This is a genomic window from Actinopolyspora sp. BKK2 (genome assembly GCF_011291845.1).
GTDB classification, from domain to species: domain Bacteria; phylum Actinomycetota; class Actinomycetes; order Mycobacteriales; family Pseudonocardiaceae; genus Actinopolyspora; species Actinopolyspora saharensis.
Genome location: NZ_JAANTE010000008.1, coordinates 171,511 through 221,937, shown reverse-complemented (window position 1 = coordinate 221,937; position 50,427 = coordinate 171,511). Strand labels below are relative to the sequence as shown.

General features: G+C 69.9%; 49 protein-coding genes (1 of these 49 only partly in view). 15 read left to right on the top strand and 34 right to left on the bottom strand.

Features of this window, described 5'->3' with window-relative positions; genetic code table 11:
* Positions 1-204 precede the first annotated feature (204 nt).
* Positions 205-1,164, bottom strand: a complete 960-nt coding sequence (locus tag G9Q41_RS17285; RefSeq protein WP_165633434.1) for an electron transfer flavoprotein subunit alpha/FixB family protein — start codon at positions 1,162-1,164, stop codon at positions 205-207.
* Positions 1,165-1,224: 60 nt separating this feature from the next.
* Entirely contained in the window at positions 1,225-2,007 is a 783-nt protein-coding gene (locus tag G9Q41_RS17280; protein WP_165633435.1) for an electron transfer flavoprotein subunit beta/FixA family protein, read from the bottom strand.
* A 288-nt stretch (positions 2,008-2,295) separates the two neighbouring features.
* Here G9Q41_RS17280 and G9Q41_RS17275 point away from each other — a divergent pair, with 288 nt between their 5' ends.
* Positions 2,296-3,138: a DegV family protein gene (locus G9Q41_RS17275; RefSeq protein ID WP_165633436.1), complete on the top strand. Its 843-nt coding sequence runs from the start codon at positions 2,296-2,298 to the stop codon at positions 3,136-3,138.
* 133 nt (positions 3,139-3,271) lie between these two features.
* Here the strand turns inward: G9Q41_RS17275 and hrpA are convergent, their stop codons facing one another.
* From hrpA to G9Q41_RS17255, 4 genes are all read right to left on the bottom strand, one after another.
* A complete protein-coding gene (gene hrpA, locus G9Q41_RS17270; RefSeq protein WP_165633437.1) occupies positions 3,272-7,216 on the bottom strand; it encodes an ATP-dependent RNA helicase HrpA in 3,945 nt (1,314 codons plus the stop codon).
* A 274-nt stretch (positions 7,217-7,490) separates the two neighbouring features.
* Entirely contained in the window at positions 7,491-8,672 is a 1,182-nt protein-coding gene (locus G9Q41_RS17265) for a class I SAM-dependent methyltransferase (protein ID WP_165633438.1), read from the bottom strand.
* Positions 8,673-8,687: 15 nt separating this feature from the next.
* Entirely contained in the window at positions 8,688-9,470 is a 783-nt protein-coding gene (locus G9Q41_RS17260) for an enoyl-CoA hydratase-related protein (RefSeq protein WP_165633439.1), read from the bottom strand.
* Between the two features lie 120 nt (positions 9,471-9,590).
* Positions 9,591-10,358 (bottom strand): ABC transporter ATP-binding protein, encoded by a 768-nt coding sequence (locus G9Q41_RS17255; protein WP_092527351.1) that lies wholly within the window; start codon positions 10,356-10,358, stop codon positions 9,591-9,593.
* Between the two features lie 233 nt (positions 10,359-10,591).
* Between G9Q41_RS17255 and G9Q41_RS17250 the strand changes: the two genes are divergently transcribed.
* Entirely contained in the window at positions 10,592-11,752 is a 1,161-nt protein-coding gene (locus G9Q41_RS17250) for a hypothetical protein (protein WP_347567594.1), read from the top strand.
* 331 nt (positions 11,753-12,083) lie between these two features.
* Here G9Q41_RS17250 and glgP read toward each other — a convergent pair whose 3' ends face one another.
* Positions 12,084-14,636 carry an alpha-glucan family phosphorylase gene (glgP, locus tag G9Q41_RS17245; protein ID WP_165633440.1) on the bottom strand — a complete coding sequence of 851 codons (2,553 nt, stop codon included), beginning with the start codon at positions 14,634-14,636 and terminating at the stop codon, positions 12,084-12,086.
* Positions 14,637-14,709: 73 nt separating this feature from the next.
* Between glgP and G9Q41_RS17240 the strand changes: the two genes are divergently transcribed.
* Together G9Q41_RS17240 and G9Q41_RS17235 are read left to right on the top strand one after the other, a co-directional pair.
* Positions 14,710-16,029: a hypothetical protein gene (locus G9Q41_RS17240; RefSeq protein ID WP_165633441.1), complete on the top strand. Its 1,320-nt coding sequence runs from the start codon at positions 14,710-14,712 to the stop codon at positions 16,027-16,029.
* Positions 16,030-16,334: 305 nt separating this feature from the next.
* Entirely contained in the window at positions 16,335-17,795 is a 1,461-nt protein-coding gene (locus G9Q41_RS17235) for a neutral zinc metallopeptidase (RefSeq protein WP_347567595.1), read from the top strand.
* A gap of 284 nt (positions 17,796-18,079) precedes the next feature.
* Here G9Q41_RS17235 and G9Q41_RS17230 read toward each other — a convergent pair whose 3' ends face one another.
* Positions 18,080-18,982, bottom strand: a complete 903-nt coding sequence (locus G9Q41_RS17230) for a tetratricopeptide repeat protein (RefSeq protein ID WP_207631346.1) — start codon at positions 18,980-18,982, stop codon at positions 18,080-18,082.
* Between the two features lie 387 nt (positions 18,983-19,369).
* Between G9Q41_RS17230 and G9Q41_RS17225 the strand changes: the two genes are divergently transcribed.
* Entirely contained in the window at positions 19,370-19,627 is a 258-nt protein-coding gene (locus G9Q41_RS17225; RefSeq protein ID WP_342751277.1) for a hypothetical protein, read from the top strand.
* Positions 19,628-19,738: 111 nt separating this feature from the next.
* Here G9Q41_RS17225 and G9Q41_RS17220 read toward each other — a convergent pair whose 3' ends face one another.
* A complete protein-coding gene (locus G9Q41_RS17220; protein ID WP_092527367.1) occupies positions 19,739-20,041 on the bottom strand; it encodes an MTH1187 family thiamine-binding protein in 303 nt (100 codons plus the stop codon).
* A gap of 168 nt (positions 20,042-20,209) precedes the next feature.
* Here G9Q41_RS17220 and G9Q41_RS17215 point away from each other — a divergent pair, with 168 nt between their 5' ends.
* Complete coding sequence (locus G9Q41_RS17215; RefSeq protein WP_092523601.1) at positions 20,210-20,710, top strand: MarR family transcriptional regulator; 501 nt, start codon at positions 20,210-20,212, stop codon at positions 20,708-20,710.
* 331 nt (positions 20,711-21,041) lie between these two features.
* Here G9Q41_RS17215 and G9Q41_RS17210 read toward each other — a convergent pair whose 3' ends face one another.
* On the bottom strand, positions 21,042-21,401 hold the full coding sequence (locus tag G9Q41_RS17210; RefSeq protein WP_347567596.1) for a DUF3817 domain-containing protein: 360 nt from the start codon (positions 21,399-21,401) through the stop codon (positions 21,042-21,044).
* A 115-nt stretch (positions 21,402-21,516) separates the two neighbouring features.
* Here G9Q41_RS17210 and G9Q41_RS17205 point away from each other — a divergent pair, with 115 nt between their 5' ends.
* Positions 21,517-22,941 (top strand): DNA polymerase IV, encoded by a 1,425-nt coding sequence (locus tag G9Q41_RS17205; protein ID WP_165633443.1) that lies wholly within the window; start codon positions 21,517-21,519, stop codon positions 22,939-22,941.
* A gap of 39 nt (positions 22,942-22,980) precedes the next feature.
* On the opposite strand, the gene G9Q41_RS17200 is transcribed toward G9Q41_RS17205, so the two are convergent.
* Both G9Q41_RS17200 and G9Q41_RS17195 read right to left on the bottom strand, forming a co-directional pair.
* Positions 22,981-23,805, bottom strand: coding sequence for a hypothetical protein (locus tag G9Q41_RS17200; protein WP_165633444.1), 825 nt, complete (start codon positions 23,803-23,805; stop codon positions 22,981-22,983).
* A gap of 156 nt (positions 23,806-23,961) precedes the next feature.
* On the bottom strand, positions 23,962-25,158 hold the full coding sequence (locus G9Q41_RS17195; protein WP_347567597.1) for an acetyl-CoA C-acetyltransferase: 1,197 nt from the start codon (positions 25,156-25,158) through the stop codon (positions 23,962-23,964).
* Positions 25,159-25,337: 179 nt separating this feature from the next.
* Between G9Q41_RS17195 and mce the strand changes: the two genes are divergently transcribed.
* Positions 25,338-25,778, top strand: coding sequence for a methylmalonyl-CoA epimerase (mce, locus tag G9Q41_RS17190; RefSeq protein ID WP_092523608.1), 441 nt, complete (start codon positions 25,338-25,340; stop codon positions 25,776-25,778).
* Between the two features lie 103 nt (positions 25,779-25,881).
* On the opposite strand, the gene G9Q41_RS17185 is transcribed toward mce, so the two are convergent.
* Complete coding sequence (locus G9Q41_RS17185) at positions 25,882-26,496, bottom strand: TetR/AcrR family transcriptional regulator (protein WP_092523610.1); 615 nt, start codon at positions 26,494-26,496, stop codon at positions 25,882-25,884.
* Positions 26,497-26,714: 218 nt separating this feature from the next.
* Positions 26,715-27,101 (bottom strand): SPW repeat protein, encoded by a 387-nt coding sequence (locus G9Q41_RS17180; protein WP_165633446.1) that lies wholly within the window; start codon positions 27,099-27,101, stop codon positions 26,715-26,717.
* A gap of 173 nt (positions 27,102-27,274) precedes the next feature.
* On the opposite strand from G9Q41_RS17180, the gene G9Q41_RS17175 reads away from it, so the two are divergent.
* Positions 27,275-28,912 (top strand): M protein, encoded by a 1,638-nt coding sequence (locus G9Q41_RS17175; RefSeq protein WP_165633447.1) that lies wholly within the window; start codon positions 27,275-27,277, stop codon positions 28,910-28,912.
* 27 nt (positions 28,913-28,939) lie between these two features.
* Here G9Q41_RS17175 and G9Q41_RS17170 read toward each other — a convergent pair whose 3' ends face one another.
* Entirely contained in the window at positions 28,940-29,710 is a 771-nt protein-coding gene (locus G9Q41_RS17170; protein ID WP_165633448.1) for an alpha/beta hydrolase, read from the bottom strand.
* A gap of 103 nt (positions 29,711-29,813) precedes the next feature.
* On the opposite strand from G9Q41_RS17170, the gene G9Q41_RS17165 reads away from it, so the two are divergent.
* Positions 29,814-30,350 (top strand): GNAT family N-acetyltransferase, encoded by a 537-nt coding sequence (locus G9Q41_RS17165; protein ID WP_165633449.1) that lies wholly within the window; start codon positions 29,814-29,816, stop codon positions 30,348-30,350.
* 51 nt (positions 30,351-30,401) lie between these two features.
* Here G9Q41_RS17165 and G9Q41_RS17160 read toward each other — a convergent pair whose 3' ends face one another.
* The 9 genes from G9Q41_RS17160 to G9Q41_RS17120 form a co-directional block, all read right to left on the bottom strand.
* Positions 30,402-31,151: an alpha/beta hydrolase gene (locus G9Q41_RS17160; protein ID WP_165633450.1), complete on the bottom strand. Its 750-nt coding sequence runs from the start codon at positions 31,149-31,151 to the stop codon at positions 30,402-30,404.
* A 75-nt stretch (positions 31,152-31,226) separates the two neighbouring features.
* Complete coding sequence (locus tag G9Q41_RS17155) at positions 31,227-31,538, bottom strand: hypothetical protein (RefSeq protein ID WP_092523620.1); 312 nt, start codon at positions 31,536-31,538, stop codon at positions 31,227-31,229.
* Positions 31,539-31,599: 61 nt separating this feature from the next.
* The gene (locus G9Q41_RS17150; protein ID WP_165633451.1) at positions 31,600-32,580 is read right to left on the bottom strand and encodes a DUF3558 domain-containing protein; all 981 of its coding nucleotides are present in this window, start codon (positions 32,578-32,580) and stop codon (positions 31,600-31,602) included.
* Between the two features lie 76 nt (positions 32,581-32,656).
* Positions 32,657-33,361 (bottom strand): dihydroxyacetone kinase phosphoryl donor subunit DhaM, encoded by a 705-nt coding sequence (dhaM, locus tag G9Q41_RS17145; RefSeq protein WP_207631348.1) that lies wholly within the window; start codon positions 33,359-33,361, stop codon positions 32,657-32,659.
* The gene (dhaL, locus tag G9Q41_RS17140; RefSeq protein WP_165633453.1) at positions 33,361-33,999 is read right to left on the bottom strand and encodes a dihydroxyacetone kinase subunit DhaL; all 639 of its coding nucleotides are present in this window, start codon (positions 33,997-33,999) and stop codon (positions 33,361-33,363) included. Before dhaL ends, dhaM begins: the two co-directional genes overlap by 1 nt.
* Before the next feature lie 151 nt (positions 34,000-34,150).
* Positions 34,151-35,146, bottom strand: a complete 996-nt coding sequence (gene dhaK, locus G9Q41_RS17135) for a dihydroxyacetone kinase subunit DhaK (protein ID WP_165633454.1) — start codon at positions 35,144-35,146, stop codon at positions 34,151-34,153.
* Positions 35,147-35,408: 262 nt separating this feature from the next.
* Entirely contained in the window at positions 35,409-36,938 is a 1,530-nt protein-coding gene (locus G9Q41_RS17130) for an aldehyde dehydrogenase family protein (protein WP_165633455.1), read from the bottom strand.
* Between the two features lie 255 nt (positions 36,939-37,193).
* Positions 37,194-37,469 (bottom strand): hypothetical protein, encoded by a 276-nt coding sequence (locus G9Q41_RS17125; protein WP_092523630.1) that lies wholly within the window; start codon positions 37,467-37,469, stop codon positions 37,194-37,196.
* A gap of 27 nt (positions 37,470-37,496) precedes the next feature.
* Positions 37,497-39,176 carry a sodium:solute symporter family protein gene (locus G9Q41_RS17120; RefSeq protein WP_165633456.1) on the bottom strand — a complete coding sequence of 560 codons (1,680 nt, stop codon included), beginning with the start codon at positions 39,174-39,176 and terminating at the stop codon, positions 37,497-37,499.
* A 674-nt stretch (positions 39,177-39,850) separates the two neighbouring features.
* Here G9Q41_RS17120 and G9Q41_RS17115 point away from each other — a divergent pair.
* Entirely contained in the window at positions 39,851-40,111 is a 261-nt protein-coding gene (locus G9Q41_RS17115) for a hypothetical protein (RefSeq protein ID WP_165633457.1), read from the top strand.
* Positions 40,112-40,119: 8 nt separating this feature from the next.
* Here the strand turns inward: G9Q41_RS17115 and nucS are convergent, their stop codons facing one another.
* Positions 40,120-40,779: an endonuclease NucS gene (gene nucS, locus G9Q41_RS17110; RefSeq protein WP_165633458.1), complete on the bottom strand. Its 660-nt coding sequence runs from the start codon at positions 40,777-40,779 to the stop codon at positions 40,120-40,122.
* 202 nt (positions 40,780-40,981) lie between these two features.
* On the opposite strand from nucS, the gene G9Q41_RS17105 reads away from it, so the two are divergent.
* Positions 40,982-41,557: an NUDIX hydrolase gene (locus tag G9Q41_RS17105; protein ID WP_165633459.1), complete on the top strand. Its 576-nt coding sequence runs from the start codon at positions 40,982-40,984 to the stop codon at positions 41,555-41,557.
* An 89-nt stretch (positions 41,558-41,646) separates the two neighbouring features.
* A complete protein-coding gene (locus G9Q41_RS17100) occupies positions 41,647-42,315 on the top strand; it encodes a LysE family translocator (protein WP_165633460.1) in 669 nt (222 codons plus the stop codon).
* A gap of 140 nt (positions 42,316-42,455) precedes the next feature.
* Here G9Q41_RS17100 and G9Q41_RS17095 read toward each other — a convergent pair whose 3' ends face one another.
* The gene (locus G9Q41_RS17095; protein WP_165633461.1) at positions 42,456-42,854 is read right to left on the bottom strand and encodes a hypothetical protein; all 399 of its coding nucleotides are present in this window, start codon (positions 42,852-42,854) and stop codon (positions 42,456-42,458) included.
* Positions 42,855-42,989: 135 nt separating this feature from the next.
* On the opposite strand from G9Q41_RS17095, the gene G9Q41_RS17090 reads away from it, so the two are divergent.
* A complete protein-coding gene (locus G9Q41_RS17090) occupies positions 42,990-43,448 on the top strand; it encodes a Rieske (2Fe-2S) protein (protein WP_165633462.1) in 459 nt (152 codons plus the stop codon).
* A 246-nt stretch (positions 43,449-43,694) separates the two neighbouring features.
* On the opposite strand, the gene G9Q41_RS17085 is transcribed toward G9Q41_RS17090, so the two are convergent.
* The 3 genes from G9Q41_RS17085 to murA form a co-directional block, all read right to left on the bottom strand.
* Positions 43,695-43,898 (bottom strand): DUF397 domain-containing protein, encoded by a 204-nt coding sequence (locus G9Q41_RS17085; RefSeq protein ID WP_165633463.1) that lies wholly within the window; start codon positions 43,896-43,898, stop codon positions 43,695-43,697.
* 169 nt (positions 43,899-44,067) lie between these two features.
* On the bottom strand, positions 44,068-44,442 hold the full coding sequence (locus G9Q41_RS17080) for a hypothetical protein (RefSeq protein WP_165633464.1): 375 nt from the start codon (positions 44,440-44,442) through the stop codon (positions 44,068-44,070).
* Between the two features lie 195 nt (positions 44,443-44,637).
* Positions 44,638-45,894, bottom strand: coding sequence for a UDP-N-acetylglucosamine 1-carboxyvinyltransferase (gene murA / locus G9Q41_RS17075; protein ID WP_092523651.1), 1,257 nt, complete (start codon positions 45,892-45,894; stop codon positions 44,638-44,640).
* 198 nt (positions 45,895-46,092) lie between these two features.
* On the opposite strand from murA, the gene G9Q41_RS17070 reads away from it, so the two are divergent.
* A complete protein-coding gene (locus G9Q41_RS17070; RefSeq protein ID WP_165633465.1) occupies positions 46,093-46,665 on the top strand; it encodes a cob(I)yrinic acid a,c-diamide adenosyltransferase in 573 nt (190 codons plus the stop codon).
* A gap of 145 nt (positions 46,666-46,810) precedes the next feature.
* On the opposite strand, the gene G9Q41_RS17065 is transcribed toward G9Q41_RS17070, so the two are convergent.
* The 5 genes from G9Q41_RS17065 to G9Q41_RS17045 all read right to left on the bottom strand — a co-directional run.
* Complete coding sequence (locus tag G9Q41_RS17065; RefSeq protein ID WP_165633466.1) at positions 46,811-47,287, bottom strand: GNAT family N-acetyltransferase; 477 nt, start codon at positions 47,285-47,287, stop codon at positions 46,811-46,813.
* Between the two features lie 75 nt (positions 47,288-47,362).
* On the bottom strand, positions 47,363-47,815 hold the full coding sequence (locus tag G9Q41_RS17060) for a DUF2550 domain-containing protein (protein WP_092523657.1): 453 nt from the start codon (positions 47,813-47,815) through the stop codon (positions 47,363-47,365).
* Positions 47,816-47,827: 12 nt separating this feature from the next.
* A complete protein-coding gene (locus G9Q41_RS17055) occupies positions 47,828-48,193 on the bottom strand; it encodes a F0F1 ATP synthase subunit epsilon (RefSeq protein ID WP_092523658.1) in 366 nt (121 codons plus the stop codon).
* 156 nt (positions 48,194-48,349) lie between these two features.
* The gene (gene atpD / locus G9Q41_RS17050; RefSeq protein WP_092523660.1) at positions 48,350-49,783 is read right to left on the bottom strand and encodes a F0F1 ATP synthase subunit beta; all 1,434 of its coding nucleotides are present in this window, start codon (positions 49,781-49,783) and stop codon (positions 48,350-48,352) included.
* Between the two features lies 1 nt (position 49,784).
* Positions 49,785-50,427 carry the 3' portion of a F0F1 ATP synthase subunit gamma gene (locus G9Q41_RS17045; protein WP_092523662.1) on the bottom strand. The gene runs 284 nt beyond the window's last position, so 643 of the gene's 927 nt are visible here — the last part of the coding sequence; the start codon falls outside the window, past its right edge; its stop codon occupies positions 49,785-49,787.

Below are 50,427 nucleotides of genomic sequence, written 5' to 3'. Positions count from 1 at the left end.
GTCCCCGAGAGGCCTGTCGCCCCAACGAGAACGCTTACGAGCCTGAGCAGTCGGCACCGCCGGGGGTTCTCAGCCATGGGTCTCGCGAGGACAGCCCCGACGTTGTGTAGGTCGCTACCCGATGTCGGGGATCCCGCAGCGAGACCCCGGCTGAGGTTCCCCTACGGAACCACCCACGCAACCGGCACCGCCGACTCCCTTGGGTCAGCTCTTGCGCTTTCCGACTTCCTCGGTCAACTGCGGGGCGACCTTGAACAGGTCACCGACGACACCGAAGTCGGCGATCTCGAAGATCGGGGCCTCGGCGTCCTTGTTGACCGCCACGATGGTCTTGGAGGTCTGCATACCGGCGCGGTGCTGGATGGCACCGGAGATGCCCAGCGCCAGGTACAGCTGCGGGGAGACCGTCTTGCCGGTCTGGCCCACCTGGAACTGGGCCGGGTAGTAGCCGGAGTCCACAGCGGCGCGCGAGGCACCGACCGCCGCGCCGAGCGAGTCCGCCAGCTTCTCGATCACCTCGAAGCTCTCGGCGCTGCCGACACCGCGGCCGCCGGAGACCACGACGTTGGCCTCGGTCAGTTCCGGACGGTCCCCGGACTCGGCGGGTTGCCTGCCGGTGACCGCCCCTGCCCTGCTCGCGTCGACCCCGGGCACCTCGACCGACTCAGTGGTGGCCGAGCCCTGGCCGCTCTCCGGCTCCACGCTGCCCGGCAGCATCGAGATCACTGGCATGCCGGAGGCCGACTTGGCGTCGGCCTGGTAGGCACCGCCGAACAGCGAATGGCTCGCCACTCCCTCGGAGTTCACGTCGACAGCCTCGGAGAGCAGGCCGGATCCGGTGCGCACCGCCAGCCTGCCCGCGATCTCCTTGCCGTCCACGCTGGCCGAGGTCAGCACCGCCGCGGGCGAGACCCGCTCGACCAGGCTCGCCAGCACGTCCACCTGCGGGGTGATCAGGTAGTTGTCTACGTCGGCCGATTCCGCCGTGTAGATCTTCGCGGCTCCCGAGGAGGTCAGCTCCTCGGCCACCTTGTCGGTGGAGCCGGGCCCACCGGTAACCACCGCGGCTGGTTCGCCCAACCGGCGCGCCGCGGTGAGCATCTCGTACGTGACCTTCTTGACCTCGCCACCCGCGTGGTCGACGAGGACCAACACCTCAGACATGGATTAAGCCCCTTCTCAAACGCGACCCGAACGAAGCCGGGTGAGACAGCACGGAACGACTCAGACGAGGTTCTTGCCCGCCAGGAACTCGACGATCTGCGTACCGCCCTCGCCCTCGTCGGTGACCTGCTGGCCCGCTTCCTTCGGCGGCGCGGGCGCCGAGGAGACCACCTGGGTGGCCGCGCCGGAGAGTCCGACCTCGTTCGGGTCGATGCCCGCGTCGGCCAGGGTCAACGTGGAGACGGGCTTCTTCTTGGCGGCCATGATCCCCTTGAACGAGGGGTACCTCGGCTCGTTGATCTTCTCCGTCACGGAAACCACCACGGGCAGTTCCGCCCGCACGCTGGTCACTCCCGCGTCGGTCTCGCGCTCGACGGACGCGGTCGACCCGTCGACCGCCAGCGAGCGCGCGTAGGTCAGCTGCGGCCAGCCGAGCAGCTCGGCCAGCATCGCGGGCACCGCGCCGCTGCGACCATCGGTGGACTCGTTGCCCGCGACCACCATGTCGACCGACTCCAGGGTGCCGATCACCTTGGACAGGGCCTTGGCCGTGGACACCGCGTCCGTGCCGTGCAGCGCCTCGTCGGCCAGGTGCACGGCCTTGTCCGCACCCATCGACAGCGCCTTGCGGATCGCCTCGGTCGCGCGCTCGGGGCCCATGCAGACCACGGTCACCTCGCCACCGTGGGCCTCCTTGGCCAGCAACGCCTCCTCAACGGCCCGCTCGTTGATCTCATCCAGCACCGCGTCCGCGGACGCCCGATCCAGCGTGTGGTCCGAGTCGGACAGCTTGCGCTCGGACCACGTGTCGGGCACCTGCTTCACCAGGACGGCAATATTCATGGGTCCTCTCCGACCTCCTGCGGACTGTTGACGACTTCCCGGCTGGTCCTGCCGGCGCGGCACGTCCCCGGGAAGGTTGACCTTGCCACGTGGCCCGTAGAAAGCACAGTGACACCAACCACCAAGGATGTTACCGGCCGGTAGCCCCAGCGTAACCAGGGTATAGGAGTGACGGTACTCACTTCGCCCCCGAAGTTGGGACACCCCTGCCGGATTTCCGCCCGTCAGCGACGCAGGTAACTCGCGACGGGCGAGAGCGCGGAGGGAAGCCACCACTAACCTGAAAGTATGAATCAGCGCGTCGCCATCGTCACCGATTCCACGGCTTCGATCCCCGCGCACCTCGTCGAAAGACTCGGCATCTCGGTCGTGCAGCTGGAACTGACCGTCGGCGAGGAGAGCAACGACGAGCGACGCGTCCCGCACGACCAGCTCGCCGAGGCGATGCGCTCCGGGCAGCGAGTGGCCACGGCGGCACCCCCTCCCCCGGCCTTCTTCTGGAACTACTCGGACGCGATCAGCGAGGGCGTCGAGGCAGTGATCTCGGCGCACATCTCCACCGGCCTGTCCCAGACCTGCGCCTCGGCGCGCACGGCGGCGGCCGAGTTCGACACCCCCATCCACGTGGTGGACTCGAGCACCTGCTGCCTCGGGCTCGGCTACGCCGTCATAGCCGCGGCGGAGACGGCGGCCGCGGGAGCCGACGTGCGAACCGTGCTGGACGTGCTGAACCACCGGCTGGGCGGAAGCAGCGAAACGGTGTACGTGGACACCCTCGAGCACCTGCGCCGCGGTGGGCGGATCGGTGCGGCCAAGGCGGGCCTGGGATCGGCCCTGTCCCTGAAACCGGTGCTGGGGTTGCGCGAAGGCGTTCTCACTCGAGTGGGGCAGGCGGTCGGCACCGAACGCGCCGTGCGGAAGGCCGTCGACGTCGCGGCGCGGAACGCGGGGACCCGGCGGGTCAACATCGCGGCCGAGCACTTCCAGGCCGAGCAGCGGGCCGGCGCCGCCCTCGAGGAGTTGCGGAACCGCGTGGAGACCGCCAACGAACCGATCCTCGCCGAGAGCAGCGCGGCCATCGGAGCACACACCGGCCCCGGTTCCGTGGTGCTGTCCGTGACCCCGGCCTGATCACCCCGAGCGACACCGCGGCGGGTGCGTGGGGAGCGCCTCGCGGGGAACGTTTCGCGCGGAACTGCGCAAAAGCCCCGGCCCGCTCCCCACGCGACCGCCGTTCGGGAGTCGGCCGCTCCACGAGAGGCCCTCAGAGCTTGTCCATGGCTCGGTGGATCCGCTTCTCCGAGATCGAGTGCGGCGTGCCCAGCTCCTGGGCGAAGTAGCTCACGCGGAGCTCCTCGATCATCCACCCGATGGAGCTAAGCTGCTGCCCCGCCGGCTTGCCCGGGCCGAGCGAGTCCAGCAGTTCCCGGTAGCGCTGCTCGACCTCGCCCACGCGGTCCATCAACTCCCGGTCGCGTTGCGGGCGCTGCTCGACCTTGCGCAGCCGGTAGGAGACCGCCTGCAAGTACCGCCGAAGGTCGCCCAACCTCCGCAGACCGGTCTCGGTGACGAAACCGGAGTGGACCAGGTTGTCCAGCTGGGTGCGGATGTCCTCGGCCGCGGGCGCGGACAGCCCCCGGGCCTCGTCCAGCTCGGCTTCCACCCGTTGCTGCTCGGTCAGGATCCGCTCCACCAGCGAGACCACGTGCGCGGCGGTCTCGTTCAACCCGGAACGCACCCGCTCCACCAGCCGGTTGAAGCCTTCCTCCCCGCTCGGCGGCCCGCCGAACTGCTCGATCAGGCCGTCCACCGCGCAGGCGATGCAGTCCTCGAACAGCGCGGCCTGGCCACCGTGCGGGCTGCGGCCGAACACCAGCTTGGACGAGTTGCTCAACTGCCGCTGCAGGTACTTGACCGGTGAGGGAACCTTGAGCAGCACCAGCCGTCTGATGCCGCGCCACTGGGCCTGGCGCTGCTCCTCGGCCGAGTCGAACGCGTGGATCCCCACGCTGTCGCCCTCGTCCACCAGCGCGGGGTAGGCCTTGACGACCTGCCCGTTGCGCTGCTGCTCGAAGGTGGCGGGCAGCTCCCCGAAGTCCCAGTCCCGCAGTCCGTGCCGCTCGATCGTCTCGGCAGCGGCCGAGATCTCGGCCCGCAGCTGGGGACGCAGCCGCTCGGCCAGCGCGGAGAGGTCCTTGCCCTCGGCGAGGACTCGTTCCTCCCCTCCGGAGGAGGAGCCCTCCACGACGCGGAACGTCATCCTCAGGTGGTCGGGAACCCGCTCCGGATCCCACGCGTCGAGCGGAACCCGGACCCCGGTCATCCGGCGCAGTTCCTCCGACAGGGCCTCCAGCAGCGGCTTCTCGCGCGGGGTGACCCGGGACAGGGCCGCCTTGGCGTGGTCGGGCACGGGCACGAACTCGCGCCGCAGCTGCTTGGGCAGCGTCTTCAGCAGCGCGATCACCAGGTCCTCGCGCAGACCGGGGATCTGCCAGTCGAACCCGGCCGGGCTGAGCTGGTTGAGCACGGAGACGGGGACGTGCACGGTCACCCCGTCGGCGTCGGCCCCCGGCTCGAACTGGTAGCTCAGCGCGAGGCTGTGCCTGCCCTGCTGCCAGAAGTCCGGGTAGTCGCTGTCGGTGACCTCCGCGGAGGTCTCGTTGAACAGCAACGACCTCGGGAAGGTCAGCAGGTCCGGCTGCTTCCTGCGGACCTTCTTCCACCAGCTGTCGAAGTGGCGCGCCGAGACGACCTCGGAGCCGATCCGCTGGTCGTAGAACTCGTAGAGCGTGTCGTCGTCGACGACGATGTCCCTGCGTCGCGCCCGCTGCTCCAGCTCCTCCACCTCGGCGAGCAGCCTGCGGTTGGTGTGGAAGAACTCGTGGCGGGTGTCCCACTCGCCCTCCACGAGGGCGTGGCGGATGAACAGCTCGCGGCACAGCTCGGGCTCGATGCGCCCGTAGTTGACCTTGCGGCCCGCCACCAGCGGCACGCCGTACAGCGTCACCCGCTCGTAGGCCATGACCGCGCCCTTGTCCTTCTCCCAGTGCGGTTCGCTGTAGTGCCGCTTGACCAGGTGGCCCGCGAGACGTTCGATCCAGGCGGGCTCGACGCGGGCGACGGTCCGCGCGAACAGCTTCGAGGTCTCCACCAGCTCGGCGGCCATCACCCACTGGGGTTGCTTCTTGAACAGCGCCGAACCGGGGAAGATGGCGAACTTCGCGCCGCGCGCGCCGAGGTACTCGCTCTGCGCGCGCTTGCCCTGGTCGGACTTGCGCTCGGTGTCCTTGAGACCGATGTGCGAGAGCAGCCCGGCCAGCAACGACTGGTGGACGCGGTCCTCATCGGCGTCCTGGTCATTGACCGAGACGTCCAGCGAGTTGACCACCTGGCGGAGTTGACCGTAGAGGTCCTGCCACTCGCGGATGCGGAGGTAGTTCAGGTACTCGTTCCGGCACATCTTGCGGAACTGGTTCGAGGAGAGCTCGTCGCGTTGCTCCCGCAGGTACCGCCACAGGCTCAGGTAGCCGAGGAAGTCGGAGTGCTTGACGGTGAACCGCGCGTGCTGCTGATCGGCGGCCTGCTGGTGCTCGGCCGGGCGCTCCCTGGGGTCCTGGATGGACAGAGCAGCCGCGATGACCATCGTCTCGTGCACGCAGCCGTTGTTCTCGGCCTCGACGATCATCCGCGCCAGCCGCGGATCGATGGGAAGCTGGGCGATCTTGTCGCCGATCCGCGTCAACCGCTGATCGCCCTGCTTGCTGGGGCGGTCCAGGGCACCGAGCTCGTGCAGCAGGTTGACGCCGTCGGTGATCTGGCGCTTGTCCGGCGGCTGCACGAAGGGGAACGAGGCGACGTCGCCCAGTCCCAGCGAGGTCATCCGCAGGATCACCGAGGCCAGGTTGGTGCGCAGGATCTCCGGGTCGGTGAACTCCTGGCGCGCCAGGAAGTCCTGCTCCGAGTACAGCCGGATGCAGATCCCCTCGGACTCGCGGCCGCAACGCCCCTTGCGCTGGTTGGCCGAGGCCTGCGAAACGGGTTCGATGGGCAGCCGCTGCACCCTGGTGCGGTAGCTGTACCGCGAGATGCGGGCCGTGCCCGGGTCGACGACGTACTTGATCCCCGGAACGGTCAGCGAGGTCTCGGCCACGTTCGTGGCCAGCACCACGCGCCGGTGGGAGTGCCGCTGGAAAACGCGCTGCTGCTCGGCCGAGGACAGCCGCGCGTACAGCGGCAGCACCTCGGTGCGCGGGGGCTTGCGCTGCTCCAGGGCCTCGGCGGTGTCCCTGATCTCCCGTTCGCCGCTGAGGAAGACGAGGATGTCGCCGGGCCCCTCCGCGCACAGCTCGTCCACCGCGTCCCCGATGGCCGTGGTCTGGTCGCGCTCGACGTCCTCCAGCTCGTCGGAGTCGTCCACCAGGGGCCGGTAGCGCACCTCGACCGGGTAGGTGCGCCCCGAGACCTCGACGATCGGGGCTCCGCCGAAGTGCTCGGAGAACCGCTCGGGATCGATGGTGGCCGAGGTGATGATCACCTTCAGGTCGGGCCGCTTGGGCAGGATCCGCTTGAGGTAGCCGAGGATGAAGTCGATGTTGAGGCTGCGTTCGTGCGCCTCGTCGATGATCAGCGTGTCGTAGCGGCGCAGCAGCGCGTCGCGCTGGATCTCGGCGAGCAGGATGCCGTCGGTCATCTGCTTGACCAACGTGTCCTCGTTCGCCCGCTCGGTGAAGCGGACCTGGTAGCCGACCGGACCGCCGACCTCGGTGTCCAGCTCGGCTGCGAGACGCTCCGCCACGGTCCTGGCCGCGAGCCTGCGCGGCTGGGTGTGGCCGATGGAGCCGAGCACCCCGCGCCCGAGCTCCAGGCACATCTTCGGCAGCTGCGTGGTCTTGCCCGAACCGGTCTCGCCCGCGACGACGACCACCTGGTTGTCCCTGATGGCGGTCAGCAGGTCCTCGCGCCGCTGGGTGACGGGCAGTTCCGGGGGGTAGCTGAGCTCGGGAACCCGCTCGCGGCGCCGCGTGACGCGCTCCCGCGCCGCGGCGAGGTCCGCCGAGATCTCCTCGACAACCGAGCGCAGCGCCTGCTCCTCCCGGATCTTGCGGGCTCCGTCGATGCGACGACGCAACCGGCGCTGATCCTGCGTCATCAGCTCGGACAGGTTCTCGCGCAGTTCGGACAGCGAGGGCGAAACGGGTGCAGTGGCCATAGCCTCCCCAGGATAGAGATCCCGTCTCCTGTCGTGCCGCCGTATTTCGGCGGACTCACATCAACCGCTCGAGCGCTCCGCGGGGCGGAACGGCGGTTCCTGCGACCGGACGCCCCCTCGACGGAGGTAACCACCTCGCGGGACGAGTCGGCCGTTCCCCGCAACGTCGCGAAGCCCGCCGGGATTCCTCCCCGAGCACACCTCCGCGCCGTCCCGTCCCGGATCGGGGCGATGCCCGGGCCGCCGAGCCAGCGCCCGGCGCTTCCGGACCTGCTCAGGTCAGCTCCGGCCTGCAGAGCACTGCCGTGGGGGTGTCGCCGACACGGGTGAGCACCACGGTGGCCGCCGCGTCACCGGAAAGCTTCATCCTCCGGCGCAGCGCGTCCGGATCCACGTCCAAACCGCGCACCAGGATCTCCAGTCGTCCGATCCCGTGACGCCGCAGCAGCGCGCGCAAGGACTTCTCGCTGTACTTGCCCCGTTCGAGCACGCGGAACGCACGCACCCCCGGCGGCGGGGCGTCCCCGGTGAGGTAGGCGATCCGGTGGTCGAGCTGCCCCAGACCGTGGCGCGCGGCGTACTGCCGGACCAGCCCGGCGCGGATGACCGCGCCGTCGGGTTCGACCAACCACTCCCCCACCTCCCGCACCGGGCAGTCGTCGGGCTCGGCGTCGGTGATCCGCAGGGCGACGTCGCCGTCGTCGCGCAGCACCGTCGCGGTCCGGTGCGCTCCCGGCTCGGCCAGCTCTCCCAGCCACACCGAGGCCTCCCGCACCTGACCGGCCAGGGAGACCAACTCGACCTCGGCCTCGGCCGGGACCAGGTCGAAGTCCAGCCCGGGAGCGCACTTGACCACCATGTCCCGCCCGTGGTGCGCGGCGAGCAGCTCGCGGAGCGGGGGCTCCAGGTCGTCCGGGTTCCACCTCCTGCGCCCGGTGCCGTCCCGCCTGCCCGGATCGGCGAGCACGGCGGCCCCCGTGGTGACCGGGCGCAACGCGTCGGCCCGCACCAGCCCGGCCCGCACCCCGCGAGCGGCCAGGTTGCCCCGCGCCATCGCCAACCGGACCTCGTCGAGGTCGGAGCCGAGACAGCGCCGGGCGACCGGGGCGATCTCGGCGAGATCGGCCCCGATCGAACAGGTGACGTCGTGCACGTCCCTGCCCGCCAGCCGAGAGGCGCGCAGGCGGGCGACCGGAGTCGCCGTGGCCTGCTGCAACGCCGAATCCGTGAACAACCACTCGTCCGCCCCGCTCAGCTTGGCCGCGGCGCGGCGGCGCAGCGCCACGGTCTCCAGCACCGCGGGGGCGAACCGCGTGCCCGCGACCTCGCGTGCGGTGGCCGTGTCGGCCAGCCGGGAGGAGGACGTCAGCGGCAGCCCGGCGACCTCGGCCAGCGCGCGCTCCCCCTCGGGGGAGCGCAGAAAGGCCACGTCGTCGACGTCAAAGGTGTAAGCCACGTTCGACCAGCCGGATCATTCGCCGGTGAACTCGGCCTTGCCCGGGCCGTTCTCGATGAACGAACGCATGCCGATCTTCTGGTCCTCGGTCGCGAACAGCGAGGTGAACAGGTGGGTCTCGATGCGCAGTCCGGTGTTCAGGTCCGTCTCGAGCCCCTCGTCGACGGCCCGCTTGGCCGCGGCCAGGGCGTGGGCGGGCCCGTTGACGAACTGCTCCGCCCACCGGCGCGCGGTGGCGTAGACCTCCTCGGCGGGGACCACCTCGTCCACCATCCCCGAGGACAGCGCCTCGTCGGATTCCACGAAGCGACCGCTGAAGATCACGTCCTTGGCCTTGCTGGGACCGACCAGTCGCGCCAGCCGCTGCGTGCCGCCCGCACCGGGGATGACCCCGAGCAGGATCTCCGGCTGACCGACCTTGAGCCCCTCCGCGGCGACGCGGCGATCACAGGTCAGCGCCAGCTCGAAACCGCCGCCGAGCGCGTAACCGGTCAGGGCCGCCACCGTGGGTTTCGGGATCGCCGCCACCGCGCTCAACGCGTCCGAGAGGCCGCGACGCTCCTTGGCGGCCATCTCCGGAGCGGACTTCTCGGCCATCTCCTTGATGTCCGCCCCCGCGGCGAAGACCTTCTCCCCGCCGTAGACGATCACGGCTCGAACGTCGGAGCGCTCGGCCGCCTCCTCGGCCACGGCACGGATCTCCTGCTCGACCTGGCTGTTGAGCGCGTTCATCTTGGGACGGTCCAGCCTGATCGTCCCGATGCCGCCGTCCACCTCGAGCCTGACGTACTCACCCACGGCGCAACCTCCTCGTCGAATCGTGAACGGTGCCGCAGACTACCCGCGCGAGCACGGCACCGGAAGCTGTGTCGTTGCTGCCCCGCCGTCGGCGCACGGCGCTGAGCGGACCACGCGGGGTCACCGCCTGCGCTGCGCGAAGTAGCGGTCGCCGTTGCGCCGCAGCTCGAGATCCTGGTCGAAGGTCTTGGACAGGTTGTCCTCGGTGAGCACGTCGTCGAGCAGTCCCTTGGCGACCACACCTCCCTCGCGCAGCAGCAAAGCGTGCGTGAAACCGGGGGGAATCTCCTCGACGTGATGGGTCACCAGGGTCATCGCGGGAGCGTCCGGGTCGAGGGCGAGCTTCGACAACCTGGCCACCAGGTCCTCGCGCCCACCGAGATCCAGCCCCGCGGCGGGCTCGTCCAGCAGCAGCATCTCGGGGTCGGTCATCAGCGCCCGCGCCAGCAGCACCCGCTTGCGCTCCCCCTCGGACAACGTCCCGAACGCGCGCCCCGAGAGCTCGGCCACGCCCATGGCCTCGAGCAGTTCCTCGGCCCGTTCGGTGTCCATGTCCTCGTATTCCTCGCGCCACCGGCCGACAACGGCGTAACCGGCGCTGACGACGGCGTCCCGCACGAGCTCGTCCTCCGGCATCCTGGCGGCCATGGCCGCCGAGCAGAAGCCGATGCGCGGACGCAGCTCGAAAACGTTGGTGCTGCCCAGCCGCTCACCGAGCACGTCGACCGTGCCGGTCGTCGGGTACAGCTCGGCACCGGCGAGCTTGAGCACGGTGGTCTTTCCCGCACCGTTCGGTCCGAGCACCACCCAGCGCTCGTCGAGCTCCACCGACCAGTTCACGTCGGTCACGAGCGCGCTCTCCGCCCGCCGGACACTGACGCCATCCATTCGGATGACCAGGTCGTCCACGTCTACCTCCCAGTCACGACCGGCCGTGGTTCGCGTGCCGGTCGGCACGCGGTCGTATCCGCGTGGATCGTGGGATCACTCCGATCCACTTCCCTCATTCTCCCGGTAGCCCGGAACGGACGTGCGGCCGGGACCACGCCGCCGCGGCCACCATAGGACGATTCCGCGATCGCACCACACCACCCGCCGCACGCGGGTAACATCCACTCCCCGTGCGTGCGTTGTGGAAACCGCTCCGCCGACCGTGGTGCGCGACGGCGTCGGCGGCACTGCTCGTGCTGACCGCGCTCGAGCTCCTCCTGGGCAAGGGCCCCGGCGGGATCGCGCTGGCGGCCGCGGGAGCACTGCTCGGGGCGATCGCGCTGCCCGCCGCGATCAGAGCGGGCCTGCTGCTCGGGTCCTTCCTGTTCGGCCTGCGGGTGAGCAACATCGTGATCGGGGCGATGCGCCGGGTGACGAGCTTCCGGCTGGGCGGGGTGCTCGTGACCGTGCGCGCCCTGCCCGTCGTGCTCAGCGCCGACATCGGCCCCCGCAGGGAGCCGGTGGTGACGCGTTCCGTGCTCGCGGCGGCGACCTCGGCGCTGACCGGGCTCCTCGTGGTCGGCGCGTGCCTGCTCGCCGCGGGGTCCTCCTTCGGGCACGGTCTCGTCCTGGCCACGACGGCCTCGATGGTCCACGCGCTGATCCCGCGCAGAGCTCCGCTGAACACCTCCACCGGGTGGCTGCTCTTCGGCCTCCCGCGGATGAGCGAGTCGCGCCGCCTGGAGTTCCGCGCGGGTGCCTACGCCGCCGAGGCGCACGCGCTGTTGCAGGACGGCGAGCTCGACGCCGCGGAGGCGCTCGTGGACGAACTCGCCGAGATCGCCCCGAACGCGCGAACCACCGCCTCCTGCCGGGCGACCGTGCACCAGGCCCGCGGCGAGTTCGACAGGGCCACGATGCTGTTGCTGCACACGCTGTCCACGCACTCCCCGGAAGCGCGGGAGATGTCCTACCTGCTGGCCGGGCTCGCCGGGCTGGCGCTGTCCGCCGTGGAAGCGGGGCAGCTTCCTTCCGAGGACCTCCTGCCCACCGCCGAGCAGGCGCTGCAGGACTCGGTCGGCCTCGGCGTCCCCCGCTTCGAGCTGAGCGGGACCTTCGGGTTGCTCGCGCTGATCAACGGCGAGACCGAGCGGGCGAAGCAGCTCGCCGAGCTCGGCGCGCGGAACGCCGCCTCCGGAACCACCAGGGCGGACAACCTGGCCACGCTAGCCCGCGCGCACATGGCGCGGGGCGACAACGTGAGCGCCCGCGCGGCGCTCGCCGAAGCGGAGGGGCACGCGGCGTGGTGGCCCCGGGTGTGCTCCACCCGAAAGCGACTGACGATCTGTTGAGGGGCGGTCGGTGGGTCCGGCTGCTCGGGTGGTTGCGTGGCGGCGCCGACTGCGTGGGTGGGTGTTTCGGCGCCCGCGGCGCCGAAGAATCCACCTGCCCCCCGGACCCTTAGACCGCTCGGACAGGAACTCCCGACAGAAGGGACACCGTCCAGCCCAGGCGCTTACGAGCCTGCGCAGCCCGACCGACCGCGGGTTCTCTCGGGGTGCTCTCGCGAGGAAGGCCCGACGTTGTGTAGGCCGCTACCCGATGTCGGGCCTCCCCGGAGCGAGAGCCCGCGAGAGGTTCCGCCACGCAACCACCCAAGCAACCGGCACCGCCGACCATCCTTCACCCAGCGAGGACGACCTTGCCCAGCTCGGCGGGGCTGGACAGCAGCCGGTGCTGCGGCAGCACGCGAACGGTGTAACCGGCGGGGCCGGTGTGCGGCAGCGTCACCGTGGCCTGGTAACCGCCGTCGGCGACGCAGCTCATCGACGTGGTGACGAAGTCGCGCAGCTCGTCCGAATCGTCCACCCTGCCGACGACGACCTCCACCTCCACGTCGGAGTCGTCCAACCCGGCCAGCTCCACCAGGGCGCGCACGGTGACCTTGCCGCCCAGCAGCGGGGTCGAACCTTCCTCGACGGACATGTACGTGTCGGTTATCCGTACCTCGCTCCACGCCTGCTCGAGCCGTTCCCTGTAGGCGGCTATCTCCTTGGCGCCCCGGTACCGGTCCGCCGCGGCGGCCTGCACGGAGCGGATCGCAGGCGAGTAGAAGTTGTCGACGTACTCGCGCACCATTCTGGAGGACTGCACCCGCGGCCCCAGGGTCGCCAGGGTGTGCCGCACCATCGACATCCACCGCCCGGGAACGCCTTCGCTGTTGCGCTCGTAGAACATCGGCGCCACGTGCTCGCCGATCAGTTCGTAGAGCGCGCCCGCTTCGAGGTCGTCCCTGCGCTCCGGATCGCTCACCCCGTTCGCGTTGGGGATCGCCCACCCGTTGTGGCCGTCGTACATCTCGTCCCACCAGCCGTCCCGGACCGACAGGTTCAGCCCGCCGTTGAGCGCGGACTTCATGCCCGAGGTTCCGCAGGCCTCCAGCGGACGCACCGGGTTGTTCAACCAGACGTCGCAGCCGGCGTAGAGGTAGCGGGCCAGCGACATGTCGTAGTCGGGCAGGAAGACGATGCGGTGGCGCACCTCGGGGTCGTCGGCGAAGCGCGCGATGCGCTGGATCATCGCCTTGCCGCCCTCGTCGGCGGGGTGCGACTTGCCCGCCACCACCACCTGCACCGGGTGGTCCGGGTCGAGCAGCAGGGCCCGCAGCCGCTCCGGGTCGCGCAGCATCAGCGTCAACCGCTTGTAGGTCGGCACCCTCCGCGCGAAACCGATCGTGAGCACGTCCGGGTCGAACACCGAGTCGCACCAGCCCAGCTCCAGGTCCGACGCCCCGCGCTGCAGCCAGGCGTGCCGCAGCCTGCGCCGCACCTCCTCGACGAGCCGCTGCCGCAGCGAGCTGCGCAGCTCCCACAGCAGCGAGTCGCTGACGGGTTCGATGCCGCGCAGCCCGGCTCCCTGGTCCATCTCGGACTCGCCGAGCAGCTTGCCGAGCTCCCGCGCCGACCAGGTGGGCCCGTGGACCCCGTTGGTGACCGAGGAGATGGGGATCTCCGCGGTGTCGAAGCCGGGCCACAGTCCGCTGAACATCTTGCGACTGACGTCGCCGTGCAGCTCGGAGACACCGTTGGCCCGTTGCGCCAGCCGCAGCCCCATGTTGGCCATGTTGAAGGTGCCCGGCTTGTTCTCCACGCCGAGATCCAGGATCTTGTCGGTCGGCACCCCGGGCAGCAGGGACTGCTCGGAGCCGTCGCCGAAGTAGTGCCGGACCAGGTGCGTGGGGAAGCGGTCCAGCCCGGCGGGAACCGGGGTGTGGGTGGTGAACACGGTACCCGCCCGCACGGCCGCCACGGCCTCGTCGAACTGCAGTCCCGGCCCGGACAGCAGCTCGCGGATGCGTTCCAGCCCCAGGAACCCCGCGTGTCCCTCGTTCATGTGGAACACCTCGGGGGAGGCCATCCCGGTCAGCTCGCAGTAGGCCCGGACGGCCCGCACCCCACCGATGCCGGCGAGGATCTCCTGCCTGATGCGGTGGCTGGAGTCCCCACCGTAGAGCCGGTCGGTCACCCCGCGCAGATCCTCGTCGTTGTCCTCGAGGTCACTGTCCATCAGCAGCAGCGGAACCCGGCCGACCTGCGCCTTCCAGATCCTCGCCCGCAGGGTCCTCCCCTCGGGCATCGCGACGTGGACCAGCACCGGATCCCCCGAGGGGCGGGTCACCAGTTCCAGCGGCAGTCCGCGCGGATCGAGCACCGGGTACTGCTCCACCTGCCACCCCTCGGCGGACAGCGACTGGCGGAAGTAGCCCGAGCGGTAGAACAGCCCCACGCCCACCAGCGGGACACCGAGATCGGAGGCCGACTTGAGGTGGTCCCCCGCCAGCACTCCCAGCCCGCCCGAGTAGTTGGGCAGCGCCTCGGTCAGCCCGAACTCCATGGAGAAGTAGGCGATCGAGGCGGGCAGCGGGGTTCCCTCGTCGCGACGCTGCTGGTACCAGCGCGGAACCGTGAGGTAGCGGCGCAGGTCGTCGTCGACGGCCCTGGTCCGCGCCAGGAAGTCCTCGTCCGCGGCGAGACGGTCCAAGCGCTCCGCGGGCACCTCGGCCAGCAGGCGCAGCGGGTCCCCGCCCACCTCCGACCACACGTCCGGCGCGACGGAGGCGAACAGGTCCTGCGTCGGCGGGTGCCAGCTCCAGCGCAGGTTTATGGCCAAGCGGCCGAGCGCTTGCAACGAATCGGGCAGGTGCGCGCTGACGGTGAAGCGACGGACGGCTCTCACGACGGGTGAGGGTATCTCGCCCCGAACGAGTTCCGCACAGCCCACGAGAACGACGACGTGCGAACCTGGTGCGGTGGACCCGCCGCGGAGGATACCGGCCCTGCTTCTCGGGCTGCTGCTGCTCGTGACCGCTGCGGGGTGTTCCGTCCGAGGGCATCCCGTGGTAGGAGACTCGGTGGTGCGGGACGGTGTGGACCCGTCCTTCGTGTTCGGGACGGACTCCTCCCCGATCGACGAGCTGGCCGCCACGGTCGTCACCGACGCGCAGGACTACTGGAGTCGGACGCTGCCACGCGCGTTCGGGCAGCCCTGGCACGACCTCGACGGCGGCTTCTTCTCCGTGGACACCACCGACACCGGGGCCGAGCCACCTCCCTGCACCGCCGAGGTGAGCGAGCTCGCCGGGAACGCGTACTACTGCGCCACCGTGGACGCGATCGCCTGGGACCGCGCCGCGCTCCTGCCGGTGCTGCGCACGAACTACGGCCGATCGGCCGTGGTCGTCGTGCTCGCCCACGAGATGGGGCACGCGGTGGCGAACCGCCTCCGGTCCGCGCGAGCACCCGCCCCGGAGAGGTCCCCGGTGATCGCCGAGGCCACGGCGGACTGCTTCGCCGGGGCCTACGTCCACCGAGTGGTCGCAGGCGAGTCCGCACGGCTCGGGATGAGCACAGCGCAGCTCGACGACGCGCTGCACGCGCTGATCAACTTCTCCGATCCGGTCGGCGGCGGAGTCACCGACGAGCACGGAACGGCCTACGACAGGGCGAGCGCCTTCCAGGACGGCTACACCGGCGGCCCCACGGCGTGCGCCGGGATGACCGCGACCGACAGGGACCTCAGCGGCGACTGGTCCGGCGACGAGCAGCGCGCGGGCGATCGCGGGGTCCCGGAGCTGCTGCACGAACGGGTCCCGGCCATCAGGGAGCGCTTCCGCGAGCTCGCCGTCCACAACGGATGGGACTGGACGGTCCCCGCCGTGCGTCCGGCGCGGGACTCGGACACCTCCGGGTGCGCCACCGAAGCGGCGGTGTACGAGTGCCGCGGTGACCTCCTCGTCGACCGCTCCGCCCTGGACCGGATGACCTACGAGCTCGGGGACCGGGCCGCCGAGATCCCGGTGGTGGCAGCTCTCGCCACGAACGCGCTCCGGCGAGCGGGCGGGATCACCGACGCCCGGAGGCTCGAGCGCGCCGCCTCCTGCCTCAGCGGCGCGCACACCGCTGAGGAGGTGCGCGGATCGGGCAACGGTTCGGCGGCCGACCTCGACGAGGCCGTCCGCTCCGTGCTCGCGGGCAATTCCCTGTTCGCCGGCCGGACCCTCAGCGGGTTCGAAGCGCTCCGCGCTTTCCGGACTGGGGTGCGCGACGGTGCGCGAACGTGTCCGCGCTGAAGGCCCGGTGCTGCGATCCCGACGGCGCCCCTGCGCGGCACCACCCGCTCGGCCGGATCGGCTGCCCGCGCGTGACGTCCCGGCGGCGTCGCAGCACGCATCGGACGAGCACCCGGATCGGGTCCACAACGGAGCGAACGGGTCACGTTCGTTAGGCTTCGCCGGGGAGCCGCACGGCAGCAGTGCGCCCGGCAGCCAGGTGCGCGGCCGACCGTGCGAACCGTCTCCGACGAGAATCCCAGTTCTCTCCCCGGACGACGGGGTGGATGAGTACGACCGCACGACTTCCAGGACGGGGCGCGTCAGTGGCACGAAGCTCGACAACACGACGACTGATCGCCGCGTCGTCCGCGGCGCTGGCGCTCTGTCTCGGAGTGACCGGCTGCTCCAGGACGATCAACGGAACCCCCACCACGAACAGCAGCACCTCCGCGGACACCGTGGCCGGACTTCCCGCCAGCGACGGCCCCAGCGGTCTCAAACCGGCCGCGCAGGACGCCGATCTCCCCGTGGAGGGCGGAACGGGCGGGAAGACGGACACGCTGGCCACCAACGCGGTCGCCGACGTCCAGCAGTACTGGCGGAGCGCCTACCCGGAGACCTTCGGGGACGGGACGTTCCGACCGATCGAGCGGCTGGTCTCCTACGACTCCACCAGCGGAGGCAGGCGCGTCTGCGGACAGGACACCGCCGGTCTCGCGAACGCCTTCTACTGCCCCGCCGAGGACACCATCGCCTGGGACAGGGGCGAACTGCTGCCCGGGCTGCGGAACACCTTCGGCGCGATGGCCCCGGTCACCGTGCTGGCCCACGAGTTCGGGCACGCCGTGCAGCACCGGGCCGGCCTCGTCGACGAGCGGACCCCGACGCTGGTCTCCGAGCAGCAGGCGGACTGCTTCACCGGGGCGTTCTTCCGGCACGCCGCGGAAGGCTCCGCCGAGCACATCCGCGTATCCACCGGAAGCGGGCTGAACAAGGTCCTGGGGGTGCTCGGCTACATCCGGGACGAGCCGGGCAGAACCGGCTTCTCCGATGCCCGGGCCCACGGGAGCGCCTTCGACCGCGTCTCGGCGTTCCAGTACGGCTTCAGCGACGGTCCGAAGCGCTGCGCCGAGATGACCGAGAAGTCCGTGACCGAGCGGACCACCCAGTTCCAGTTCTGGAAGCAGGCCCAGGAAACCGACCTGCCGGTCGACGAGCAGAGCATCGCTCAGGTCGAGCGGAGTCTGCGCGAGGTCTTCGGCGACACCGGGGTGGTTCCTCCGGAGATCACCACCGAGCAGCGACCCTGTCCCGGCGAGAAGAGCACGGAACCTGCGTCCTACTGCGCGACGAGCAACACGATCTCGCTGAACCTGTCCGCGCTGCGCGACATCGCCGCTCCCCCCGACAGCGGGGACCGGGGTACCGGCTACGGGGACTTCGCCGCCTACGCGCAGCTCGCCTCGCGGTACGCGCTGGCCGTGCAGGAGGCCGCAGGCCTGGAAGTCACCGGGGACGCCGCCGGGCTGCGCACCGCCTGCCTGGTCGGCGCGTGGAGCGGGCTGATCGTGGAGGACCCGATCGGCAGGCGGAACCCGGTGGGCCGGCTGCGGATCGCACCGGGGGACCTCGACGAGGGAATCGCCTCCCTGCTCAGCGACGACGGCCTCATCGCCGCGGACGCGAGAGGCGAGCAGGTACCGGCGGGATTCGCGCGAGTGGAGGCGTTCCGCATCGGGTTTCAGCAGGGGATGACCCCCTGCTCCTCCGAATACGACGCTTGAGGGGCCGGCCCGCTCGGTTCGCGCGGTGAATCGTGCGAACCGCTCGGCACCCGCCCGTTCGGCGCCTCGCCCGCGGCGATGCCGACTGGTCGGGCGGTCACGAGCGCCGGATCGTCAAGTGGATCGGGCGGTCACGAGCGCCCTGGCCGCTCGGAAGCGGAGATCTCGAAAGCGCCGGGCCGCGATGCCGGTGGACGGCGTGGTGCTTCGGCGCCACCCGCGCCGGAAGCACCACGGCCGATCGTCGAGCACGGCAGTGCTCGACCACGGCAGGGCCGCACCGGTCAGAACAGGGCGTTGGCCAGGGAACGACGCGCGTTGGCGACCCGCTGGTCCCCATCGGGGAACAGACCGAACATCTCCAGCAGCTCCTCGCGAACGCGGTCGCGATCGCCCCCGGAAGTACGCCGGACCACACCGATCAGCCTGTTGAACGCGTCCTCGACCCGCTGCTGCGCCAGTTCCGCGTCCGCTGCGGCGAGCTGGGTGTCCACGTCGTCCGGACTCCCCTCGGCACGCTCGATGGCCGCGGGATCGGCGTTCTCCGCCCTGGCCGTAAACCGGACCTGCGCCAGCGCGGCCTTGGCCTGCTCGTTGTCCGGCTCGGCCTCCAGGATCCGCTGGTAGGCCTGCTCGGCGGCGGCGTACTCGCCCCGCTCCAGCGCCTCCTCGGCCGCGGTGAAGCGGGAGTCCTCCTGCTCGGCCTCCTCACCGGTCGCCTCCTCGGCGGCGCGGATCCCCGGAAGCTGATCGCGTTGCGCGTCGAGGATCGAGTTGATCCACTGCCTGATCTGCTCCTCGGGCTGCGCACCGGCGAAGGCCTCGACCGGCTGACCGCCCGCTATCGCGATCACCGTCGGGATGGACTGCGCTCCGAACAACTGCGCGATGCGCTGGTTGGCGTCCACGTCGATCGTGGCGAGCACCCAGGCGCCCCCGCCTTCGCGGGCCAATTTCTCCAGCACCGGGGAGAGCTGCTTGCACGGCTGGCACCAACTCGCCCACAGGTCCACCACAACGGGGACCTGCATGGAGCGGTCGACCACTTCGGCCTGGAAGTTGGACTCGGTGACCTCGACGATCGCGGAGTCGCCGCCCTTCGAGCCACCGCCCTTCGAACCGGAGCCCGCCGACTGCTGCGCCTCCGGGCGCGACTCGGCCCGGTTCTTCAGCGCCGAGAGGTCCATCGCTCCTGCCATCGTGGCGGAAGCCGGTGCGCTCTGCTGTGCATCAGGGTTTTGCCGTGGATCAGGCCTTGTCACACCACCATCGTGACACGTCGCGCACCCGCGGTCCCACTCCCACCCCGATTCGGTTTCCCCGCCGTTGCCCGGTCAACGGAAAAGCTGTTCACGCAACGCACAGCAGGACCCGAAGACCTACACGACCAAGGGACAACTGATCACTCGTTCAGGTGGCTTTGCCGGAATCCCCCTCATCTTTGGCGGATGCGGCGCCGAATTCACTCACGAGTCCGCGGTGCGGAGAGCACGCATTCAGCGCTCTGACCGCCACTCAGTAGGGACTCGATCGGGAAAATTCCCTACCCGCAAGTACGACGAGAGGTACCAATAGTGCGTATTGCAACCCGTGTTGCCGGTGCAGCCGGTGTCGCCGCCATGGGCATGATGACCCTGGGAACGGCCGCGTTCGCTGACACCGCCGACAACGACGGCATCAACGCGGTCGACGACAACAACATCAGCGCCGTGCCGGTCCAGGCCTGCGGGAACGACATCGGCGCCGTTGTCGGTGTGATCGCGGAGGTCCTGTCGCCCGAGTCCTCCCAGTGCGTCAACGCACCGGTCGTCGACCACCCGATGAGCAAGTGATCCGGTAGCCGAATCTTTCACGGGGCGGTGTCGCGGTCTCCCCGACACCGCCTCCGCGGGGATCCTGTCCTCCCGAGTCGGCACTCGGACATCCCTCCGGGAGAAGGGGGATCATTCCTCCTCGAGCCGCTGCTCGACCCGCTCCACCTTCTCCCGGAGCTGGTTCGTGTGCCCGGGACGGATGTCCGCCTTGATGACGAGACTCGTACGCGGTGCCCGCGCGGAGACCGCTTCGGTCGCGCGGCGGACCACCTCCATGACTTCCTCCCACTCCCCTTCGATCGTGGTGAACATGGCGTTCGTCTCGTGCGGAAGCCCGGATTCGCGGACGATCCGCACGGCCTCGGCGACGGCGGCGCTGACGCCGTCCGACTCCCCCGCACCCGAGGGCGCCACGCTGAACGCGACCAACATCTCCACATCTCCTGACTACGGGCCGCTCGCCCGTCGTGATTTCGTAACCTGCGCCACGGGAACCTATCGACGTTCCGGGACGAAGGCATTCCGCACGCCCCGCTCCGCCGGCCTCGAACTCCCCGTGTCGCCCGTTCGTGCAAGTGCCCGCTGCTAGCGTCGAATGTCATGAGCCCCCGTCAACCGCTGCCCTTCGACCCCATAGCCCGTGCGGCCGATATCTGGTCCCAACGCGTCGGCCCGTCCTCGACGATGGCCGCGGTGACCAGCATCATGCGGGTCCAACAGATTCTGCAGTCGGAGGTCGACGCGGCGCTCCGACCGCACAACCTCACCTTCGCCCGGTACGAGGCCCTCGTGCTGCTGACCTTCTCCCGCCAGGGCAGCCTCCCGATGCGCGTCATGGGCGACCGGCTGCAGCTGCATCCGACCAGCGTCACCAACATCGTCGACCGGCTGGAGGCGGACGAACTCGTCCGGCGGATCCCGCATCCGACCGACCGGCGCACCACGCTCGTGGAAGTCACCGACAGCGGGCGCGAGCTGACGGACAAGGCCACCGAGTCGGTGACCGCCGTGAACTTCGGGCTCACCGGGATAACCGAACGGCAGACCCGACAGCTCACCGAGCTCCTGGGCAAAGTGCGGCAGTCCGCGGGCGACTTCTGAGCGCGCCTCTCGCTCGCACGGATCGGGCAACGCGCTCCCGCACCTCGCGGGAACGCCGCCACAGTCGCCCCGAGGCGGGGAGGCGATCTCGACCGGGAGTCCGTGCGGGGCGGGCGAGCGCTCGCTCGATCAGGCAGCTCGGCGGACGAGCGAGGCCGGTCGCCTTCCACCACTCGCGCAACCGGCACCGCCGGGAGTGCTCAGCCGAGGGTCTCGCGAGGACGGCCGGCACGTGGCGTAGGTTCCTACTCGATGTGCTGGCTCCCGCAACGAGCCCCCGACTGAGATTCCCCGGGGAACCACCCGCGCGGACCGAGGCGGCGAAGTCCTACTAGTTCAACGCGCGCAGCGCCCCGATCAGCCGGGACCACGAGGTCGGCCCCAGCTCCTCGGGCGTACTCAGAAGTCCGCGCCGCAGAGCCCAGCGCTCGAACACCACCGAGGCGAAGGGCGGGATCGAGGCGACCAGCGCGAGAACCAGTACGCGGAAACTCCACCGCAGCGGTCCGTACGCGATCAGGCTCACCAACACGTAGGCGGTGAAGACCAGACCGTGCACCCAGCCCATGACGGTCACGCCCTCGGGTTGTCCGAACCCGTACTTGAAGACCATCGCGATGAGCAGCCCCGCCCACGAGATCGCTTCGGCTACCGCGATCAGCCGGAACCATCCGACACAAGTCCTGAACACGCGGATCACCGTATCTCGTGACGGGCGACACTCCTCGCGTGGCGTGCCCGGGAAAACATCGCACGATTCCGCGGGGTCGCTGGCCACTGTCGGGGATTTCTCGTTCAATGGCGATATGAACCGCTGGGTGCTGCACCTGGACATGGACGCCTTCTACGCGTCCGTGGAACAGTTCACCCGCCCCACTCTTCGCGGCCGTCCCCTGCTCGTAGGCGGGACCGGGCCGCGCGGAACCGTGGCCGGGGTGAGCTACCCGGCGCGGGAGTACGGGGTGCACTCGGCCATGCCGATGTGGGAGGCCCGGCGGCGGTGCCGAACTGCCGTGGTGCTCCCGCCCCGGTTCCGGCTCTACCGGACGTTGAGCGGGCGGGCCTTCACCATCGTCCGCGAAGTCGCGGGCAGGTTCGAGCAGGTCTCGATCGACGAGGCCTTCCTGGAGCCCCACGAGCTCGCCGGAGCGAGCCGGGAAGCGGTGGTGGAGTTCGCGGAGAAGCTCAGGGCCAGGGTGCGCGAGGAGGTCGGGGTGAACGCCTCCATCGGCGCCGGCTCGGGAAAGCAGCTGGCCAAGATCGCCTCGGGCATGGCCAAGCCGGACGGTTCGTTGATCGTTCCCGCCGAGGAGGAGAGCGGGCTGCTCGCCGGGCTCCCGGTGCGCAAGCTCTGGGGCATAGGGCCGATCGGGGAGTCGAAGCTGCACCGCATCGGTGTGCACACGATCGGGGAGCTGGCCGCGCTCAAACTCGGCGACGTGACCGCGCTGCTCGGTCAGGCCCACGGGACCGAACTGCACCGGCTGGCCCACGGGATCGACGAGCGTCCGGTGACCGAGCGGGCCGAGGCCAAGCAGGTCGGTGCCGAGACGACCTTCGACACCGATCGGACCGACCGAGGCGAGCTGGCGGAGGAAATAGCCGAGATGGCCGAGGCGGCGCACCGCAGGTTGATCGCCTCCGAACGAGCCGCCAGAACGGTCACGCTGAAGGTCCGGGACGCGGATTTCAGCACGATCAGCCGCTCCGAGACCTTCGCCTCGGCCACGGCCGACCGCGAGGAGCTGGCCGCGGCGGCCCGGAGACTGATCTCCGTCGCGGTCCACCCCGGTGTTCCCGTCCGGTTGGTGGGGGTCTCCTACTCCGGACTGACCACGGCCGAGCAAGCCGCGCTGTTCCCCACGCCCGAGGAGGCGACCGGACGGAAGGACGGCGCGGCGACGACGCCCGCACCACCCCCGGCGCCCCCGTCGCCCACCCCGCCGGACCCCCTGCGCGAGAGGTGGACCCAGGGCGACGACGTGCACCACCCGGACTGGGGGCACGGCTGGGTGCAGGGGTGCGGGCACGGCAGGGTGACCGTGCGGTTCGAGACAGCCAGTGGCGGACCGGGACGGGTGTGGACCTTCCCCTCCGAGACTCCCGAGCTGACCGCCGCGGACCCGCTGAACAGCCTCGGTGAGCACGCTCCCCAGGTGCTCGAGTTCGCCGAGGACGCGCAGCCGCAGGACCACTCCCCCTCCGGAGCTTCCCCAGAACAGGGGGTTTGACCGGGATGATCCCGTGCCCGGGCAGCTGGTGTCCTCCGCTCAGCCCTGCGGAGATGGGAGCCGACGCCGGTACTGACCGACCCAGGCTCGGGGCGCTGCGCTCTGCACCCCTCTCTCCAGCTGTTTGGGCAGCCTGCTCAGCGCGGGAAGGTGGAACCGGTAGCGCACCCCGGAAAGCCCCTGCATGGGCGGGGGCTCCTCCACCCTCCAGCGTTCCAGCTCGGGATGCCGCTCGGGAAAGAGCGGGTCGGCCGGGAACAGTTCCAGCGCGCGTCGCCGCTCCGGGTGCACGAGCCTGCGGTTCTCGACGGGGCGCAACGCGCCGATGCCGACGGCGGTGACCTCCTCCCACGGCACCGCGAAGACCTCACCGTTGGTGCGGGGGTACAGCCCCCTGCTGTCCAGCAGGAAACCCCGACCGCTCAGCGATCCCCTGGAAGCGGCGATGAACCAGACGAAGCACACCCCGAACACGATCTGCCAGAACCACAGCCAGAAGCCGCTCCCCGAACCGGCGAGGGCGGCAGCGCACAGCACGGTCAGGAACCCGCTGATTCCTCCTCCGACGAGGAGGTTGCGAAAGGCGGCCGCGCTGACGTCGACGTCACGGGCGTGGTCCCCGAGCAGCGCGGCACCCCTCGGGGGCCGCCCCGACTGCTGCTCGGTCATCGGCTCCACGCGCGTCGCGGAGGGGGGACCCCCGCGGTCGCCGGCTCGCGTACCTGGCGGTTCCGCGTCGTGTCCCGGGGCGACCTTGCGGCGCTCGACCACGGTCTCCTGCTGAGCGAGAGTGCGGTACGGGGCCGTGCTGCCCTCCGTGTTCCCACGATCGGCGCGTTGCCATCCACCGGGTAGCCACTTCATGGGGACAGAATATCCCCGCTGGGCGTGGTCGAACCGCACGGCGAGCGCGATCTCCGGGACGGACGGGGCGAAACTCGGGGGATCCCCCAGGGGTCGGTCGGCCCCTCCGAACCGGAACGACCCGACCGACCCCGAGCGGTCACCCGCCGGGAGCGCTCACGCCTTCTCGTCGCCGGGGACGTGCAACAGCAGGGCATCCCCCTGGCCACCACCGCCGCACAGCGCGGCGGCGCCGTCCCCGCCACCCCGGCGGTTCAGCTCGAGGGCCAGGTGCAGCGCCAAACGGGCACCGGACATCCCGATCGGGTGTCCCAGCGCGATGGCCCCGCCGTTGACGTTGACCCGCTCCGCGTCCAGGCCGAGCGCGCGGGTGGAGGCGATGCCGACTGCGGCGAAGGCCTCGTTGATCTCCACCAGGTCCAGCTCGGAAGCCTCCCGCCCGGCGCGGGCGCACGCCCTGCCGATCGCGTTGGACGGTTGCTCGTGCAGGCTCGCGTCCGGTCCGGCCACGACACCGTGCTTGCCGATCTCGGCCAGCCAGCTCAGCCCCAGCTGCTCGGCCCGCGACTTGCGCATCACCACGACCGCGGCGGCCCCGTCCGAGATCTGCGAGGCGGTTCCGGCCGTGATCGTTCCCTCCGCGTCGAAGGCGGGGCGCAGCTTGCCCAGGCCTTCCGCCGTGGTGTCCGCGCGGATCCCCTCGTCCGCGTCGACCAGCAGCGACTCCCCCTTCCGTTGGGGAACGGTGACCGGTTCGATCTCCTCGGCGAACACCCCGCGCTCAGCCGCGGCTCCGGCCCGCTGGTGCGACCGGGCGGCGAACGCGTCCTGCTCCTGGCGGGTCAGCCCGTAGTGGGAGTTGTACTTCTCGGTGGAGGCCCCCATGGCCATCTGGTCGAACGCGCAGAACAAGCCGTCGTTGGCCATGTGGTCGAGCATCCGCACGTCGCCGTACTTGAAGCCTTCGCGCGACTTGCCGAGCAGGTGCGGGGCCTGCGTCATGGACTCCTGGCCACCGGCAACGACGACGTCGAACTCGCCCGCCCTGATCTGCTGATCGGCGAGCGCGACGGCGTCCAGCCCGGAAAGACAGACCTTGTTGACCGTCAGAGCGGGCACGTCCATCCCGATGCCCGCCTCCACGGCCGCCTGCCGAGCGGGGATCTGGCCCGCGCCCGCCGTGAGCACCTGCCCCATGATCGTGTAATCGACCTGGCTCGGCTCCACTCCGGCCCTGCGCAGGGCCGCCTTGATGGCCACACCACCGAGCTGGGCCCCGGAGAAGTCCTTCAACGAGCCGAGCAACCGGCCCATCGGCGTGCGAGCCCCGGCCACGATCACGGAACTTTCCACGACTGCCTCCCTTGCGAACGCGCTGGACGTGACGAGGGCGCCACCTCGAACGGCCACCATGATGACCCGTCCCGCTCGGGCGGGGCCATACCCGCGAGCAACGCTCCGCCGAGTTGTGATCCGCCGCACAACCGCGCACGAGTTACCCGGGAAGAGGATTCGGAGTTAGGCTTTCTCCCATGCGGGAGGAACTCGGCGGACTGGTAAGCGCCATCGACCACGTGGGCATCGCCGTTGCCGATCTCGACGAAGCGGTGGACTTCCACCGGAGGACCTTCGGACTGGTGCCCACGCACCAGGAGGTCAACGAGGACCAGGGGGTGCGCGAGGCGATGCTCGCGGCCCCCGGGGAAGGCCCTGGGGCCACACGGGTCCAGCTGCTCGCTCCGGCGCGCGAGGACTCGACCATCGCCAAGTTCCTGGATCGGAACGGGCCCGGGCTGCAGCAGCTGGCCTTCCGGGTGACCGACGTCGAGGCCGCCTGCGAGCGTCTCCGGGAGCGGGGCACCCGGCTGCTGTTCGAAACGCCTCGCCGGGGGACGGCCGACAGCAGAGTGAACTTCGTCCACCCGAAGGACGCGGGCGGTGTCCTGGTCGAACTGGTCCAGCCCGCCGAGTAGGGCCGCTCGTCCCCAGCCGACACGCCCCTCGTAGGGGGACTCCCGACCGGGGCGCCCCACCAACGCCAATGCTCTGAGCCCGAGCGAGGGAACCCGCCGACTCTCACCTCTCCTCGGCACTCCGCCCTGCTCCCAGAGCGCGCGCTATCAGCCTGATCTCCCGATCCAGTTCCACACCGTTGGCCCGCAGCCGGGCCGTGGCGTGGTCGTGGTTGATCGCCCTGGCCAGCAGCACCGAGGCGGTGTCGATGTCGCCCGGCGCCCCTCCGGGCAGGGCGCCCTCGATCACGTGTCGCGTCTGTTCCACGATCTGCTGGAAGCGCCGGTTCAGCGCGCTGCGGACCGCCTCGTGCGTGTCCGCCTCGCGCCAGAGCAGGTGACTGAGCGGCAGCGAGGAGCGCAGTCTGCGGTCCAGCTCGCCGACCAGGGCGCGCAGGCTGCCCGTCAGGTCGCCGCGCACCACCACTTCCTCGCTGCGAATCCGCTGCTCCGGGAGCCGCTCGACCAGAGCGACCAGGATGTCCTCCTTGCGCTTGAAGTAGTAGTGGATCAGTCCTTTGGGGACCTGGGCGTTCTCCGCGATCCGCGAGGTCGGGGTGGCGTCGTAACCGCGCTCGGCGAACAGCTCGCCCGCTGCTTCCAGGATGCGCTCCCTGGCCAACCCCGCGTTCGAGTCCTCCCGGTCCCGCGCGGGCTCGATCTCGGCTTCGGTAGTCATGATCACGCCCTCCCGGGGGCTGCACGTCGACGGAAACCGCACCGCTCGCCCCCGACGGGAGGCCGAACACCGGAAGCCCGGGATGGACCGGACCCGGTCCACCCCGGAACCTCGATCTCGCCCGGCGCGACCGAACGGTGAGCGAAAACACATCCGATGACAACATCCCCGTCCCGGAGGGTGCGGAGCACGGCTCTCGGGAGCGGACGAGGAATCGTTCAGTGCTGCCGCGCCATACCGGAACGATGCGCCGAGTTCGCCTCCGGCAGGGCGGCGACCCCCACGATCACGGCGAGCACACCGACCACCCAGGTGGTCCAGGCCGCTCCGACGGAAGCCGCGTACCCGAAGGCCCACGGGGAAATCACCAGCAGGATGCCGAGCACCACGTGCGCGTACTCGCTGGTGATCGACCCCGGCATCACCAGCGACCACACGCCGGAGATACCGAGCAGGGCACCGAGCACGATCATGGCCGTCAACGCGGCGGGTCCCGTGGTCGTCCACAGCGTCGCGAGGATCAGGTAGACGCCGAGCACGACGGCACCCCAGTCCTGCCAGCGCGTCCACGGGCGCGCGGTCGACTCACCCGAACCACGAGCCATGTCGATCACCTCCGTTTTTTCGTTTTCGTCCCCTCTCGACCGAGAGTGCTCCTTGGTTGGCCGGCCGGTCAAGTCCCGGTTCCGGGCCGTTCTCACTGTGATCTCCGCACGTGTTTCGGGATTCGATCGCGCACCGGACAACATCGTCGGCGCTTCAGAGGTAGCGTTGTGCCATGGGTCTTGCCGACGATCGTGATCTGCTACCGCTGGGATCGGGCTTCGACATCGTCCGGAAGGGCGGTTACGACAGAGCTCAGGTCGATGAGCATCTGGAGCGCGTCGACGCTGACCTGCGCCTGGTCACATCGGACCGTGATGCCGCCGTCTCCCAGGCGGCGGAGTTGTCCAAGCAGCTCGAATCGGCGCGCTCCGAGATCGAGAGCCTGCGTGCGCAGGTCGAACGTCTGGGCCAGCCACCGACCACGATGGAAGGGCTCAGCGAACGACTGCAACGCATGCTGCGGCTGGCCCAGGAGGAAGCGGGGGAGATCCGCACCAAGGCGGATAACGACGCCGCCGAAACACGTCGACAGGCCGAGCAGGAAGCGAGCAACCTGCGCAGCCACTACGAGAACCTGATCTCCGAGCTGGACTCGCGGCGCAAGGAGATGGAGGCCGAGCACAGCTCGATACTGGAGAACGCCAGGGCCGAGGCGGAGCGGATCACCACCGAGGCCGAGGAGAACCGCAAGCGCGCCGACGAGGAGTCCGAGGCCAGACGTGCCCAGGTCGAGGAGGACTTCGAGATAGCCATGGCGGCCCGGCGCAGCGAGTCCATGCGCACCCTGGCCGACCAGGAGGCCAAGAGCAAGGCCGAGGCCGAACGCCGCGTCTCGGAGGCCACCGAGGAGGCCGACCGCAGGCTGCGCGAGGGCACCAACGAGGCCTACCGCCGCGTTCAGGAAGCCACCGATGAGGCCGAACGGCTCACGCGCGAGAGCACCGAGGCCGCGGAGCAGCGCGAGCGGGAGAGCAGGGCCGAGGCCGAGCGGCTGGTCAACGAGGCCGGTGAGCAGGCGCGGACGATGGTCTCCGAGGCCACCGAGGAGGCCACCCGGTTGCTCGAGGAGGCCACCTCCGAGAGCAAGCGGCTGCGCGGTGAGGCGCGTGCCGACGCCGAGCGGCGCATCGCGGCGACCACCGCCGAGTGCGAGCGGCGGTTGGCCAAGGTCGACGAACAGGTCAACACGCTCACCGAGCTGCGGGACAACGTCGCGGCGAAGCTGCGGGACGCCGCCGAGATGATGGGCCAGACCACCCCCATCCTGGAACGGCTCACCGCCGACGACGAGCAGGAGCGCGAACTGCGCGACTCCGCCGCCGAAGCACGGGAACGAGCCCTGCGGGAGACGGAGACCGCACTGGACTCCCCGGAGGCCGGAGCGGAGACGACAGGCGACGACACCGCGAGCGCGGACGGTTCCGGCGCGGAGCACGCCGAGCAACGGGGCTCCGCGGGCGACGGATCCACGAACGGTGCGGCGGACGAGGCCATCGGCGGCGAGGAAACTCTCCGGTTCGAGCCGGGCGGCAGCGATACCGTCCCCGCCCAGGACAGTTCCGCCCAGGATTCGGACACGCCGGAGCAGCAGGAGCCGGACACCTCGGGGAGCTCGACCCCGTCGACCGCGGAAGTGGACCCGGCGACGAAGAAGATCGACCTGTCCCAGCTACCCGCCCAGGAGGGCGGGGAAAACGACGAAACTGACCCGCCCACCAGGAAGATCACCGTACCCGGTGGGGAGAGCACCACCGCTTCGCAGGCAGGATCCGGACAGCACGAGCCGGAGCAGCAGGTACGGCAGACCTGAGGGGTCTGCGGCGGTTCGCGGGCCTGATCACTGCGTTTCGGCCAACCACTCCCGGACTTCGTTCGCGAATCCGGACGGAATCTCCAGCGGAGCCAGGTGCCCAGCGCCGGGAAGGGTCACCAGTCGACCGTTCGGCAACGACACGGCCATGTCCCGCGCGGACTCCACCGGGGTCAAACCGTCCTCCGCCCCGCGCAGCACCAGGGCAGGCCCCGCGTAGTCGCGCAGCACGTCGAAACCGTCCCGCCGCGCGGCCATGGCCCGCTGCGCCCAGGCGACCCCGTCCGGGGGTTGCTCCTCGATCAGTCCTCTGGCCTCGTCCACCACGTCCGTGCGCTGCTGCCGAGTGGTCTCCCCGAGGAGGCCGGGAAGGCTGTTGTCGGCCAGCCACCCCTCGGTTCCCTCGGTCTCCGCTCGCTCGGCCGTCCGCAGCCGGTTCTCCCGCTGCTGTTCGCCGTCGGCGTCGGCCCTGGTGCCGGACAGGAGGAGTCCGCTGACCCTTTCCGGCGCCTTGCGCAGCACGGACATGGCGACGTAGCCGCCCATGGAGCACCCGCCCAGCCGGACCCGCGGCAGTTCCAGCCGGTCGAGCAGCGCGAGCAGGTCGTCGGCCACCAGATCGAGGCTCGGAGCGGCGGAACCGTCCAGCGGGCTGTGTCCCAGCCCGCGCTGGTCCGGCGTGATGACGCGGCAGTGCTCCTCGAGCTCGGCCCGCACGCCTCGCCACATTCGCGCGTCCACCGGGAAGGCGTGCAGCAGCACCAGCGGTGGTCCGGTTCCCGATTCGATGTAGTGCACGCCCCCATGATGCCGCAGAAGATCACGCTCCGCGCGGTGCGTTGATCAGTCGCGGGGCACGTCCGCGGACGCGAGCCCTGCCCGAAGCAATATCATCACCCGGATGAGCATCCCCGCACGAGTGTTCACCGAGAGACTGCTGCTGCGTCCGGTCGAGCTCACTGACGAGCCCACCGCGCTCGCCGTCCACACCGACCCCGTGACCAACCGCCACCGACCCGACGGCACTCCGCACGGCGACCGGGTGAGTTCCGACCTGCGGGATTGGGTCGAGCAGTGGACCGAGCACGGAATCGGCTACTGGGCGATCGAGACCCGCGCCGACTCGGAGGTGATCGGTTTCGGGGGGCTACGCCGTGCCGAGTGGTCCGGGGAACCGGTGCTCAACCTCTACTACCGGTTCCGCCCGAGCGCGTGGAACAGGGGGTACGCGTCCGAGATGGCAGGCGCGGCGGTGAACCACGCGAACACCCACCTGGCCGGAACACCTGTGCTGATCCGGACGCGTCCGGACAACCTCGCGGCACGTCGCGTGGCCGAAAAGCTCGGATTCGAGTTCCGCTCCGAACACGGCCACGGGACGCACAAGGAGTGGGTCTACCGCCTGCCCGCGGGCGAAGCCCCCGCTCGGGACTCATAGCGCTCCCCGCGAGTCCGGGAGCGCACGAGCCGGACCGTCCCGTCAGCGTGCTCAGGAATCCACGATGGTGACCTGGTGCGTCCGCGTCTCGCCCTCCCAGTGCCGGGGCAGCGGAGTCGGGACCTCGGGAGCCACCGCGCGCACGACGGCGTCGAGCGCCTGCTCGGCCTTGCCCACCCACAGGTGCTTGGTGTCGGGGAAACCGGTCACCTCGGCCTGGGTCAGCGGGGCGAAAGCGCGCTCGGCCGCCTCGGGACGCAGGTAGTCGTCGAACTCCGGGACGAGGGCGTGCACCGGTTTGCCCGACTCCGCCCAGGCGCGCAGGTGCTCCTCGGTGCTCCAGCGCAGCGGAGGCGAGATGAGCACGGCCCCCTGAACCAGCGGATCGAGCCCGTGCACCAGCGTGAGGTCGGTCCCGAAGGACCAACCGAGCAACCACACCTCGGGCAGATCGTGGAACTCCGCGTACTCCAGCGCGGCCGCCACGTCGAAACGCTCCGAATCACCGTTGTCGAAGGACCCCTCGCTGCGCCCGGCCTCGCTGGCCGTCCCCCTGGTGTTGAAGCGCAGCACGGCCATGTCGGCCAGCGCGGGCAACCGCCAGGCGGCCTTGCGGAACAGGTGGGAGTCCATCATCCCACCGTGCGTGGGCAGCGGGTGCAAGCAGACGAGGGTCGCTCGCGGTGCGTTGTGCTCGGGCAGGGCGAGCTCGCCCACCAGCCTCAACCCGTCCGCGGTGTGCAGGGTGACGGGCTCCCGGCGACCGGGCAGCACGGTGTTCGCGCGAATTTCGGTGCTCATCGTCGCGATCCTGCCACGGACGAGTGAGCCCGCGTTCCCGCGCCCTCCCGGGAGTAGCGCGGAACACGCCGGGACTCACCGCATGCCGAAGCCCCGGCCGCTCCGCTTGCGGCCGCGCCAGCAGCCGGTGTGCCAGTGCCGCCGGTCCTGCACCGTGCCGTAGTCCTCGGCTGGCCAAGCCACCACGTGACCGACCCCGGGTCTGATCTCGTGGTCGCATCCGGGGCATCTGTACATCTTCTGCGCCTGCGCGGCTGGAACGGTCCGTACGATCCAGTCACCGTCCGGTGCTGTTTCGGTACGCGCGAAACCGAAGCCGGAACCGAGCGGGCGCGGACCCGCGGACTCCGGCTTGCCAGGACGCTTGGGGCGGTTTCGACGAGGCACGTCGACAACGTTAACCGCCCTTCCACCGCCCGGAAAGCATCTCCCCGTCCGCAACGCCGGGTCACCGCTCGGGCAGCCGCGGCCAGACGTGCTCGGCCAGCCCACGGGCGAACTCGCAGGCCCGCAGACCGTCGGCTTCGGGCAGGAAGACCACCAGCATCGCCACTTCCACCTCCCCCGACCGCGGGGGGCCGAAGGGAATGTGCCCGGTCTCCGCCGAGCAGAGTCCCACTTTCGGGTCGTCGCCGACGATGTCCGTCACGGTCCGCCTGCCCGCGGTGCGCTCGGTCACCGAGGTGGCGTCCCTGCTGCGCGGCGGCTCGCCCGCCGTGTGGGTCAGTTCGACGCTGGGCACCCGGATGCTTCCCCCGCCCCAGGTGCACTTGTGCCGCGAGGGGGTGTCCCGGGGCTCGACCCGCTCCAGCCCGGGGACCCGGCGCACGGTTTCCGTGGACAGCAACTCGCACGGATCGGTGAGCGCCAGCGATCCCTCCGGGAAGCTCCGGTGCTCGACCTCGCGCTGCCGGATGGTCTCCGCGGCCGCACGTACTCCGGCCTCGGCGAGCGAGCACAGCCCCACCGAGCTCCGCCCGGACAGCGAGTCCGCGTCGACGCTCAACGCGACCCCGTCGGAGAAGAGGATCCGCCACGTGCAGTGCTCGGGAACCGGGGCCTCGCGGACCAGCCGCAGCCCACCGCTGCGCCGCACGGGATTGCCCGAGGTCAATTGCTCCGGGTCCACGTAGCGCAGCCGTCCGACCGCCAGCTGGACCAGCTGGTCCGGCTCGGGGCGCACGTGCAGCAGGCAGTAGTCGAGCGAGACGGTCCCGGCGCGGCTGACCGCACCGAACCGGTTCAACCGCTCCGGGCCCACGAGGCCGCACGGGTCGACGGTGCGCGGGTTCCCGAGCACTTCGCTGGACAGCGTGCCCTTCCGATCGCCGGAGTCGGAGCCGGTCGGTGGGGAGGCCACGCACCCGGCGAGCCCCGTCAGCACGACGAGCAGCACCGCGAGCCCGGTGAGCGAACAGCGCGACGGCACGACGATCAGCCTACCTCCGGCACCGCTCCTCCCACCCCCGCGCACGAGGGCACGGGGGTGAATTCCTCCGATCGGCTCACTCGTCGAAGTCGCGCTCGACCAGTTCGGTGATCCGCTGCACCGCGGTTTCGGCGTCCGGACCCGTCGCCCGCAGACCGATCCGGTCCCCCTTGCGCGCCCCGAGTCCCATGACGCCGAGCACGCTGCGCGCGTCGGCCGTGCTCTCCCCGGAGGAAACGGTCACGGCTGCCTCGAGCCCGGTCAGCGAACGCGCGAGCAGCGCCGCGGGCCTGGCGTGCAGCCCCACCTCGTTCTCCAGGGTCAGCTCGCGTTCCACTCTGGTCGCCACGGAGGCACCCTCCGCGGCGGAGGTCGCCGCGGCCTGCTCGGACTGCTCCGCGCCGCCCGCCCCCGCGGCCTGCTCGGCCGCTCTGGCCACGGCTTCGAGATCGTCCCCGTTCTGGGCGGCGACGGCGGCCGCTACCGCTCCCTCGACCAGCGGGGCGTCGACCACCAGCGCCGTGTTGGGCTCGGCCAGGGACTCCACGGCCAGCTCCGCCGTCATCCGGGCACTGCCCAGGTCGTAGAGCAGCACGACTCCGGAGCCCGTCTCCGCCGCTGCCAGCGCCGCCGAGGTGGCCTCGAAGTCCGTTCCCACACCCCCGTCCGAGGTACCCCCGGCCGTGTTAACCCGAACCTGCGGAGCCATCTGTCCGACGAGCTCGACGACCCCGTCGGACAGCGCTCCGCTGTGGGAAACGACCACCAAACCGACTCGCATCACTCGACTCCCGTCACATCGGCGAAGGCGTTCAACAACAGCACCACGGAGCGGGCTCCCGGATCCAGGTGCCCCGCGCTGCGGTCGCCCAGGTACGAGGCCCGTCCCTTCTTGGCGATCAACGAGACCGTCGTTCGCGCACCGGTCTCGGCCGCCTCCGCCGCCGCGCGCAGCACGGCCCCCGGATCTGATCCGCCGGTCGCGCTCGCCGCCTCGGCCGCTTCGGCCGCGGGAGCCAGCGCGTCCACCATCGTCTTGTCCTCGCGCTCGGCCTTCCCGCGTGCGGTCACCCCGTCCAGGGCCGCGCGCAGCGCCCCGGCCACCGCGGGGCCGTCCAGGCTCTCGGCCTCCCCCACGGCCGTGGAGGCGCGGAGGAAGGCCGTGCCGAACAGCGGACCGGAGGCCCCGCCTACCGAGGAGATCAGGCTGGTGGCCACCGACTTCAGCGCCGCCGCCGGGCTCTCCGGCGCGGTGAGTTCGAGCTGGTTCCGAACGGCGAGGAACCCCCGCTCCATGTTCTCCCCGTGATCGCCGTCGCCGATCGCCCTGTCCAGTTCCACCAGTTCGTCGCGGTGCTCGGAGATCGAGTCCGCCGCGCTGCGCATCGCCGCCACTACGTGCTGCGTCGTACAGGACATGTGGTCCTTACCAATCTTTCAACGACCTTCCGGAATGGTCCACTGTGGCCGGAGTGCTCACCGGCGCGACGACCGGGACCCCGCCGGGGCGCTCCGGGCGAGCCGCCCGGACCGGGGCGGGGATTCCCAAGCCGCGTGAGCGGTGCCGGGATCACCAGGTCAGCGCCGGGGTTCGCACCGGCGCGTCCCACAAGTTCCTGAGCTCGTCGTCCAGTTTCAGCAGCGTCAGGCTCATCCCCTGCATCTCGAGACTGGTGATGTACGGCCCGACCAGCCTGCGGGTGACGCGCACCCCGCGATCGGCGAGCAGCCGCTCCGCTATGCCGTGGGCCAGGTACAGCTCGGTCCCGGGGGTACCGCCCATCGAGTTGGTGAACAGCAGCACCTCGTCCCCCTCCCGGAAGGGCAGGTCCTCCAGCACGGGGTCCAGCAGGCGGCGCACCACGCGATCGGCCGATTCCAGTTCCACCCGCTCCCTGCCCGGCTCGCCGTGGATGCCGATACCGATCTCCATCTCGTAGTCGGCGAGGGTGAAGCTCGGCTCCCCGACGTGCGGAACGGTCGGGGCGGTCAGCGCCATCCCCATCGAGCGGACGTTGGCGCTGACCCGCTCGGCGAGCTCGTGGCAGGTGGCGAGGTCGTCACCGCGTTCGGCGGCAGCACCCACGATCTTCTCCAGCAGGACCGTTCCGCCCACGCCCCTGCGACCGGCCGTGTTCGTCGAGTCCTGGACCGCCACGTCGTCCTGCACCACCACGGTGCGGGTCCCGACACCGGACGCCTCGGCGAGCTCGGCGGCGGTTTCGAAGTTCAGGACGTCTCCGGTGTAGTTCTTGACCACCAGCAGCGTTCCCGCCCCCGAGTCCGCCTTCCCGACAGCGGCCTGGACGGCGTCCGGAGTGGGCGAGGTGAACACCGGCCCCGGGACCGCGGCGTCCAGCATCCCCGGACCGACGAACCCCACGTGCAGCGGTTCGTGCCCCGAGCCCCCTCCCGACACGACGGCCACCTTGTCCGTCACCGGAGCGTCGGAGCGGGCCACGAAAGCCGGATCGGTCTGCACTCGGAGCTCTTCCGGATGGGCGGCGGCCATCCCGCGGAGCGCGTCGACCACGATGTCGGCGGGAGCATTGATGATCTTCTTCACACAGGCCTCCTCAACGGCACGTGCCACGGCCTCGGCTGAGCCGAACCGAAGGAATCCGAGTCGGGTTCCGATCCGCGCGGATTCCCGCGGAAAGCGTTTCAGCGCGACGACTCCGCACGAAACCGTCCGCGCCGATGTGGCCACCATACGGCGGATCACCGACGTCGTCGCCTCAAGCCGACCACTCCGGACGGCGTGGTTGCCCCGGTTCGGGGGCGACCGAGCGAACCGAGCCGTCGACCGCGTCCCCGGAAGGCCCGGTTCAGCGCCCGCGCACCAACCGCATCAGCGCGACGAGCCGGCGAACCGTCCGCCCGGAGCGCCCGAAGCTCATCGGATTGAGCGGCATGGGGAACCTGGTGCGCGTCACGGCCTGGGCCCTGGTGAACTCGCGCAGCCCGTCCGCCCCGTGGATTCGCCCGAACCCGGAGTCGCCCACCCCGCCGAACGGGAGGGCGGGCACGGCCGCGAAGGAGATCACCGAGTTCACCGCGACCATCCCGCTGCGCATCCTCCTGGCGAGCTCGGTGCCGCGGGCCCGGGAGAACACCGTCCCGCCCAGGCCGTAACTGCCCGCGTTGGCGCGCTCGATCCCCTCGTCCGCCGTGCGCACCCTGTTGATCACGATCGTGGGGCCGAAGGTCTCCTCGGTCACCGCGGCGGAGTCCTCGGGAACGTCGGTGAGCACCACCGGATCGACGTAGGGAGGCCGGACCGAGTCCTCGCCGCCGACCACGGCCGTGCCACCGCGCCGCGTCCCTTCCGCGATATGCTCGCGGATCACGTCGACCTGCGAGCTCATCGTGATGGGCCCCAGGTCGGCCGTGGACTGCCCACCGGGGCGCAGCTTCTCCACGCGATCCGCGACGAGCCGGACGAACCTGTCGGCCACCGAGTCGACCACGTAGACGCGCTCCACCCCGATGCAGGTCTGCCCCGCGTTGGAGATCGCGCCCCATGCGGCGGCCTCGGCGGCCGCGTGCAGATCGGCGTCCGAGTCGACGACCAGGGCGTCCTTGCCGCCGCACTCCACCAGAACGGGGGTCAGCGACTCGGAGCAGGTCGCCATGACCCGCTTGCCCGTCTCGGTGGAGCCGGTGAAGGCGAGCTTATCCGCGCCCGCGCGGCACAGCGCCGCCCCGGTCTCACCGAAACCGGTGACGACCTGGAACAGCGGATGCTCCGGCACGACCTCGGCGAAGGTGCTCGCCAACCACTCGCCGACTCCCGGGGTGAGCTCACTCGGCTTGAACACCACCGCGTTGCCCGCGGCCAGTGCGTAGGCTACGGACCCCATCGGGGTGAAGGCCGGATAGTTCCACGGCCCGATGACCCCGACCACCCCGAAGGGGCGGTACTCCACCGTGGCGGCCTGGTTGGCCATGAGCACCCCTGGCGAGACCCTGCGCCTGCCGAGCACCTTGGGTGCGTTGGCCGCCGCCCAGTGCAGGTGGTCGACGACCAGCACCAGCTCCAGCCGCGCGTCGTCCAGTGGTTTGCCGGTCTCGGCCGAGATCAGCTCCGCGGCTTCGTCCAAGCGCGCGACCAGCAGCCTGCGCCAGGCGTCCAACCGCCGTTTCCGCCCCGCGAAGCCGAGCTCCTCCCACCACCGCTGACCGCTCCGCGCGGTCTCGACCGCGCGCCGGACCGCGCCGTGCTCGTGAATCGGGTGCGTACCGACTGCCTCACCCGTTCTCGGGTCGAGCGATTCGAAGCGGCCCGCTTCGGCCGACTCCTCCGAGAGCACCGTCCCGGGGTTCTCCGCGGCGCTGCCACGAGCGGTCTGGGTCATGCTGGCCTCCCCACCGGATCCTGTATCGCCGGGCCGCGCGTCATCGGCGCCCCGGGTGCGCGACGCTCACACGTCCCATCCGTGGGAACAACGAGCCGTTCGGCCCGCGGTTGCGCGCGGACGCGCTCCCGGAGCACGCCGGCGGGGCGACCGGTCGGGCCGGCGGCGCGCGACCCGAGTCCTCCGGGAATCGGCTGCTCGTCCGGGAACCCGCTCCGCGGCGGGTTCCCGGACTGGACGCGGAGCTCCGCCGGTTCAGGAGCCCGACGTCTCCGAGTCCGCGGGCAGGACGATCGGCCGCAGCCGGGCCCAGAGCGCGAACGCGCCCGCGAAGACGAGCATGCCCAGACCGCTCCAGAGGTTGATGTTGATCCCGGCGGCCTGGCTGATCTCCTCCTCACTCGTTCCCAGCAGCCCCATCAGCGTGCAGATCGCCCCGTACAGGACGAACAGGGCCGCTATGACCAGTCGGATGTCGAAGGCCCCCGCACGCTGTCCCTGCTGGGTACCGGAGCCGTTTTCCTCGCTCATGATTGCCTCCCGACGTGGTGAGCGCGGTTACCCGAAAACGATGTTGAGGACGACGATCAGGACCAGGACTATGCCCGCGAGCACACCGGGCCTGCGATACCAACCCGCGTCCTCGCCGGTGGTGGACGCCGTCCGGTCCTCCTTCGGTGTCAGCCCGTAGACCAGGCCGGTCAGCTCGGCAGCGGGTTTCGGGGTGGTGACCATGCTGACGGCCACGCTGACCACGATGTCGACCACGAACGCGGCGCCCGCGCCGACGAAGCTCGCCCCCTGACCGGGAAGCTCCAGCACCCCGGTCTCGGCCAGCAGGAAGACGCTCATCGAGGCGCCGGTACCCAGCACCAGACCGAGCCACCCCGCCGTGGGAGTCATGCGCTTCCAGAACATACCGAGGATGAACGTGGCGAACAGCGGAGCGTTGAACAACGAGAAGAGCTGCTGCAGGTAGTCCATCAGGTTCGAGTACCCGGAGGCGATGAACGCGGTCCCGACCGCGGCCACCGTCGCCCCGACGGTCACCCAGCGCCCCATGTTCAGGTAGTAGCCGTCCGGACGGTTCCGGACCACGTAGGCCTGCCAGATGTCGTAGGTGAACACCGTGTTGAACGAGCTCAGGTTGGCCGCCATCCCGGCCATGAAGGAGGCGAGCAGCCCGGCCAGCGCGACACCGAGGATCCCGTTCGGCAGCAGGTCCCGCATCAGCAGCAGGATCGCGTCGTTGTAGTCGACGTTTCCCTCACCCTGCTGCTTGAACACCACCATGTCCTGCACCGACACGGCGGCGATCATGCCCGGAACGATCACCAGGAACGGGATCAGCATCTTCGGGAACGCCCCGATGATCGGCGTTCGCTGGGCCGCGGACATGCTCTTGGAGGCCATCGCGCGCTGGACCTCGACGAAGTTGGTCGTCCAGTACCCGAAGGCGAGCACGAAGCCGAGCCCGAACACGATTCCCAGCACGGACAGGAAGTTGCTGCCGAAGCCGGTCAGCTCGTTGCCCGGCCACGCGGAGAGCTGATGGGCGCCGGCCTGGGCCGAGACCTTGTCCACCAGTCCCTGCCAGCCACCGACCTTGGCCAGACCGACGATGGTCAGCGGCAGCAGGGCGGCCACGATCACGAAGAACTGCAGCACCTCGTTGTAGATGGCCGCGGACAGTCCACCGAGGCCGGTGTAGCTGAGCACGATCACCGCGGCCATCAGCACCGAGACCCAGAGGGGCCAGCCGAGCAGCACGTTGACGATGCTCGCCAGCAGGAAGAGGTTCACTCCCGCGATCAGCAGCTGCGCCAGGGCGAAGCTTATGGCGTTGACCAGGTGCGCCGGTTTCCCGAAGCGACGCAGCATGAACTCGGGAACGCTGCGCACCTTGGAACCGTAGTAGAACGGCATCATCACCACGCCGAGGAACAGCATGGCGGGAATGGCGCCGATCCAGAAGTAGTGCATGGTCGGCATGCCGTACTGGGCGCCGTTGGCGGACATCCCGATGATCTCGATGGCACCGAGATTGGCCGCCACGAACGCGAGCCCGGTCACCCAGGCCGGCAGGGAGCGCCCCGACAGGAAGAAGTCGAGACTGCTCGAGACCGAGCGCCGCGCGAGGTAACCGATTCCCAGCACGAACAAGAAGTAGAGCGCGAGCAGCAGATAATCGACCGGTCCCGCGTCCAGTCGAAGCTGCTCCTGGGCTAACGCATGCACGTCGCCCCACCTCCAAAATCAACAACGTCAAACGGTAATCACCAGTTGTAAAAACAGGCGAACAATACCGCACAGTGGGGACGGTCACAGAGAGGGTGATACCAATTCGTTGATTTCGGAGGCCGGTGCGGATCTTTCGTGCTCGCCGAGTGATCGTGTGAATTCACTTCGTGCCGAATTGCGGCACGAATTCGACACGCTTTCCCACCTCCTCCACCCCCGGTGAGCTCGCCGAACAGCACCACCCTGCCGCCCCCGTTCCAGTGAGCATCGCGTCGTCACGAACGAAAGTGATCACTCGGAGTAACGAAACGCAGCGACACAACCGCTGAACGAGCCTCTTTCGGGGCGACCTGTTAGCCCGAGCGGTGTAGTGATTAGCTCACTTCTATCGCCGATCGGCCGTGCACGCATAGCATCGTTCCGAACACAGGAGGTGATGGCATGGGGATCGCGGAGATGCTCACACTGCTCGCCGTGACACTGGTCCTCGGCCCGTGGCTGCTGCTGCGCTGGCTGAGCGAACCGCCGCGCAACGGTGTTCCACACGGTTGAGCGACCCGTTCCCACCTCGAAGTCCGAGCCCGCCCGGCCACGGCCCCGTCCGGCGACGACCCAGTTGCACGCCGACGGCCCCGTCGTCCGGCGCGGGCCTGTCGTGAAGGAGTGAGATCGTGACGGCCCCTCCGATCCCCCGGTCGGATTCGCCCCGCAAGCCCGCCCCCAGGACACTCGGCTACGTGCTCGCTTTCCGGGGCGAACTGCCGACGTGGACGGGCACGCGGGGCGGACATCGTTCCGCGGTCTCGCCCGGACCCCCCGTTGCGCAGTGGACTCCGCCCGATCCGCCGCTGCTCGCCCGCGTGCTGGACGGACTGCGCCGCTCCCGGGACGAGAGCGCCGCTCTCCGGTGCGCGGGCACCGGAGCGGCGTAGAGCCTCGATCAGAACAGCCGGTACTCGTCCGGGTCGATCCCACGCAGCTGCTCGTAGTTCAGCGTCACGCAGCGGATGCCGCGGTCCTCCGCCAGAGTGCGTGCTTGCTGCTTGATCTGCTGGGCGGCGAAGACCCCGCTGACGGGCGCGAGCAGCGGATCGCGGTTGAGCAGCTCCAGATAGCGGGTCAGCTGCTCGACACCGTCGATCTCGCCGCGTCGTTTGATCTCGACCGCGACGTTGCCCCCGCTGGAGTCCCGGCACATCAGATCCACGGGACCGATCGGAGTGGGGTACTCCCGCCGCACCAGCGTCCAGCCCTCACCGAGCGTGCTGACGTGCTCGGCCAACAGCTGCTGCAGATGCGACTCGACCCCGTCCTTGACCAGCCCGGGTTCCGAGCCCAACTCGTAGTTGGAGTCGTGCAGGATCTCCTTGACGGCGATGACCAGTTTCTCGCCCGCCTTGTTCTGCACCGTCCACACGTCGGGGTCCTCGATCAACCAGCACGGTGGACTCATCCAGTTCAACGGCTTGTAGGCCCTGTCGTCCGAGTGCACGGAGACGGAGCCGTCGGCCTTGATCAACAGAAGTCTGGTGGCCAACGGCAGATGGGCGTTCAGCCTGCCGATGTAGTCAACCTTGCAGGTAGCGATTACAAGACGCACTCGACAGAGCGTAAGGGTAAGCCCCACCAACATCGACAACCGCCTGCCGCGAGTGTCGAGACCGCCCTGCGGTAGGCACTCTCCCGGCAGGTCTTCAGGCCGAGCGACCCCGCGGAGAACAGCGGGTTGTACCCTGCGACTCCGAGGAGAGCCCCCACGCGGCTCAGCTCGACGACGCCCCGCCCCGGAGAGGCCCGAACACATGTGGACGGCAAGCAGCAGGCAGGTCTACGCGAATCCGTGGATGACGGTGCGTGAGGACGAGGTCCGGCGGGCGGACGGCTCGGACGGGATCTACGGGGTGGTCGACAAACCCGACTACGCGCTGATCATCCCGCTGGAGCGGCACCCCGACGGCGCGAACGGCCGACGGGAAGGGCTCTGGCTCGTCGAGCAGTACCGCTACCCGCTGGGAATGCGCCGATGGGAGTTCCCCCAGGGAACGGCCCCGGGTCTCGCCACCGCGGAACCCGCCGGGCTCGCGGAGCGGGAGCTCCGCGAGGAGACCGGGCTGCGCGCCGAGCGGATGACCGAGCTCGGGACGCTGGACGTGGCTGCCGGAATGTCCAGCCAGCGGGGCAGGGCCTTCCTCGCTACCGAACTCACCCGCGGGGCGCACGAACGGGAGCTCGAGGAGCAGGACATGCGCGCGGCCCTGTTCGACCGCGCCGAGGTCGAGGGCATGATCGCCGAGGGCGAGGTGACCGACGCCCAGTCGATCGCCGCCTACACCCTGCTGCTGCTGCACGAACGCGGCGCCGGGACGAACGACTCCTGACCCCGGGGCGGCATATCACGACAGCCCCCACCCGTTTTCCGCGAAAAGCGCCCTCACGACTTCGTGGCCGGTGAAAGTACCCTGCGGACGTGCCCGATCAGCTCGTTCCGTTCCTGCTGCTGACCGTTCTGATCACGATAACTCCCGGTGCCGACATGGCCCTCGGGATCCGCAACAGCCTGCGCGGCGGTTCCGCCGCGTGCTGGTGGACCGGACTCGGGTGCTGCACCGGACTCGTCGTCCACGCGGTCGTCTCGGTCGCGGGCCTGTCCGCGCTGCTGGCCGCCTCGGCGACCGCCTACACCGTGCTCAAGGTGGTCGGAGCCTGCTATCTGATCTGGCTCGGCGTCCGCAGCCTGATCTCCACGCTGCGCGGCGGGCGCGGAACCATCGGCGCGGATGCCGACCGCGGCTGCTCGACGACGGCCGACGAACCGAAACTCGCCCTGTCCACCGCGTACCGCCAGGGACTGATCAGCAACCTGCTGAACCCCAAGATCGTCGTGCTCTTCCTGACCCTGCTGCCGCAGTTCGTCGGAAACGACGAGCCGCACACGATCACCTCGCTGCAGCTGGCCCTGGTCTTCGTGGTGACGGGACTGCTCTGGTGGAGGGTCCTCTCCTGGCTGCTCGCCGGTCTGCAGGGACTGCTGAGCAGGAAGAAGGTCCGCTCGGCCCTGGAGAGCATCACCGGTGCGGTGCTGATCGCGCTGGGGCTGCGGGTCGCCCTCGGGGCCTGGAGGACGGCGGTTCGGTGATCTCCGGTGCGCGAGTCGGACGCGTCGCGAAGCCGGGTCGGCCGTCGTGGGGAGCGCTGCTGCGGAGCGGACCGACGGCGCAGGACGCCGACTTCCTCCTCGAGGCATCGACCACCCACGACGGCCGAGCAACTGAACTCCTACCGGGAGCGGAGGCCGAGCACCACGAGGGGGACGGCCCCGACCACCACCACGACCTCGGCAACCCCCGCCAACAGCTGCGGAACCCCCGTGGCCACTTCGTGCGAGCCGAACAGTCCGACCGTGACTGCCAGCACGAAGGCGATCAGCGTCAGCACACCGAACCCGATGGCTCCCGCGGCGGGCAGCCAGTGCTTCCAGCCGAGCAGCACCAGGGCCAACACCAGGCCGGCCACCGCGTTGAGCAGGAACAGCGGCCCTATCACGGCCACTTCGCTCACACCCTGCGCCCACAGTTCGAAGTGGACAACAGCCGACATGAGCAACCCCGCCGTCACCAACGCTCGGAGCAGCTCCGCGACGGTGTGACTCGGGCCGTTCGAAAAGCTCGTAACCATCCGTACTCCAACGCTCGACTGATCCGGCACCGCTGAAGGGCGGTGCTTTTTTCGAGGGCGTGCTGGGCGTTCGCACCCCCGTGCCGGTATTGTCCGGATCGGAACGGATCGCAGCGAGTCATCAGCGGAGGGAACATGGACGTCGAACGGTCGACCACGCGACGTCGCGCGCTGGCCGTGGGCGGGGCGTGCGCGGGCCTCGTCGCATCGGCCGGGTGTTCCGGCGACTCCTACCAGGGGTCCTCGCTCACCTCCACCGAGCAGCCCGACTCGTCGGGAGGGCGGGCCCCCGAGTCCGGAAAGCAGCTCGCCCGCGTGGACGAGGTGCCGGTGGGCGGTTCACTGATCGTCGACGGCCCGGAGGAGAAGATCGCGCTCTCCCGTCCGCAGGAGGGCGAGGTGACCGCGCACAGCGCCGTGTGCACGCACATGGGGTGCACTGTCGAGGCCGCCGGGGAGCAGTTGCGCTGCCCCTGCCACGGCTCGGTCTTCGAATCCGCCTCCGGAGAGGTCGTCAGCGGTCCGGCCCGGGATCCGCTGCCTTCCGTTCCGGTGCGCACCGAAGCGGGCGACGTCCTGACCGGTGAGGCCTGACGGAGCTGCTCGGCGACTCGCTCCGGCGCCGAGGAGGCGACGCTCCTCGACAGCGCCCGTCCTCGACAGCGCCCGTCCTCGGCAGCGCCCGTCCTCGGCAGCGCCGCGCCCCGGGCGGGAGGCCGCGGCGTTCGCAGGCAACGTTCCGCGCGAAACCGGGGCCCGACGGAACTGCCCTGGGCGGCCGCCGCTCCGGTGAGCGGGGCCGCCGGGCCTAGCTACGTGGACGGAGTCGACGGCGCGCCGTCAGACCCCGAACTCACCGTTGCGGACTCCGTCGGCGAAGGCCGCCATCTCGGCGTGGGTGAACTCGAGCACCAGGCCGTGCGGATCCCGGGAGTTCCGCACGCCGTACGTATCGCCTATCCGTGCGACTTCCACGCACTCCGTACCCTCGACGCTCGACGCGCTCGCCTTGTGAAACGTCACCTGCGACCAATCTATGGGCATAATCCACTCCTAACGGGTCGAGCGGACGAAACTCCGGATACACCGTCGGAAGTTTCTCCGGTCACGGGCTCTCACCGAGGTTCTCCGGCCCGGGGCGACGGGCCGACCCGCCCCGGTGCCGCAACACCGGAGACACCGCTCGCGCCCCGTCCCGCGCCGAGAACCCCAATCAGTCGATGGGGAACTTCGTGGCTCCCATGCTCTCGAGATCGCGCATGATCTCGGGCGTGTGCTCGGCCACGGCCGCCGTCGCGCGGGTCGCTGCCCGCACGTGGCCGAGGCCGGGGTACAACCTGCTGAACCTGCCCTCCTCGAGCATCCGGGTCACCTGGTCCCAAGGAGCGTCGTCGTCCTCGGAGGTGTGATCCCACGAACCCCCACACCGTAGACAGTCGATCCGGAACACCCAATGATCGGGTTCACCGGAGAAATCGCCCACCCAGCGCAGTCGTTCACGCGGATGCGCGCACTCGGTCGGGGCCGAGCGGACCACAGCCGGGCCGTCGAGCTCTCCCTGCGGAGTCTGCGCACCGTGCTCCATCACTCCACGAACTCCCGTAGCGACGCCGCCAACCACATCAAGATCATCGACCGCTCGCGCGCGGTCACTTGACGTGCACGGTCGACTACCACACGTACGTGTGCATCGGGGTGAAGCGGGGTTGATCACGACGCTCCCGGCGCCGAAACGCCCACCAGCGCACCGGGCAACGCCGCGCGAACAAGGCCGCCGACCGCCTCAGTCGGAGACCCGCTCGATCTCGGCTCCCAGACCGCGCAGCTGCTCGACGAACTCGGGATAACCGCGGTCGATGTGGAAGACGTCCCACACCTCGGTGACGCCGTCCGCGCACAGCCCGGCGAGCACCAGCCCGACCCCGGCGCGGATGTCCGAGGCCCACACCGGCGCGCTCGACAACCGTTCCTGACCGCGCACCACGGCGTGATGCCCGTCGGTGCGGGCGTCGGCCCCCATGCGCACCAGCTCCTCGATGAAGCGGAACCGCGACTCGAAGAGGTTCTCGGTGATCATGGAGGTGCCGTCGGCCACGGCCGACAGCGCCAGCGCCATGGGCTGGAGGTCCGTCGGGAATCCCGGGAAGGGCAGCGTGACGTAGTCGACCGCGCTGGGGCGCGAGTTCATCACCACGCGAAAGCTCTCGTCCGAGGAGGTGATCTCGGCGCCCGCGCCGCGCAGCTTCTCCAGCACGAGGTTGACGTTGTTCGGGTCGACCCCGTGCACCGTTACGTCACCACGCGTGGCCGCGGCGGCGAAAGCCCAGGTCGCCGCGACGATGCGGTCGCCGATGACCTGGTGCTGCACCGGCTTCAGCGACGTGACGCCGTGCACGGTCAACGTGGAGGTGCCCGCGCCCTCGATCTTGGCGCCCATCTGCTGCAGCATCACGCACAGGTCGACTATCTCGGGCTCGCGCGCGGCGTTGTCGATCACCGTGGTGCCGTCGGCCAGCACCGAGGCCATCAGGATGTTCTCCGTGGCGCCGACGCTGGGGAAATCCAGCCAGATCTGGGCCCCGTGCAGGTTCTCCGCCTCGGCGACCACGGCGCCGTGCTCGATGTGGCTGTCCGCACCGAGTTGGCGGAGTCCGCTCTGGTGCATGTCCAGCGGACGGGAACCGATGGCGTCACCACCGGGCAGAGTGACCACGGCACGCCGGCAGCGCGCCACCAGCGGACCGAGCACGCACACCGAGGCGCGGAGCCTGCTCATGTACACCGAGACGGCCTCGTGGCTGATCTCGGGAGGTGTCGTGACCGTGGTGGTCGCCCCCTCGATCTCGACGGAGCAGCCGAGGCTGCGCAGCACGTCGGCCATCAGCGGAACGTCCAGGATCTCCGGGCAGTTCGTGATGGTCGTGGTGCCTTCGGCCAGCAGGGAAGCAGCCATCAGCTTCAGCACGCTGTTCTTCGCGCCGACCACGCCGACCTCGCCGACGAGGCGGGCTCCGCCGTGTACCCGGAAATGCTCACTCACGGGCAGCCAGGTTACGGCCGCGGCGCGCTTGACATCCGAGTGGGTGGCGTTAGGGAAACGTCCGATTCTGGAGGGTAACGACTCCCGCCACCGGACAACGCCTCCTCCGCGCGATCCCGCGGCGAACTCGAGCTCGCACCTGTGCTCGCCGTCACGGCGCGGACGGGGAGCGTGGGGTCACCGCCTAGGCTTGTGCCCATGAGCGTGCATCTGACCAAGATCTACACCCGCACCGGCGACTCGGGGACCACTCGGCTCTCGGACAACTCGGTGGTGCACAAGTCCGACGCCAGGATCAGCGCCTACGCCGACGTCGACGAGACGAACTCGGTGATCGGAGTGGCCCTGGCCACGGCCACGTTCGACGCGGATGTCCACGACGTGCTGCGCTCCGTGCAGAACGATCTGTTCGACGTCGGCGCCGACCTGGCCACTCCCGTGGTCGAAGCCCCGGAGTACCCCCCGCTGAGGGTGACGGCCGACTACGTCGAACAGCTGGAGAAGTGGTGCGACGAGCACAACGAGCGCCTCGGGAAGCTGAACTCGTTCATCCTCCCCGGCGGCACCCCTGGAGGAGCCCTGCTGCACCAGGCGCGCTGCGTGGCGCGGCGAGCCGAGCGCTGCGCGTGGACCCTGATCGCGCAGGAGCCCGACAACACCAACGAGCTCCCGGCCAAGTACCTCAACCGGCTGTCCGATCTGCTGTTCGTCCTCGCGCGCACGGCCAACCCGAACGGGGACGTGCTGTGGCGCCCCGGCGGGGACCGGTGAACGCCTCCCGGCAGTTCTCGCGGGACTCGCCCCGGCGCCCCGGACCGCCTCGTGCGGCGGGCCCGACCACCCGCTCGTGAGGCCGCGCTCGGGCCGCCCTCCGGGCGCCCCGAGCGGTCGGAGGTGTTCAGCCCGGCAGTTCCTTTCAGCCCGCCAGTTCCTTGGCGAAGCACCTGCTGTCCGGCTCGCAGCGGTGGACGCCGAACTTCTCCGTCTCGTGGTAGCCGGAGGAACGGTACAGACCGATCGCCTCCGGCTGCTGCAACCCGGTTTCCAGCACCATCCGCTTCCGCCCCGCGGCGAGCGCTGCGCGCTCCAGAGCCGCCAGCACGGCGCGGGCGTAGCCCAGACCACGGGCCGAAGGAGCCACGTACATGCGCTTGAGCTCGGCGTCACCGTCCCGGAACCCGTCGGTGCTCGCCTCCTGACCACGCCAACCGCCGATGGCCACCGGCCGCTCCGCGCAGTAGCCGATCAGGAACACGCCTCGCGGCGGCAGGAAGTCCGCGGGAGTGAGCGGGGTGGTGTCCGGACCGCCGTAGCGGTGGTGGTACTCCCGCTGGAGCTGCTCGATCAGCTCAACCGCATCGGGGTGATCATAGGCACCGGTCTCGATACGCACTCCCCCAGGATACGGAAAGCTCCCGTACCGGAATCGAGAGCCACTCGTGCTGGCGGCCGGCGCGGCCGCGCCGGCTCACGACGCCCACGGAGCGACGCTGCTCGGTGGGGCGGACTCCAACCAGGACAGGAAACCGGTCAACGCGTCGTTGCCCATCGCGACCTCGATGTCCTCCTGGGACCTGCCCAGGTGCAGCACGAGCGATCCCGCGGGCATCGTGTAGGCCTCGGCCCTGGTGGGGCGACGTCGGTCGGATATCACTATGTTGCCGCGGTTGAGCACCCAGTCCGGACCGGAGCGCAGGCTCAACGCGCGGTACCAGGCGAACTCCTCACCGCGGTAGCGCGCCACCCCCAGGTGCCATCCCCGGCCCGGCTCCGCGCGATACACGCGAAGCGCGACCTCGATCCCGCCGGCGCGCAGGTTGCGCAGCCGTCTGCGCGCGAGGAGCATCCCGCCGAGCACCAGGAGCACGGCGAGAACAGCCAAAGCGAGCAGAACGGCGACCAGCACGATCGAGGCGCTCATCAACTGGGACCGTCAGCCGGAGTAGCCCGCCACTCGCAGCCTGGACCGGGCTCGGACCCTGGTCTGCTCATCATCACCCTCGGCCTCACGGCGCGCGGCAGCGACGTCTATTTCCTGCGCCAGTTCAGCGGACTCCGCGAGAACGCTGACCACACCGTTGGCCACGGAGAGGAAACCACCGTGCACGGCGGCCGTGACGGTCTCGTGCTCCGGAGTGGTGATCTTCACGACCCCACCTTCGACCAGTTGACCGAGCATCGGCTCGTGTCCAGGAAGAATGCCGATTACACCCTCGGTCGTCTGGGCTACCACGCTGGTCGCCTTACCGGACCACAGGCGGCGCTCCACGGCGACCAGCTCGACGGACATCTCGGCCACGCGTGTCTCCTTTGTCGGTGTGTCGTCGTAGTCTATCCGATGGATCGGGCACGTCCGAACACAGGCGTGCGGACGATTGAGCAGGGCAACCGCGGAACGGGTGCCGCCCCCTGCCGAGGACGGCACCCGATTCCCACTCGAAAGGAGTGGAGAAATTCACTCCTTGGTGTACTTCTCGTAGGCAGCCTGCAGATCCTCGAGACCACCGATGGACAGGAACGCCTGCTCCGGGTAGTGATCGAACTCGCCGTTGCAGAGCTTGTCGAACGCCTCGATGGTCTCCTTCAGCGGAACGAAGGAGCCTTCCTGGCCGGTGAACTGCTTGGCGACGAAGAAGTTCTGCGAAAGGTAACGCTCGATCCGGCGGGCCCGGTTGACCGTGACCTTGTCCTCTTCGGACAGCTCGTCCATGCCGAGGATGGCGATGATGTCCTGCAGCTCCTTGTACTTCTGCAGGATCTGCTTGACCTGCTGGGCGACCCTGTAGTGGTCGTCACCGACGATCCTGGGCTCCAGGATGTTGGAGCTGGACGTCAGCGGATCCACCGCGGGGTAGATGCCCTTCTGCGCGATGGAGCGAGCCATCTCGGTCGTCGCGTCGAGGTGCGCGAACGTGGTGGCAGGGGCCGGGTCCGTGTAGTCGTCGGCGGGCACGTAGACCGCCTGCATCGACGTGATGGAACGCCCCTGCGTCGAGGTGATCCGCTCCTGCAGCGCACCCATCTCGTCGGCCAGCGTCGGCTGGTAACCGACGGCGGAGGGCATCCGGCCGAGCAGCGTGGAGACCTCCTGGCCGGCCTGGGTGAACCGGAAGACGTTGTCGACGAACAGCAGAACGTCCTGGTTCTCCACGTCGCGGAAGTACTCCGCCATCGTCAGCGCCGACAGGCCGACCCGCATGCGGGTCCCCGGCGGCTCGTCCATCTGGCCGAAGACGAGGGCGGTGTTGTCCAGCGCACCGGACTCGCCCATCTCGACCCAGAGGTCGTTGCCCTCACGGGTGCGCTCGCCGACACCGGCGAACACCGAGGTGCCGCCGAAGTTCCTGGCGACGCGGCGGATCATCTCCTGGATGAGCACCGTCTTGCCCACACCGGCACCGGCGAAGAGACCGATCTTGCCGCCCTGGACGTAGGGCGTGAGCAGGTCGATCACCTTGATGCCGGTCTCCAGCATCTGGGTCTTGCCCTCGAGCTGGTCGAAGGACGGCGGATTGCGGTGGATGCTCCACCGCTCCGCCTCGGAGGCGTGGCCGGGCTCGTCCAGGCACTGGCCGAGCGCGTTGAAGACGTGCCCCTTGACCTCGTCCCCGACCGGCACGGAGATCGGTGCTCCGCTGTCCGTGACGGGGGCGCCGCGCACCAGCCCCTGCGTGGGCTGCATCGAGATGGCGCGCACGACGTTGTCACCGAGGTGCTGGGCGACCTCCAACGTGAGGCTGTTGGACATCTCCGCTGCCGTGATCTCCACGTGCAGCGCGTTGTTCAGGTCCGGCACGTGGTCGCGGGGGAACTCGACGTCCACCACCGGGCCGAGGACCCGGACGACGCGACCGGTGCCAGTAGCCGTGCTAGTGGCAGTAGCAGTCATGTCACTCACTTCCTGCAGACGAGAGCGCCTCGACACCACCGACGATCTCGCTGATTTCCTGGGTGATCTGGGCCTGGCGAGCACGGTTGGCTTCACGGCTGAGGTTCTGCACGATCTCGTCCGCGTTGTCCGTGGCCGACTTCATCGCAGTCCGACGTGCCGCGTGCTCGGACGCCGCTGAATCCAGCAGTCCGGCGAACAGGCGAGTGTTGATGTATTTCGGGAGCAGCGCCCGGAACAGGGTCCCCGCGTCCGGCTCGAAGTCGTAGGCCGGCCGCACCCCCTCGCTCTGGGTGTACTCCACCTCCAGCGGAGCGATCCGCCGGATGACCGGCCGCTGGGTGAGCATCGAGACGAACTCGGTGTGCACCAGGTGGATCTCGTCCACCGCGAGCACGTTCTCGTCCTCCGAGCTCCCCTCCTTCTTCGCTTCCTCGGTGCCCTGCATGAACGCCTTCACCAGGGTCTCACCCACGTCCGCCGCGTTCGCGTAGTCCGGACGATCGGTGAAGCCGCCCCAGCTCTGCGTGATCTCCCGGTTGCGGAACCGGTAGTACGTCTCGCCCTTGCGTCCGATCACGTACAGCATCGGGGTCTTGCCCTGCTGCCGCAGCGTGTTCTGCAAGTCCTCGGCGGCGCGGATC

What these genes read in the sequence shown, in the direction of transcription:
- G9Q41_RS17285 (WP_165633434.1), bottom strand. Translation starts at nt 1,164, where the DNA reads ATGTCTGAGGTGTTGGTCCTCGTCGACCACGCGGGTGGCGAGGTCAAG.
- G9Q41_RS17280 (WP_165633435.1), bottom strand. Translation starts at nt 2,007, where the DNA reads ATGAATATTGCCGTCCTGGTGAAGCAGGTGCCCGACACGTGGTCCGAG.
- G9Q41_RS17275 (WP_165633436.1), top strand. Translation starts at nt 2,296, where the DNA reads ATGAATCAGCGCGTCGCCATCGTCACCGATTCCACGGCTTCGATCCCC.
- hrpA (WP_165633437.1), bottom strand. Translation starts at nt 7,216, where the DNA reads ATGGCCACTGCACCCGTTTCGCCCTCGCTGTCCGAACTGCGCGAGAAC.
- G9Q41_RS17255 (WP_092527351.1), bottom strand. Translation starts at nt 10,358, where the DNA reads ATGGATGGCGTCAGTGTCCGGCGGGCGGAGAGCGCGCTCGTGACCGAC.
- G9Q41_RS17230 (WP_207631346.1), bottom strand. Translation starts at nt 18,982, where the DNA reads ATGGACCTCTCGGCGCTGAAGAACCGGGCCGAGTCGCGCCCGGAGGCG.
- G9Q41_RS17220 (WP_092527367.1), bottom strand. Translation starts at nt 20,041, where the DNA reads ATGTTGGTCGCGTTCAGCGTGGCGCCCTCGGGTGCGGGGGAGTCGGAC.
- G9Q41_RS17215 (WP_092523601.1), top strand. Translation starts at nt 20,210, where the DNA reads ATGAGCCCCCGTCAACCGCTGCCCTTCGACCCCATAGCCCGTGCGGCC.
- G9Q41_RS17205 (WP_165633443.1), top strand. Translation starts at nt 21,517, where the DNA reads ATGAACCGCTGGGTGCTGCACCTGGACATGGACGCCTTCTACGCGTCC.
- G9Q41_RS17200 (WP_165633444.1), bottom strand. Translation starts at nt 23,805, where the DNA reads ATGAAGTGGCTACCCGGTGGATGGCAACGCGCCGATCGTGGGAACACG.
- mce (WP_092523608.1), top strand. Translation starts at nt 25,338, where the DNA reads ATGCGGGAGGAACTCGGCGGACTGGTAAGCGCCATCGACCACGTGGGC.
- G9Q41_RS17185 (WP_092523610.1), bottom strand. Translation starts at nt 26,496, where the DNA reads ATGACTACCGAAGCCGAGATCGAGCCCGCGCGGGACCGGGAGGACTCG.
- G9Q41_RS17180 (WP_165633446.1), bottom strand. Translation starts at nt 27,101, where the DNA reads ATGGCTCGTGGTTCGGGTGAGTCGACCGCGCGCCCGTGGACGCGCTGG.
- G9Q41_RS17175 (WP_165633447.1), top strand. Translation starts at nt 27,275, where the DNA reads ATGGGTCTTGCCGACGATCGTGATCTGCTACCGCTGGGATCGGGCTTC.
- G9Q41_RS17165 (WP_165633449.1), top strand. Translation starts at nt 29,814, where the DNA reads ATGAGCATCCCCGCACGAGTGTTCACCGAGAGACTGCTGCTGCGTCCG.
- G9Q41_RS17160 (WP_165633450.1), bottom strand. Translation starts at nt 31,151, where the DNA reads ATGAGCACCGAAATTCGCGCGAACACCGTGCTGCCCGGTCGCCGGGAG.
- dhaM (WP_207631348.1), bottom strand. Translation starts at nt 33,361, where the DNA reads ATGCGAGTCGGTTTGGTGGTCGTTTCCCACAGCGGAGCGCTGTCCGAC.
- dhaL (WP_165633453.1), bottom strand. Translation starts at nt 33,999, where the DNA reads ATGTCCTGTACGACGCAGCACGTAGTGGCGGCGATGCGCAGCGCGGCG.
- G9Q41_RS17130 (WP_165633455.1), bottom strand. Translation starts at nt 36,938, where the DNA reads ATGACCCAGACCGCTCGTGGCAGCGCCGCGGAGAACCCCGGGACGGTG.
- G9Q41_RS17125 (WP_092523630.1), bottom strand. Translation starts at nt 37,469, where the DNA reads ATGAGCGAGGAAAACGGCTCCGGTACCCAGCAGGGACAGCGTGCGGGG.
- G9Q41_RS17105 (WP_165633459.1), top strand. Translation starts at nt 40,982, where the DNA reads ATGTGGACGGCAAGCAGCAGGCAGGTCTACGCGAATCCGTGGATGACG.
- G9Q41_RS17095 (WP_165633461.1), bottom strand. Translation starts at nt 42,854, where the DNA reads ATGGTTACGAGCTTTTCGAACGGCCCGAGTCACACCGTCGCGGAGCTG.
- G9Q41_RS17090 (WP_165633462.1), top strand. Translation starts at nt 42,990, where the DNA reads ATGGACGTCGAACGGTCGACCACGCGACGTCGCGCGCTGGCCGTGGGC.
- G9Q41_RS17085 (WP_165633463.1), bottom strand. Translation starts at nt 43,898, where the DNA reads ATGCCCATAGATTGGTCGCAGGTGACGTTTCACAAGGCGAGCGCGTCG.
- G9Q41_RS17070 (WP_165633465.1), top strand. Translation starts at nt 46,093, where the DNA reads ATGAGCGTGCATCTGACCAAGATCTACACCCGCACCGGCGACTCGGGG.
- G9Q41_RS17060 (WP_092523657.1), bottom strand. Translation starts at nt 47,815, where the DNA reads ATGAGCGCCTCGATCGTGCTGGTCGCCGTTCTGCTCGCTTTGGCTGTT.
- atpD (WP_092523660.1), bottom strand. Translation starts at nt 49,783, where the DNA reads ATGACTGCTACTGCCACTAGCACGGCTACTGGCACCGGTCGCGTCGTC.